At 63.0% G+C, this 55,279-nt stretch carries 54 protein-coding genes, 1 tRNA gene and 1 riboswitch (2 of these 56 only partly in view); of the genes, 33 read left to right on the top strand and 22 right to left on the bottom strand.

The genetic code is table 11. The features are described 5' to 3' along the window. Positions 1-107 carry the 5' end (the start) of a prolipoprotein diacylglyceryl transferase gene (gene lgt / locus SJ05684_RS11385; protein ID WP_034851512.1) on the bottom strand. The gene continues 739 nt to the left of window position 1, outside the view, so the window shows 107 of its 846 coding nt (coding positions 1-107); the start codon lies at positions 105-107; its stop codon lies off the left edge, out of view. Between the two features lie 179 nt (positions 108-286). On the opposite strand from lgt, the gene SJ05684_RS11380 reads away from it, so the two are divergent. From SJ05684_RS11380 to proC, 3 genes are all read left to right on the top strand, one after another. Beyond that, positions 287-547 (top strand): accessory factor UbiK family protein, encoded by a 261-nt coding sequence (locus tag SJ05684_RS11380; protein ID WP_034851445.1) that lies wholly within the window; start codon positions 287-289, stop codon positions 545-547. Between the two features lie 631 nt (positions 548-1,178). Continuing rightward, positions 1,179-1,679, top strand: coding sequence for a type III secretion system chaperone family protein (locus SJ05684_RS11370; protein WP_034851443.1), 501 nt, complete (start codon positions 1,179-1,181; stop codon positions 1,677-1,679). A gap of 1 nt (position 1,680) precedes the next feature. After that, positions 1,681-2,505, top strand: a complete 825-nt coding sequence (gene proC, locus SJ05684_RS11365; protein WP_034851441.1) for a pyrroline-5-carboxylate reductase — start codon at positions 1,681-1,683, stop codon at positions 2,503-2,505. A gap of 135 nt (positions 2,506-2,640) precedes the next feature. On the opposite strand, the gene SJ05684_RS11360 is transcribed toward proC, so the two are convergent. Further along, positions 2,641-2,823, bottom strand: coding sequence for a hypothetical protein (locus tag SJ05684_RS11360; protein WP_034851440.1), 183 nt, complete (start codon positions 2,821-2,823; stop codon positions 2,641-2,643). A gap of 122 nt (positions 2,824-2,945) precedes the next feature. On the opposite strand from SJ05684_RS11360, the gene SJ05684_RS11355 reads away from it, so the two are divergent. After that, a complete protein-coding gene (locus tag SJ05684_RS11355) occupies positions 2,946-3,845 on the top strand; it encodes a LysR family transcriptional regulator (RefSeq protein ID WP_244426591.1) in 900 nt (299 codons plus the stop codon). Positions 3,846-3,985: 140 nt separating this feature from the next. Next, complete coding sequence (locus SJ05684_RS11350; protein WP_034851437.1) at positions 3,986-4,327, top strand: tRNA-binding protein; 342 nt, start codon at positions 3,986-3,988, stop codon at positions 4,325-4,327. Positions 4,328-4,446: 119 nt separating this feature from the next. On the opposite strand, the gene SJ05684_RS11345 is transcribed toward SJ05684_RS11350, so the two are convergent. The 4 genes from SJ05684_RS11345 to SJ05684_RS11330 all read right to left on the bottom strand — a co-directional run bounded on the left by SJ05684_RS11345 (position 4,447) and on the right by SJ05684_RS11330 (position 8,189). After that, positions 4,447-5,829 carry an ATP-binding protein gene (locus SJ05684_RS11345; RefSeq protein ID WP_034851435.1) on the bottom strand — a complete coding sequence of 461 codons (1,383 nt, stop codon included), beginning with the start codon at positions 5,827-5,829 and terminating at the stop codon, positions 4,447-4,449. Positions 5,830-5,877: 48 nt separating this feature from the next. Then, complete coding sequence (locus SJ05684_RS11340; protein WP_034851434.1) at positions 5,878-6,582, bottom strand: response regulator; 705 nt, start codon at positions 6,580-6,582, stop codon at positions 5,878-5,880. Between the two features lie 234 nt (positions 6,583-6,816). Continuing rightward, positions 6,817-7,299: a MarR family winged helix-turn-helix transcriptional regulator gene (locus SJ05684_RS11335; RefSeq protein WP_034851510.1), complete on the bottom strand. Its 483-nt coding sequence runs from the start codon at positions 7,297-7,299 to the stop codon at positions 6,817-6,819. Between the two features lie 266 nt (positions 7,300-7,565). Continuing rightward, positions 7,566-8,189 carry a DUF1236 domain-containing protein gene (locus tag SJ05684_RS11330; protein ID WP_034851432.1) on the bottom strand — a complete coding sequence of 208 codons (624 nt, stop codon included), beginning with the start codon at positions 8,187-8,189 and terminating at the stop codon, positions 7,566-7,568. 167 nt (positions 8,190-8,356) lie between these two features. On the opposite strand from SJ05684_RS11330, the gene SJ05684_RS30005 reads away from it, so the two are divergent. Together SJ05684_RS30005 and SJ05684_RS11320 are read left to right on the top strand one after the other, a co-directional pair. Next, positions 8,357-8,527, top strand: coding sequence for a hypothetical protein (locus SJ05684_RS30005; protein ID WP_095694255.1), 171 nt, complete (start codon positions 8,357-8,359; stop codon positions 8,525-8,527). A 240-nt stretch (positions 8,528-8,767) separates the two neighbouring features. Then, a complete protein-coding gene (locus SJ05684_RS11320; protein ID WP_034851508.1) occupies positions 8,768-9,409 on the top strand; it encodes an MBL fold metallo-hydrolase in 642 nt (213 codons plus the stop codon). A 173-nt stretch (positions 9,410-9,582) separates the two neighbouring features. Here SJ05684_RS11320 and SJ05684_RS11310 read toward each other — a convergent pair whose 3' ends face one another. The 6 genes from SJ05684_RS11310 to SJ05684_RS11285 all read right to left on the bottom strand — a co-directional run bounded on the left by SJ05684_RS11310 (position 9,583) and on the right by SJ05684_RS11285 (position 14,251). Further along, entirely contained in the window at positions 9,583-9,987 is a 405-nt protein-coding gene (locus SJ05684_RS11310; protein WP_034851507.1) for a BA14K family protein, read from the bottom strand. A gap of 143 nt (positions 9,988-10,130) precedes the next feature. Then, entirely contained in the window at positions 10,131-10,346 is a 216-nt protein-coding gene (locus tag SJ05684_RS11305; RefSeq protein ID WP_003532915.1) for a cold-shock protein, read from the bottom strand. A 674-nt stretch (positions 10,347-11,020) separates the two neighbouring features. Beyond that, positions 11,021-11,914: a DMT family transporter gene (locus SJ05684_RS11300; protein WP_034851428.1), complete on the bottom strand. Its 894-nt coding sequence runs from the start codon at positions 11,912-11,914 to the stop codon at positions 11,021-11,023. 220 nt (positions 11,915-12,134) lie between these two features. Continuing rightward, a complete protein-coding gene (locus tag SJ05684_RS11295; RefSeq protein WP_034851426.1) occupies positions 12,135-13,319 on the bottom strand; it encodes a PQQ-dependent sugar dehydrogenase in 1,185 nt (394 codons plus the stop codon). Positions 13,320-13,590: 271 nt separating this feature from the next. Continuing rightward, positions 13,591-13,770: a hypothetical protein gene (locus SJ05684_RS11290; protein WP_034851425.1), complete on the bottom strand. Its 180-nt coding sequence runs from the start codon at positions 13,768-13,770 to the stop codon at positions 13,591-13,593. Next, positions 13,760-14,251, bottom strand: coding sequence for a hypothetical protein (locus SJ05684_RS11285; RefSeq protein ID WP_244426590.1), 492 nt, complete (start codon positions 14,249-14,251; stop codon positions 13,760-13,762). The genes SJ05684_RS11290 and SJ05684_RS11285 overlap by 11 nt, the downstream gene beginning before the upstream one ends. 394 nt (positions 14,252-14,645) lie before the next feature. On the opposite strand from SJ05684_RS11285, the gene SJ05684_RS11275 reads away from it, so the two are divergent. Then, the gene (locus tag SJ05684_RS11275) at positions 14,646-15,848 is read left to right on the top strand and encodes a pyridoxal phosphate-dependent aminotransferase (protein ID WP_034851422.1); all 1,203 of its coding nucleotides are present in this window, start codon (positions 14,646-14,648) and stop codon (positions 15,846-15,848) included. A 176-nt stretch (positions 15,849-16,024) separates the two neighbouring features. On the opposite strand, the gene carA is transcribed toward SJ05684_RS11275, so the two are convergent. Beyond that, a complete protein-coding gene (gene carA, locus SJ05684_RS11270; RefSeq protein WP_034851502.1) occupies positions 16,025-17,230 on the bottom strand; it encodes a glutamine-hydrolyzing carbamoyl-phosphate synthase small subunit in 1,206 nt (401 codons plus the stop codon). 326 nt (positions 17,231-17,556) lie between these two features. On the opposite strand from carA, the gene SJ05684_RS11265 reads away from it, so the two are divergent. From SJ05684_RS11265 to SJ05684_RS11205, 12 genes are all read left to right on the top strand, one after another. Next, positions 17,557-18,006: a GatB/YqeY domain-containing protein gene (locus tag SJ05684_RS11265; RefSeq protein WP_034851413.1), complete on the top strand. Its 450-nt coding sequence runs from the start codon at positions 17,557-17,559 to the stop codon at positions 18,004-18,006. Positions 18,007-18,199: 193 nt separating this feature from the next. After that, positions 18,200-20,179: a DNA primase gene (dnaG, locus tag SJ05684_RS11260; protein WP_034851411.1), complete on the top strand. Its 1,980-nt coding sequence runs from the start codon at positions 18,200-18,202 to the stop codon at positions 20,177-20,179. Between the two features lie 271 nt (positions 20,180-20,450). Further along, positions 20,451-22,313 carry a DNA helicase RecQ gene (gene recQ, locus SJ05684_RS11255; protein WP_083846058.1) on the top strand — a complete coding sequence of 621 codons (1,863 nt, stop codon included), beginning with the start codon at positions 20,451-20,453 and terminating at the stop codon, positions 22,311-22,313. Positions 22,314-22,569: 256 nt separating this feature from the next. After that, positions 22,570-23,757: a glycine C-acetyltransferase gene (locus SJ05684_RS11250; RefSeq protein ID WP_034851500.1), complete on the top strand. Its 1,188-nt coding sequence runs from the start codon at positions 22,570-22,572 to the stop codon at positions 23,755-23,757. 72 nt (positions 23,758-23,829) lie between these two features. After that, positions 23,830-24,867 carry an L-threonine 3-dehydrogenase gene (gene tdh / locus SJ05684_RS11245; RefSeq protein ID WP_034851407.1) on the top strand — a complete coding sequence of 346 codons (1,038 nt, stop codon included), beginning with the start codon at positions 23,830-23,832 and terminating at the stop codon, positions 24,865-24,867. Between the two features lie 438 nt (positions 24,868-25,305). After that, positions 25,306-27,360 (top strand): RNA polymerase sigma factor RpoD, encoded by a 2,055-nt coding sequence (rpoD, locus tag SJ05684_RS11235; protein ID WP_034851405.1) that lies wholly within the window; start codon positions 25,306-25,308, stop codon positions 27,358-27,360. A 364-nt stretch (positions 27,361-27,724) separates the two neighbouring features. Then, the gene (locus tag SJ05684_RS11230) at positions 27,725-28,018 is read left to right on the top strand and encodes a GYD domain-containing protein (RefSeq protein WP_034851403.1); all 294 of its coding nucleotides are present in this window, start codon (positions 27,725-27,727) and stop codon (positions 28,016-28,018) included. A 249-nt stretch (positions 28,019-28,267) separates the two neighbouring features. After that, entirely contained in the window at positions 28,268-28,837 is a 570-nt protein-coding gene (locus SJ05684_RS11225; RefSeq protein WP_034851402.1) for a transglycosylase SLT domain-containing protein, read from the top strand. Between the two features lie 115 nt (positions 28,838-28,952). Further along, the gene (locus tag SJ05684_RS11220; protein ID WP_034851400.1) at positions 28,953-29,306 is read left to right on the top strand and encodes a DUF1428 domain-containing protein; all 354 of its coding nucleotides are present in this window, start codon (positions 28,953-28,955) and stop codon (positions 29,304-29,306) included. A gap of 140 nt (positions 29,307-29,446) precedes the next feature. Beyond that, a complete protein-coding gene (locus SJ05684_RS11215; RefSeq protein ID WP_034851398.1) occupies positions 29,447-29,869 on the top strand; it encodes a secondary thiamine-phosphate synthase enzyme YjbQ in 423 nt (140 codons plus the stop codon). 18 nt (positions 29,870-29,887) lie between these two features. Further along, complete coding sequence (locus SJ05684_RS11210; protein WP_034851396.1) at positions 29,888-30,295, top strand: ketosteroid isomerase-related protein; 408 nt, start codon at positions 29,888-29,890, stop codon at positions 30,293-30,295. 324 nt (positions 30,296-30,619) lie between these two features. After that, a complete protein-coding gene (locus tag SJ05684_RS11205) occupies positions 30,620-31,012 on the top strand; it encodes a hypothetical protein (protein ID WP_034851394.1) in 393 nt (130 codons plus the stop codon). 419 nt (positions 31,013-31,431) lie between these two features. Here SJ05684_RS11205 and SJ05684_RS11200 read toward each other — a convergent pair whose 3' ends face one another. Beyond that, the gene (locus SJ05684_RS11200) at positions 31,432-32,208 is read right to left on the bottom strand and encodes an SIMPL domain-containing protein (RefSeq protein ID WP_095694254.1); all 777 of its coding nucleotides are present in this window, start codon (positions 32,206-32,208) and stop codon (positions 31,432-31,434) included. A 152-nt stretch (positions 32,209-32,360) separates the two neighbouring features. Here SJ05684_RS11200 and SJ05684_RS11195 point away from each other — a divergent pair. Next, positions 32,361-32,436 (top strand) — tRNA-Ile (locus SJ05684_RS11195). Positions 32,437-32,513: 77 nt separating this feature from the next. Here SJ05684_RS11195 and SJ05684_RS11190 read toward each other — a convergent pair. Then, positions 32,514-32,813 carry a putative quinol monooxygenase gene (locus SJ05684_RS11190; protein WP_083846056.1) on the bottom strand — a complete coding sequence of 100 codons (300 nt, stop codon included), beginning with the start codon at positions 32,811-32,813 and terminating at the stop codon, positions 32,514-32,516. Between the two features lie 490 nt (positions 32,814-33,303). Here SJ05684_RS11190 and SJ05684_RS11185 point away from each other — a divergent pair, with 490 nt between their 5' ends. The 4 genes from SJ05684_RS11185 to SJ05684_RS11170 are packed head-to-tail and all read left to right on the top strand — an operon-like array spanning position 33,304 to position 36,947. Continuing rightward, complete coding sequence (locus SJ05684_RS11185) at positions 33,304-33,672, top strand: helix-turn-helix domain-containing protein (RefSeq protein ID WP_050979913.1); 369 nt, start codon at positions 33,304-33,306, stop codon at positions 33,670-33,672. A gap of 4 nt (positions 33,673-33,676) precedes the next feature. Beyond that, on the top strand, positions 33,677-35,497 hold the full coding sequence (locus tag SJ05684_RS11180) for an AfsR/SARP family transcriptional regulator (RefSeq protein ID WP_034851371.1): 1,821 nt from the start codon (positions 33,677-33,679) through the stop codon (positions 35,495-35,497). Positions 35,498-35,520: 23 nt separating this feature from the next. Beyond that, positions 35,521-35,736 carry a hypothetical protein gene (locus tag SJ05684_RS11175; protein WP_034851369.1) on the top strand — a complete coding sequence of 72 codons (216 nt, stop codon included), beginning with the start codon at positions 35,521-35,523 and terminating at the stop codon, positions 35,734-35,736. Beyond that, positions 35,736-36,947 carry a YcaO-like family protein gene (locus SJ05684_RS11170; protein WP_050979914.1) on the top strand — a complete coding sequence of 404 codons (1,212 nt, stop codon included), beginning with the start codon at positions 35,736-35,738 and terminating at the stop codon, positions 36,945-36,947. Before SJ05684_RS11175 ends, SJ05684_RS11170 begins: the two co-directional genes overlap by 1 nt. A gap of 265 nt (positions 36,948-37,212) precedes the next feature. On the opposite strand, the gene SJ05684_RS11165 is transcribed toward SJ05684_RS11170, so the two are convergent. Together SJ05684_RS11165 and SJ05684_RS11160 are read right to left on the bottom strand one after the other, a co-directional pair. Beyond that, a complete protein-coding gene (locus SJ05684_RS11165) occupies positions 37,213-39,672 on the bottom strand; it encodes a PAS-domain containing protein (RefSeq protein WP_095694253.1) in 2,460 nt (819 codons plus the stop codon). Positions 39,673-39,756: 84 nt separating this feature from the next. Further along, complete coding sequence (locus SJ05684_RS11160) at positions 39,757-40,845, bottom strand: branched-chain amino acid ABC transporter substrate-binding protein (protein WP_034851365.1); 1,089 nt, start codon at positions 40,843-40,845, stop codon at positions 39,757-39,759. Between the two features lie 246 nt (positions 40,846-41,091). Here SJ05684_RS11160 and SJ05684_RS11155 point away from each other — a divergent pair, with 246 nt between their 5' ends. After that, the gene (locus SJ05684_RS11155; protein WP_034851363.1) at positions 41,092-41,322 is read left to right on the top strand and encodes a hypothetical protein; all 231 of its coding nucleotides are present in this window, start codon (positions 41,092-41,094) and stop codon (positions 41,320-41,322) included. Positions 41,323-41,330: 8 nt separating this feature from the next. Here SJ05684_RS11155 and SJ05684_RS11150 read toward each other — a convergent pair whose 3' ends face one another. Then, on the bottom strand, positions 41,331-42,125 hold the full coding sequence (locus tag SJ05684_RS11150; RefSeq protein ID WP_034851361.1) for a DUF1194 domain-containing protein: 795 nt from the start codon (positions 42,123-42,125) through the stop codon (positions 41,331-41,333). Positions 42,126-42,291: 166 nt separating this feature from the next. On the opposite strand from SJ05684_RS11150, the gene SJ05684_RS11145 reads away from it, so the two are divergent. Together SJ05684_RS11145 and SJ05684_RS11140 are read left to right on the top strand one after the other, a co-directional pair. Beyond that, positions 42,292-43,671, top strand: a complete 1,380-nt coding sequence (locus SJ05684_RS11145) for a glucoamylase family protein (RefSeq protein ID WP_083846057.1) — start codon at positions 42,292-42,294, stop codon at positions 43,669-43,671. Between the two features lie 20 nt (positions 43,672-43,691). After that, on the top strand, positions 43,692-44,531 hold the full coding sequence (locus SJ05684_RS11140; protein ID WP_050979912.1) for a (2Fe-2S)-binding protein: 840 nt from the start codon (positions 43,692-43,694) through the stop codon (positions 44,529-44,531). Positions 44,532-44,593: 62 nt separating this feature from the next. Here SJ05684_RS11140 and SJ05684_RS11135 read toward each other — a convergent pair whose 3' ends face one another. Both SJ05684_RS11135 and SJ05684_RS11130 read right to left on the bottom strand, forming a co-directional pair. Next, entirely contained in the window at positions 44,594-45,361 is a 768-nt protein-coding gene (locus SJ05684_RS11135; protein WP_034851359.1) for a CbtA family protein, read from the bottom strand. Between the two features lie 267 nt (positions 45,362-45,628). Beyond that, positions 45,629-45,805, bottom strand: coding sequence for a CbtB domain-containing protein (locus SJ05684_RS11130; RefSeq protein ID WP_034851357.1), 177 nt, complete (start codon positions 45,803-45,805; stop codon positions 45,629-45,631). 40 nt (positions 45,806-45,845) lie between these two features. Then, positions 45,846-46,108: riboswitch (cobalamin riboswitch) on the bottom strand. 203 nt (positions 46,109-46,311) lie between these two features. Between SJ05684_RS11130 and SJ05684_RS11125 the strand changes: the two genes are divergently transcribed. After that, positions 46,312-46,788 carry an anthrone oxygenase family protein gene (locus SJ05684_RS11125; RefSeq protein ID WP_034851354.1) on the top strand — a complete coding sequence of 159 codons (477 nt, stop codon included), beginning with the start codon at positions 46,312-46,314 and terminating at the stop codon, positions 46,786-46,788. A gap of 9 nt (positions 46,789-46,797) precedes the next feature. Here SJ05684_RS11125 and SJ05684_RS11120 read toward each other — a convergent pair whose 3' ends face one another. Continuing rightward, on the bottom strand, positions 46,798-48,081 hold the full coding sequence (locus tag SJ05684_RS11120; protein ID WP_034851351.1) for a cystathionine gamma-synthase family protein: 1,284 nt from the start codon (positions 48,079-48,081) through the stop codon (positions 46,798-46,800). Between the two features lie 329 nt (positions 48,082-48,410). Here SJ05684_RS11120 and SJ05684_RS11115 point away from each other — a divergent pair, with 329 nt between their 5' ends. Further along, complete coding sequence (locus SJ05684_RS11115) at positions 48,411-49,733, top strand: mechanosensitive ion channel family protein (RefSeq protein WP_034851349.1); 1,323 nt, start codon at positions 48,411-48,413, stop codon at positions 49,731-49,733. Between the two features lie 221 nt (positions 49,734-49,954). Next, positions 49,955-51,631, top strand: a complete 1,677-nt coding sequence (locus SJ05684_RS11110) for an alpha/beta hydrolase (protein WP_034851347.1) — start codon at positions 49,955-49,957, stop codon at positions 51,629-51,631. A gap of 92 nt (positions 51,632-51,723) precedes the next feature. On the opposite strand, the gene SJ05684_RS11105 is transcribed toward SJ05684_RS11110, so the two are convergent. After that, positions 51,724-52,578 carry a LysR family transcriptional regulator gene (locus SJ05684_RS11105; RefSeq protein WP_034851345.1) on the bottom strand — a complete coding sequence of 285 codons (855 nt, stop codon included), beginning with the start codon at positions 52,576-52,578 and terminating at the stop codon, positions 51,724-51,726. Positions 52,579-52,704: 126 nt separating this feature from the next. On the opposite strand from SJ05684_RS11105, the gene SJ05684_RS11100 reads away from it, so the two are divergent. Continuing rightward, positions 52,705-55,152, top strand: a complete 2,448-nt coding sequence (locus tag SJ05684_RS11100; protein ID WP_034851342.1) for a GcvT family protein — start codon at positions 52,705-52,707, stop codon at positions 55,150-55,152. Then, positions 55,149-55,279, top strand: the start of a protein-coding gene (locus tag SJ05684_RS11095; protein WP_034851339.1) for a GcvT family protein. Its footprint extends 2,317 nt past the window's final position; only the first 131 of its 2,448 coding nucleotides appear in the window; it begins with the start codon at positions 55,149-55,151; its stop codon lies off the right edge, out of view. The genes SJ05684_RS11100 and SJ05684_RS11095 overlap by 4 nt, the downstream gene beginning before the upstream one ends.

Raw genomic sequence — 55,279 nt, 5'->3', positions numbered from 1 at the left:
ACATAGGCGAGGCCATACCAGCGCACGGCGAGCGGCCCGATCGTGAAGATGACAGGGTCGATCTCGGGGAAGGGAAGGATGGCGAGGCGAGTGGCGATGGTTTCCAAGGTGTTCTCTCTGCCGACCGAATGTTTTGGCGGAACATGGCGATCGAACTTCACGGGGTCAAGCCGCGAGCGAGATCTCAGACTGCTGCCAGCCGTTTATTTTCCTTGCATCCTTTCCCCGACGACCCTACCTGGAATCCAAGGAATCCGCGCACGGAACCGAAAGGGAGATCAGGACGATGAGCACAGGCGCCAACCGCATTCTCGACGATTTTGCCAAGCTGATGACGGATGCCGCCGGCGCCGCCCAGGGCGTGCGCCGCGAAATGGAAGCTGCGTTCCGCGCCCAGGCCGAAGGCTGGCTGAACTCGCTCGACGTGGTCAAGCGCGAGGAGTTCGAAGCGGTCAAGGAAATGGCCGCCAAGGCGCGTGACGAGAACGATGCGCTGCTCGCCCGCATCGCGGCGCTGGAAGCGCGCCTTGCGGAGACGGGAAAGTAACCGGCAAGTGAATTGACGAGGCGACCCCGCCGGGCCGCTTCGCATCCGGGTTTCGCGTGTCATTTGTCGATGGCCGGAGTGCTCGATTTGATCCATCGGGCGCGCGTTCGCGCGGATGAGCGCGGCTCCGATTCCGGATCAGTCTAGCGCATCGGCCCGAAAATCGTACCCGATTTTCGCAAGGCTCGATGCGTAGATTCAAAGAGTTACAGCGACCATTGCGCGTCTGAAAAAACGTGCGGCGCCGTAAGCGTTTTCGTACAACGTCAGGGTGTCAGGTCGCCGCCGGACATCAGGGTTAATGAATTCTGAAAAGTTTTCCACCTGTGGACACTCCCAAAAAAGCCTTATCGCAGAGTCGGTTAAGCTTCGGCGCTGAAACGAAATCACAACGGGACGAGCGATCTTTCCTGCAATTTTTCGGCTAAGGGGCTGGCAGCCTGACTCCGCCGCTATACACTGATTTTAAATGATGATTCGAAACGGGCCACGCAAGCTCCGGGCAGGGTAAGTAAGCCAGGATAGTCGCAGGTCCAGCAATCATAGTGTGTCAGTATCCGGTATGGGTTTCCAAGCGTTGCGTCTTGTGAACGTAATCTTGCGCGCCTATGCCGCACCTCTAGGGTGATGCATGAGCCTTTTGGAACTGGAAGTCGAGCGCCAATCAAATCCGGTCGATATGATCGAATTCGTTGCCGCCAATAATGACTGGTCTTTCGAGCGATCCGGCGAGGACGAGATCGCGATGACGGTCGAAGGCCGGTGGACGGACTATCACGTTTCCTTTTCCTGGATGGAGGAGTTCGAGGCGCTGCACCTGGCCTGCGCTTTCGACATCAAGGTTCCCGAAAACCGGGTCAACGAGGTCATCCGGCTGCTCTCGCAGATCAATGGTCAGGTGCTGATGGGCCACTTTGATTTCTGGCGCCAAGAAGAGGTCATCATCTTCCGGCAATCTCTGTTGCTTGCCGGTGGTGCGGAGCCGACGAATCAGCAGGTTGAAGTGCTGCTATCGAGTGCGCTCGATGCCTGCGAATCCTATTACCAGGCTTTCCAGTTCGTCGTCTGGTCCGGAATGGACGCCCAGCGCGCCATCGACGCGGTTATGTTCGAAACCGTCGGAGAGGCGTGAGATGCAGGAAGCCCTTTCAGGTCCGATCGTCCTCATCGGCGCCGGCAATATGGGCGGTGCGATGCTCGGCGGCTGGCTGAAAAGCGGCGTGCGCGGCGGCGACGTGCTCGTCATCGATCCGGGCCCGCCTCCCGCCATGGCGAAGCTTATCGCAGACAACGGTGTCGGCCACGCGACCTCGGTGCCCGAGGGCGTCAAGGCGAGCGTGATCTTCCTGGCCGTCAAGCCGCAGGTCATGGACGCGGCCCTGCCGCCGCTCAGGAGCCTCGTCGGCCCTGAGACGGTGATCATTTCCGTCGCCGCCGGCAAGACACTCGCCTTCATCGAGCGTCACCTCGGCGAAGCGGCGATCGTGCGGGCGATGCCGAACACACCGGCTCTGATCGGCCGCGGCGTAACCGGCGCTTTCCCCAGTGCTCGGGTGACGGAAGCGAAACGGATGCTCGTCCAGGATCTGTTGAAGGTCAGCGGTCCGGTCGAATGGGTTGCGAGCGAGACGGACATCGATGCGGTGACCGCCGTTTCGGGCAGCGGCCCGGCCTATGTCTTCTATCTCGTCGAGTGCATGGCGGAGGCCGGGCGCAAGCTCGGCCTCGAGGCGGACCTTGCCATGCGGCTCGCTCGGGAAACCGTCGCGGGGGCTGGCGAACTCCTCTACCAGTCCCCCGACGACGCCGCGCGTCTGCGCCAGAACGTGACCTCACCCGGCGGTACGACCGCTGCCGCTCTCGCCGTACTGATGGCGGATGACGGCATGCAGCCGCTTTTCGACAAGGCTATTGCCGCCGCGCGCAAGCGCGCCCAGGAATTGGCTGCCTCCGAATAGGTACCGTGCGGACCAAGGCATCGGCCCGAAAGTCGGACCCGAAATTCGGAAAGCACGATCCACAGTTCGAAGAGATGCAGCGTCTTTTGCGCTTACTAAAGGACGCGTGGCGCTGAAGGGTCGTGCCCGTTGGGTTCAGCAGCCGTGGCACGCCGCGGCTGCCTTACGTTCACGGGCAAGGCTCCGCTCTCCTTTCAGCATACGCCGCATCAGCCAGCCCACCGTCTGAAGCCAGGCCGTTGCGACTGCAGCGCTGCGCTGGCGGCGCGCCAGCGCGTGGAGATTGTGGGCGTCGAAGCTCTTGAATTGCTCGTCCATCGGTTTCACCGTCAATGTCTCTATCGAAAGACGATAGGGCCTGTCGCCCTGCGCGATAATCCATGCTAGTTTCCCTTCATCTGTGAAGTTTCGGAATAGATACGATGGGGCTACAGGAGACCATGGCGGTATTTCTCGCCGTTGTGGACGAAGGGGACTTTTCGGCGGCGGCGCGGCGGCTGAGGATGACGCCGTCTGCCGTCAGCAAGATCGTCGGCCGGCTCGAGGGCCGGCTCGGTGTGCGCCTGCTGCAGCGCTCGACGCGCAGCATCAGCCTCACGGCGGAGGGGCAAGCCTATGCGGAATCCGCTCGCCGCATCCTGAGCGACCTGGAGGAGGCGGAACTGGCGATCCAGCCGGGTGCGGAGCCACGCGGGCGGCTGCGTGTCAGCCTGCCGAGCGCCTTCGGCCACCGACTGATCGTCCCGATGCTGCCGAACTTCATCGGGCGCTATCCGGCAATCGAACTGGAGCTCGATTTCACCGACGCGATCGTGGACCTTGTGAACGGCGATGCCGACGTGGCCGTGCGGGTGGCGGCGCAAAGCGACTCCACATTGATCACGCGCCGACTGGCCCCCAATCGGCGCGTCATCTGCGCCGCGCCGGCCTACCTGGAGCGTCATGGCGTTCCGGAAAGACCGGACGATCTTGAAGGGCACATTTGCCTCGGGATCACGTCCCGCGGGGGACTGAACGTCTGGGAGTTCGATGAAGGCGGCCGGCGCCGCGCCATTCGCATCCGCAGTTCCGTGGAGGCCAACAGCACCGAGGCATTGCGGCGGCTTGCACTCGCGGGCATGGGCATTGTGCGCCTTTCGGAAATACTCGTCGGCCCCGATATCCAGGATGGCCGCCTCAAAGCCGTGCTGACCGACTGCAACCGAGCCGACGCCGAGCCGATCAGCGTGGTGTATCCGCATCGCCGTTTCCTGTCGCCGCGCGTGCGTGCCTTCGTCGATTTCCTCGCCGAGCAATTCGCTAATCCGCAATGGGAGGAGCGCGGTGGCGAGTCCGGCTGATCCTATCGAAAACTTCCGGATCGGGTTGCGCTACGGAGCGGCGCATCTTATCGGACCCGCAATCGCCGCCTGTATTTCGTCCCGAGGCCGATTGAAACGCAATCGATCGAGCGCAGCCCATTTACTTCGCAGGTATTACAATGTCGGAAACCATCGAATTTTCTGATTTCGAGCGCGTGGACATTCGGGTCGGTACGATCGTCGACGCCGAAACCTTTCCCGAGGCACGCAAGCCCGCCTACAAGCTGAAGATCGATTTCGGCCCGGAGATCGGTATCAAGAAATCCTCGGCGCAGATCACACTGCATTACAGGCCGGAGGAACTGGTCGGCCGTCAGGTGCTCGCAGTGGTCAATTTCCCGCCGCGACAGATCGGCCCCGTTCGTTCCGAAGTCCTGACTCTCGGCTTTGCGGACGAGGATGGCGCGATCGTGCTTGCAGCAAGCGAAAGGCCGGTGCCGAACGGCAGTCGACTCATGTGAAGGCTCAATCTGCCTTGCAGCCTCATTGCTGTGGCAAGCACAGGATGGAATTGGGGAGACGCAAGTCGCATTGTGCCGATGCACGGTTGCTCGCCCGCCAAGGGCTAGACTAGGGCGTGTCAGGTCGGCACGCGTACGGTCGCCCGCAGCCCGCCGAGCGGGCTTTCCGCAAGCGTTACATTGCCGCCGTGGCTGCGGGCGATGTCACGGGCAATGGCGAGCCCGAGGCCGGTGCCGGAACTGTCGAGATTGCGCGCCGCGTCGAGCCGGAAGAACGGCTTGAACACGTCCTCCCGCGCATCCTCCGGAATACCGGGCCCGTCATCGTCGACGGTGACGGTAAGCCACCTCGCGCTCTGCCGCGCCTCGATGCGGACGGTGTCGGCGTATCGATAGGCGTTGGAGACGAGGTTGGCGACGAGCCTCGTAAAGGCGTTCGGCCGGACATGGATTTCGTCCTGGCCTTCTATCGAGGTGGTCAGCGTCTTGCCGAAGAGTTCTGCCTCCGCCGTGAAGCGGGCCATGAGATCGCTGAGCTTCAACCGGCCGACGTCCTCTTCCGCCTCGCCGCGGGCAAAGGCGAGATAGCCCTCGAGCATGTTTTGCATGTCCTCGACGTCCTGGTTCAGGCTTTCGAGGTCGGGATTGTCGCCGGCGAGCGCGAGCTGCAGCTTGAAGCGGGTGAGGATGGTGCGCAGGTCGTGGCTGACGCCGGTCAGCATCGCCGTGCGCTGCTCGATCTGGCGTTCGATGCGCTCGCGCATCAGAATGAAGGCGAGGCCGGCACGACGGATCTCATCGGCGCCGCGCGGTGCGAAATCGTCGATCTTCTGCCCCTTGCCAAAACTCTCGGCGGCGTTCGCCAGGGCAAGGATCGGCCTGATCTGGCCGCGAAGGAAGAGGATGGCGATCGTCAGCAGCACCAGCGACGCGCCGACCATCCATACGAGGAAGATATGGGTGTTCGATGCATAGGCCTGATTGCGCCGGGCATAGATCCGGAGAATACGGCCGTCCTCGAGCCTGATGCGGATCTCGACGATCTTCGAATTACCAACGGTGTCGATCCAGAAGGGCAGGCGCACCTGTTTCGAGATTTCCTCGCTCAGGATCTGGTCGAGAATTTCAAAGAAGGGCTTCGGCCGCGGTCGCGGTAGCTCCCCTCCGGGCTCGACGCTGATGTTGAGATCGAGCTCCTGACGCGCAATGCGGACGATCTCATCGATGTCGCCCTCCCTCGGAAAGGTCGTGATCAGGTCCACGATCGCGGCAATGTCGTTGGTTACCGCCGCAGAAAGGCGCTGGGTCACGAGTTGCCAGTGCCGCTCCATGAAGACGAAGGCGACGACCGATTGCAGGAGAACCATCGGAATGACGACGATCAGCAGCGAGCGGGCGTAAAGGCCCATCGGCACGCGGCGACGCAGCCAACGGGTCAGGCGCTTCCAGGCGCTGTCGGCGGGGCTCGATTTTTCCCGCTTTAGGCTGTCGATGCTGGCCATCAAACCCTGCTTCCGGAACATGCCCTATGTTAGAGCGCGGGCGCGTGGCTAGTCCACGCTCAATCGATAGCCGATGCCGCGCACCGTCTGCAGCCAGACGGGATTGGAGGGGTCGTCCTCGATCTTGCGTCTTAGCCGGTTGATCTGGACGTCTATCGTGCGCTCGCCGACCTCCGCGTCGTCGCCGATCAGTTCGTGGCGGGGTATGGTCTCGCCGGCGCGTTGCGAAAAGAGCGTCATAATTTCCTGTTCGCGATCGGTCAGCCGAATCTGTTCGGCACCGCGCCGAAGCTCCTTTCGCACGACGGAAAAGGTATAGGGGCCGAATATCACCTGCTCGACCTTCGGCGCCTGTGCCGGCTGATTTCGCCGAAGAATATTGTTGATCCGGAGCACGAGTTCGCGCGGCTCGAAGGGCTTTGGCAGGTAGTCGTCGGCGCCGGCCTCGAGGCCTTCGATACGGGAGTTCGTCTCGGCCAGCGCCGTCAGCATGATGATCGGCACAGTCTTGATCTGCCGCAGGCTCTGCGTCAGCGCAATGCCGCTTTCCCCCGGCATCATCACGTCGACGATCAGAAGGTCGTAGTCGAGACCGACAAGCTTGCGCCGCGCCTCGTTGGCATCCGCTGCCGTCGTCACGCGAAAGCCCTGTTCGATCAGGTAGCGGTTGAGCAGATCGCGAATGCGCCGGTCGTCGTCGACGATCAGAAGATGCGCCGCATCATCGGAAACTTTCGCCTTTGCCTTCAACATTCGCTGACCTCGTTCCTCGCTGAGCCGATCAGGCAGTTTCCTCGATCCGCAGGTTATCTCAACCGACTTAAAACATGCGGCAAACAAAAGCGATCCAGCGCGCTGACCTCGATCGAGCCGTCCGGGTCGAGCGCCGCCACTTCGGATTCGGTACGCGCAGGGAAGCATATCTGAGCGCCCGCCCAAATCGCTGCTTCCAGAGGGCCGGTCCTCGCGGTGGAGACTTCCCCGAGATCAATCCGCAGTGCCGTTTCTCATGTTGGCGAGAAACCGCTTCACGACGTCGCGCGCGCCGGGTCCTGCCTTTGCCAATGCATCGGCTATGCGGCGGGACTGTGGCTCGGCAAGGGCTCTTGCCAGGGCCTGCCCCTCCCGGGTCGTATAGAGCATGCGCTGGCGCCTGTCCTCGGGACCGGTGACCTGACGTATGTAGCCGGAATCGATCAATTGCTTCAGGACCCGGGCCAGACTCTGCTTGGTAATCTTCAGCGTGTCCAGGAGATCGGCGACGGTCATGCCCGGTTCGCGGTTGACGAAATGCACGACACGATGATGCGCCCGACCGAATCCGCTCTTTTCGAGAATGGCGTCCGGATCGCTCGTGAAATCGCGATAAGCGAAGAACAGGAGTTCGATGATCTCGAAATCGATCCCCTCGTCCTTCTTGCTCTTGGCATCGGGCACGTGTTGGCTGTTGTCCCTGGGTTGGCCGGCCACGCAGTCATTCCTTTCACGCTGATTGCCGTTCGCGACGTGTATGGAAAGATATGTCAGTTTTATTGACTTAATTCCAGCCGCCAGCATTCGGCGCGCCCGTCGGCGGACGAAAGGCCGCCCGCGCTTCGTCACCTTGCGCGGCAGTTTGAAAAAGGGGAACACTCGGCAATGCCGCGAAATGCGCGCCGAGCGGGCGCTGTTATGAGCACAACCTAAACAGGCGGCCAAACGGCCGCCTGTCCAAGCTGCATCCGTCGAGTCGCGCGTCAACGGTAGATGTAAACGATCCGCCGGGTCGACGGCTCGACCAGGACTGGCTGGTTGTTGACCACGACATATTCATACTCGTATTCCGGGATGGGCTGCACGGCCACCGAACTCGGCACGGTGGCGCCCAGGACCACCTCACCCTCGAGATAGACCGGCTCCGACGGGTTCTCGGTGATATAGGTCCTGACGGTGGGAGGCGGTGCGACGGTGGGGATATCTTCGACACGGCCTACGAGCTCAAGCGGCTCCGGTCTGACGGTGACTGTCGCTCCGGTAGCTTCGTGGGAGACGACGGGCACGCCCAATTCCTGGCGCCGTTCGGAAATGACGACGGTCGAACCGCCGCTCTCCGTCTGCAGATACTTGGCATAGGCCCAACCGCTGACGCCGCCGGCATTCACGCGGCACCACAGGCTGCCTTCGATACAGCCTTCAAGTGCTGCTGTGCTGCCGCCCGGCGCTACGCCGAGGACCGGATATTGCGGGCCCGGGCCGGCGCGCACGTTGAGGTCGGTCGTCACGGTGGCGCTCATGGCCGCGAAGGCGGCCGGAACGGCTGTGGCGAGAACCAGGCCCGCCGTTGCGGCCGCTCGAATCAGGTGGGGGAAGAAGGTCTTCATCCTTTTGCTCCTTATACGTGATGAACGAAAAAACGCGCGCGCCTGAGTGATGTTCCCCTCGTGACATCACGAAATGTGTGGTTGCGCCACATTGGAGGCCGTCCGGGGCGCGAACGGGAAAAACGACCGTTCATGTTGCTGTCGGCCGGGCGGGATCGGAGGACGAGATGCAGGAGAAAAAGGAGAAATTTTCGCAGGAAATCAGCGCAGCCGAGCTACAGCTTCGTCCGCTGGTCGTCATCGTCGTTGCGGCGAAACTAGCCGTAACCGCGTTGCTGCTCACAACCGTGCAACTCTCCCCCCCTGCGCCGCCTCAGCAAATCGTGGCGCTTCGCTAGCGCATCGGCAGAGTTATGGGGACATTTGCGCGTTCGATAAGACGCGCGGCGCTGTAAGGGCAATTCGTTCGTTTGTGCTGTCATTCCGCCCATATATCGCTATAGGTGGCCTTGCGCGGCGCACAGCCCGCTACCGCATGTCTCCTTGGATCGACCTCATTTGAGGAGAGATGCAGCGACCTTTGCGCGTCTGGCAAGAGGCGGCGCTTCGAAGACGTTCACAAGCGAGGCATGGTTGGCATGTTACAGGCGGGCATTATCCCGGTTACGCATTTTCAGCAGAACTGCACGGTCCTGTTCGACAGCGAGACGAAGGAGGGCGTGGTCGTCGATCCCGGCGGCGACGTCGACGTCATCCTGCAGACGGTCCGCGAAAACGGCATCACGCTGAAGGCGATCTGGCTCACACATGGCCATATCGACCACGCGGGCGGCGCCAAGGAACTGAAGGAAGCACTGGGAATCCAGATCATCGGCCCGCACAAGCACGACCAGCCTTTGCTCGAGCGGCTGGAGGAGCAGGCAGAACGCTTCGGCCTGGCGATGAAGGTGGAGAACGTGGTGCCTGACCAATGGCTGGAGGAGGGCGATACGGTGTCCTTCGGCAGCCACGTCTTCGAGGTGTTGCATTGCCCGGGCCATGCGCCCGGTCATGTGGTCTTTGTAAACCGTGCGCAGAATTTCGCCCATGTCGGTGACGTGCTGTTTCACGGCTCGATCGGGCGTACCGATCTGCCGGGCGGAAATCACCAGCAGCTTCTTCAGTCCATTCGCGACAAGATCCTGCCGCTCGGGGACGATGTCGGCTTCATCTGCGGTCACGGTCCGGGCGGCAGGATTGGCGAGGAGCGCCGCACCAATCCGTTTCTGCGCGGCCTCTAGCGCATCGACCCGAGAATCGGAACCGATTTCGCTCGATGCGCAGATTCACAGAGTTACAGCGACCTTTGCGCGTCCGATAAGACGCGCGGCGCTGTAAAGAGACGAGATCAAGATAAGAAAAGCCGCGCTCCTCGGAGGAGGGGCGCGGCTTTGTCAGTTCCTCGCGGGCCGGATCAGCCGGCGGTGCAGAAATGACTGCGGCCGTCATAGCCGACGAAGGTGCCGCTGTCAGGATCGAACGAACGGTAGCGCTGCGAGCAGTAGCGGTACCAGGCCGGCGTCCAGGGCTCGAGGCCGTAGCTTTCGACCACGACGGGACGATAGACCGGACGGGGGCGGTAGACCGGGCGCGGTTCGTAATATTCGGGTTCCGGATCGATATAGACCCGTTCGCTGTGGCGCGGTTGCGAGGCGATTGCGCCGCCGATGAGCGCTCCGGTAACGAGGCCGACAGCGCCGGCCGCCCAGGCATCGCTGTTGTCGCGGTGCCGATCGCGCGCCTGGGCGCTGCCGAAGGTGGGAAGAACCACGGCGGCAGCAGCAATCGAGAGAACGGCTGCTTTCAAGAACTTGTTCATGGGCTTCATTCCTGTGCCTGGGGCCGGCCAGTTCCGGCATTCATGATGACCGGAAATTATCGGGGGCAAACTGAACGGAGCCTGAACGAAAAAACCCGGCATTGGTGCCGGGTCAAGGAAGTATCAATCGACAGAGGGTAATGTCAGCCGACGATTTGAAGGTTGACGGCCTTCGGGCCCTTGCCGCGGCGATCCGGCTCGGTATCGAAGGAAACCTTCTGGTTTTCCGTAAGACCGCTCAGGCCGGAAGCCTGTACGGCGGAAATATGTACGAAGATATCAGCGCCACCGTTTTCAGGTTTGATAAATCCAAAGCCCTTGTCGGTGTTGAAGAATTTTACAGTGCCAGTCTCGGCCATGCGTCAGGTCCTTTTCTCTCCACCCGGTCATGGGTGGCATTGCAGTTTGCCCAAATGGGCGTGGGGGCAGGCAGTTCTCGACAATTGAGGAAAGGGTCCTGTTATCGCGACCATCCGTGGGAAGGCGAAATCATGCTCCCCGCAGCTTGCCGCCCGGAGTGCTTTTGCGTCTCCGGCCCGCTTATTTTCAAGATCTTCCCGTGTTCGCAAATTGCCCGAACGGAAGTAAGAGTGATCAGTTTATTGTGAATTGGCAAGCAAAACTTTTGGAAAGAGGTATTGCTTTTTGTCATTGCTCAAAAACGGCGCAATTCGGGGTTTTGCCGGAGTTTTCCGGGATATATCGCAAGCTGTTGAATTGGCGGTCTTTTGAAGCGCGCGAGGCCACCCGTGGACGATTTGCCCCAGAATCCGTCGCTCTCGAAGATGGGTCGACCTTGGACAGCACAGCATTCTCGGCGCAAATGACTGATATGCCTCGCTGTTTGCTTCAATGGCGCGCAATCCGGGGGGCGGCAATCACTGCGGGAAGATGCTGGAAACGATTCCATATTCCGCCACGTGGAACCGATGTTCCATTTTGCCAGGAAGTAGAACAACGCAAAACAGTATTAAGTAATATAGTAAGTTCATGTCCTTAGCAGGATTGACGCAATACTGCTGTCCGGCGGCGCTCAAACGGCGGCCTCCCGGCGCCTGTTCGTCAATTCCGGCACGAGTTCGACCAGGAGCATGGCCGCGAAGATGACGGCGCAGCCGACATAGCCGACAGGCGTGATGACCTCGCCGAGCAGCATCATGCCGAAGAAGGCTGCGAAGAGCGCCTCGCTGGAAAGGAAGATCGCCGCCTGCGGCGCCGTCGTATGGCGTTGGCCGACGACCTGACAGATGAAGGCGATGCCGCTCGAAAACACGCCGGCATAGAGGATTTCCGGCAGGGCGCCTGTCACGGCTTCGACACTCAAGGGCTCGAAGAGGGCGGCCAGCAGGATGCCGAGAACCGCGCAGACGGCAAATTGCGTCATCGACAGGAGCATCGGCCGGCCGGTGCTCGCGGCGAAGATGCCGATGAGCATCACCTGGATCGCCCAGAAGAGCGCGCAGACGATTGTCAGCAGGTCTCCGCCGGTCAGGCCGGAAAGGCTACCGCCGCTCAAGAGAAAGATGCCGAGGCTTGCCATCAGCGCCGCCGGCCAGATGATCCAGTGCGGCCGGCGGCGCAGGAAGACGACGGTCAGGATCGGCACGAAGACGACATAAAGGCCCGTCAGGAAGCCGGAATTGGTAACGGTGGTGGTGAGCAGTCCGAACTGTTGCGTCACCGCACCGCCGAAAAGCGCCAGGCCGATGAATGTGAAATTGCGCATTGACCCGCGCGAGAGCGGCCTTTCGGTTCGCCGCGCTTCGATGAGCACCAGCGGCAGGGCGACGAGCATGGCAATGGCGAAGCGCAGGCCGATGAACCAGAGCGGACCGATCGCCTCCATCGCCGTGGACTGTGCGACAAAGCCGGCTCCCCAGATCGCGCCGGATAACAACAGAAAAAGATTGGCCTGGATGCGAGTCACGGGCGGTCCTCGTCGCGCGGTTTGGATGGAGGCAATCCAAAGCCGCTTCGCTCCGTGATTGCATCGACGCTGTAGCAACTGCGTTTTTCTTCGGCAAGCGCCATCCTCAAGGCCAGCTTCAGGTTGCGAAGCCGCAAGTAGGGCGGAGAGAGCGGCGCGGGCTTCGGGTACAGCGCTTGCGAATACCGCTACTGCAGGAGTTTGGGACTTTGCTTGAGGTTTACTGTGTCGGGGCTTTCGAAACCCGGAGCACCGTGCCGTTCGGCTCGTCCGTCACCATCAGCAGCGCGCCGTCGGGCGCCACGACCACGTCGCGGAGGCGGCCGAACTCGCCGTCGAACAGCCGTTCCTCGGCGACGATCGCTCCGCTTTCGTCACGCTCCAGCCGGGCAAGCAACTGATATTTCAAGGCCGCGACCAGGAGATCGCCGTCCCATTCCGGGAACATCCTGCCGCGATAGACCGCGATCGCGCTGGGGGCGATCGAGGGATCCCAATGATAAAGCGGCTGTTCAAGCCCCTCCTTGGCGGTGCCTTCGCCGATCTCCGCGCCGGAATAGTCGCGGCCATAGGTGATCACCGGCCAGCCATAGTTGCGGCCGGGCAGGGGGGTGTTGATCTCGTCGCCCCCGCGGGCGCCATGCTCGACGGTCAGAAGCGTGCCGTCGGCTGGATCGAACGCGATGCCCTGCGGATTCCGGTGTCCTATGGACCAGATCTCCGCCCGCCCGCCGGTGTCGCCGCGATAGGGATTGGAGGCCGGAATCGTGCCGTCGCGATTGATGTGCAGGATCGAGCCGGCATGGTCGCGCGGGTCCTGGGCGCGCTCGCCGTCACCGCGATCGCCGATACCGAAGAAGAGGCTGCCGTCCCGGTCGAAGGCGATGCGCGACCCGAAATGCTGGCCTGCCCGCGTGAACCGGTTCATCCGGAAGATTTCCTCGACATCGGTAAGACGCTGCTCGTCTTCGGCAAGCACGGCGCGCGCCACCGCCGTGCCAAAGCCGCCCTCGCCGGGCACTGCGAAAGTGAGATAGAGCGTGCGATTCGTTGCGAATTGCGGATCGAGGGCGACGTCGAGAAGCCCCCCCTGCCCGTGTACCGCCACTTCGGGTAGGCCATCGATGGCCGGCGAGAGCTGGCCGTCTCGGAGGATCCGCAACCGGCCAGGGCGCTCGGTGACGATCAGCGCCCCATCCGGCATTGCTTCGACCGCCCAGGGATGCTCGAGACCCGTCGCCAGCGTCTCGACGACGACCGTCCCGTCCTGCGTCGCAAATTGCCGAGGCTCCTCACCATTGGCCAGGCTGCCTGCAGCGAGGAACAGGCCGCCCGCCAGGACGGCCGTTAGCGGTGCCGCATGGTGTCTGTGCAGGTTGGTTTTTGCCGACGACGGCTGCCGCATTTGCTTTCCTCCCTGTTGCGTTTCTGCGGAGGGGCGAAAGCCAGAGCGCTATGTCGCCGGCGCCCTTTCCGCAAGCGTACGGAGGCTAAGCTGGAGCGCCGCACCCGACGCTTCAAGTCATATCGGATCAAAAGGGCTTTACCGGGCCCGGGAACTGGCGGCAAGCGGCTGGCGACGGTCCTGCTCAAAAGGCTACAGGGGGCTTCCGCCCTACAGCGCCGCGCGTCTGATCAGACGCACCAGGGTCGCTGTGCCACTACCGCATGTCTCCTTAAAGCAAATTCGCTTCAAGGAGACATGCAGTGGCCTTCAGATAGAATCCCTTGCCGATCAGCATGAGCCCGGCAAGGGCAGTGAGGGCGATGGCGGCGACGATGATGGTCTCGATCGCCGATAGCCGCGCCAGGAATGGCGGGCGCTGGTCGGTCGGGGCGTCCTCGTCATCGGCCATGGCGCCTGACCTTCGCGTGCCTCGCCTCCGCCTTGACGAAGGCCGCCATCTGGTTGCGCCAGAAGGCGAATGCGGTCCCGGCGAGAAGCGCGGTCGCAATCAGAATGAGCCCGGCAAGGATCTGCCTATCGGCCGCCGTCGCAGCCGGCGTCAGGCCCATCTGCCGGTCCACCTCGGCGATGCGATGCGCCGTCGACGCTGCCGTCGTCGGATCGGTGGCGGGCAAGCTGACGTCCGTTGCGACGTCGCTCGCCCATTGCGCCGGGCCGGCGATGTCGTTCGGACGCATGTGCGCCGCAGGCGGTAGCGTGCTTTCCGCCGCCTGTGCCGTGGCGGGCACCAACAGGCCGAGGATCATCAGGACGCAAGCGGCAAGCGCGGCAATCGCCAGATAAATGCCCCAGCGCGCCTCGTTCGGTCGCGGATGCCGGTCGGAGATTTCGTCGTCGAGAAACATGGCATGCCCCAAGATGCGATGCATTCGGAGCATTCATGATGAAGCCCGGATATCGGCTCTTGCGGGACGGAATTGCGGCGCTTCCTGACAGTTACCGTGGCGAAATCGGGGCAGCCCGAAAGGGTGCGAAAACCGGCGAGTTGTCACGAGTGATCGGAACGAGCGACAGGTATCTTAGCGGCGCTTGTTTCGAATTTTCAGGCGGTAGGCTCGGGCGCGGGTTCCCCATCGAATACCGCCGCGATGGGAAGCACGAAACTTTGTCATGGTGACGCATTTTAAACGGCATTGCCCCCGTTTTTGGCTTAGTGGCCTTGCAAGACGCGACGTCTTTCGACATAGACCTAACCGCTATGGGGCCTGACATCCTGCTCCCTAGCGTTTTCACGCCCGCCTCGAAACGATCAGGACTCACATCATGGCCTTTCTTGCCGATGCCCTTTCCCGCGTAAAGCCCTCCGCCACCATCGCCGTTTCGCAGAAAGCCCGCGAGTTGAAAGCGAAAGGCCGCGACGTCATTGGCCTCGGGGCAGGGGAACCGGATTTCGACACGCCCGACAACATCAAGAAGGCTGCGATCGAAGCGATCAACCGCGGCGAAACGAAATATACGCCGGTCTCCGGCATTCCGGAGCTGCGCGAAGCCATCGCCAACAAGTTCAAGCGCGAGAACGGCCTCGAATACACAGCGGCGCAGACGATCGTCGGCACCGGCGGAAAGCAGATTCTTTTCAATGCCTTCATGGCGACGCTCAATGCGGGGGATGAAGTCATCGTTCCCGCCCCTTATTGGGTCTCCTATCCGGAGATGGTGGCGCTGTGCGGCGGCACGCCGGTTTTCGTCTCGACCAGGCAGGAGGACAATTTCAAGCTCAAGGCCGCGGATCTCGAAAAGGCGATCACGCCGAAGACGAAGTGGTTCGTCTTCAACTCTCCGTCGAACCCCTCGGGTGCTGCCTATTCCCATGACGAGCTGAAGGCGCTGACGGATGTGCTGATGAAGCATCCGCATGTCTGGGTGCTGACCGATGACATGTACGAGCACCTGACCTATGGCGACTTCAAGTTCGCCACACCGGTCGAGGTCGAGCCGGGCCTTTACGGCCGCACGCTGACGATGAACGGCGTATCGAAGGCCTATGCCATGACCGGCTGGCGTATCGGCTATGCCGCGGGTCCCCTTGAGCTCATCAAGGCGATGGACATGATCCAGGGCCAGCAGACCTCGGGCGCGACCTCGATCGCGCAATGGGCGGCCGTCGAGGCGCTCAACGGCCCGCAGGACTTCATCGCGCGCAACAAGGAAATATTCCAGGGCCGCCGCGATCTCGTCGTCTCGATGCTGAACCAGGCCAACGGCATCTCCTGCCCGACGCCGGAGGGTGCCTTCTACGTCTATCCGTCCTGCGCCGGCCTCATCGGCAAGACCGCGCCTTCGGGCAAGGTCATCGAAACCGACGAGGATTTCGTCTCGGAGCTTCTCGAAGCTGAAGGCGTCGCGGTGGTGCACGGCTCGGCCTTCGGCCTCGGCCCGAACTTCCGCATTTCCTACGCGACCTCCGAGGCACAGCTCGAAGAGGCTTGCCGCCGTATCCAGCGCTTCTGCGCAGCCTGCAGGTAAGGGCGGTTTCTACCGCACTTGAAGAAGAAGCCCGCCCGATGTGGCGGGCTTTTTGCTGGGCGCCTGCGAATTCTATAGAGGTCGAGATGCTTTTGCGTTGAAAATCGCGCTCGTTTGGCGGCGGCACCCCTCGAAGGGGTGCGCCCCGCAGGCAAAAGAGATGCGCTACAGCTCTCTCAACGCTCAGCCAAAGCCGGCTCACCCTTCTTCGCGCGGATGAGGTTCATAAAGCGACGGAAGAGGTAATGGCTGTCCTGCGGACCAGGGGAGGCCTCCGGGTGGTGCTGGACCGAGAAGACCGGCTTGCCGGCAAGGCGCAGCCCGCAATTGGTGCCGTCGAAGAGCGAAAGGTGGGTCTCTTCAACGCCCTGCGGCAGCGATTTCGAATCAACTGCGAAGCCGTGGTTCATCGAGACGATCTCGACCTTGCCCGTGGTGTGATCCTTGACCGGGTGGTTGGCGCCGTGGTGACCCTGGTGCATTTTTTCCGTCTTGGCGCCGAGCGCCAACGCCAGCATCTGGTGACCGAGGCAGATGCCGAAGACCGGTATGTCGGTCTTCAGCAGGTCCTGGATCACCGGCACGGCATATTCGCCGGTCGCCGCCGGGTCGCCCGGGCCGTTGGAGAGAAAGATGCCGTCGGGCTTGAGCGCCAGCACCTCTTCGGCGCTCGTTTGTGCGGGTACGACGGTGACCCGGCAGTTCAGCCCGGCGAAGAGGCGCAGAATGTTGCGTTTGACGCCGTAATCGAGCGCAACGACGTGATAGGCCGCGTCCGTCTCGCCAAGGGTCGAATAGCCCTCGTTCCAGACCCAGGGCTTTTCGGCCCAGCGGTAGGACTGGCCGGAGGTTGCGACTTTGGCGAGGTCGAGCCCCTCAAGACCGCTCCAGGCCTTTGCCTCCGCCTTCAGCGTTTCGATGTCGAAGACGCCGTTCGGATCATGGGCGATGACCGCATTCGGCATGCCGTTCTCGCGGATCCAGGCCGTCAATGCCCGCGTGTCGATGCCGCAGAGTCCGATGATGCCGCGCGCCTTCAGCCAGGCGTCGAGGTGTTTAGTGGCGCGGTAGTTGGAGGGATCGGTGATGTCGGCCTTGAAGATCACGCCGACGGCGCCGTGGCGGGCGGCGGGCGTCAGGTCCTCGATATCCTCGTCATTGGCGCCGATATTGCCGATATGCGGGAAGGTGAAGGTGACGATCTGGCCGAGATAGGAGGGATCCGTCAGGATTTCCTGATAGCCCGTCAAGGCCGTATTGAAGCAGACTTCCGCCTGGACCTTGCCGGTCGCGCCGATGCCCTTGCCTTCGATCACCGTGCCGTCCGCCAAAACGAGCAGGGCAGTGGGTTTCTGGATTGTCCATGCGGGTGTCGCGGTCATCGTTCCTATCCCGTTGCGGCCGGCGGCGCGGCTTGAAAGCCGGCCGATATATCGCCATCTGATATGCTCAGGCATGGACGCGCGGGAAACCCCCGCGAAGAAACTCTCATGCCGATGTCGTGCAGGTGCCGGAAAATAGCCAAAGGCTTGAACGGGGTCAACCAGCCGCCTGTGAATTGTCGGGAAATAAAGATCCTTATAATTCAAAGAGTTGCGTATTCCGTTTGATTGCTCCTGCCGCAGTGGTTTAAGACGGCGACAACAATGAAGCAATCGAACCGGTTCCGAATGCAGATGCAGGGGCCGGTTTCGGCATGGAGAAGAACATGCGCGAGCACTTCGCTAACGCACTGAAAGAAGCGCTGAAGGCCAAGGACGCAAGGCGGACATCGACCGTCCGGCTGATCCAGGCGGCGATCAAGGATCGCGACATCGCCAATCGCGGCCAGGGCAAGGATCCGGTCGGCGACGAGGAGATCATGCAGATCCTCGCGAAGATGATCAAACAGCGCGAGGAATCGGCCCGCGTCTACGATGAAGGCGGCCGGCCGGAGTTGGCCGAGCAGGAGCGGCAGGAAATCGCGATTATCGGCGAGTTCCTGCCCGAGCAGTTGCCCGAGGAGAAGGTGAAGGAGCTCTGCGCCAAGGTCGTGAAGGAGACCGGTGCGCACGGGCTCCGCGACATGGGCAAGTGCATGAACGCGCTGAAGGAGCGCTATCCCGGCCAGATGGACTTCGCCAAGGCTTCCGGCGTCGTCAAGGATCTGTTGAAGTAACAAGCGCGCCCGCCTGTTCGCGGCGGGCCGCCGATTTCCCAGCGGAAAAATAAGTCCTCTGCAGAACTGGACTCGGGGCGCGCGCGCGTCGCCATTTCCTGCGCGGCCACCTGTGAATTGCGGGCAAGGTGGAGCCGCGCTGTGGCATCCTGACGGCTTCCCGCTTATAGGGGGAGTAGGCCAAAGGAAACCCATGCGCTTTTCACCGTCCTTTCTCGACGAGATCCGCGACCGCGTCCCGATATCGGACGTGATCGGCAAGCGCGTGACCTGGGATCGCCGCAAGACAAATGTCTCGCGCGGCGACTATTGGGCCTGCTGCCCCTTTCACGGCGAGAAGACGCCGAGCTTCCATTGCGAGGACCGCAAGGGCCGCTACCATTGTTTCGGCTGCGGCGTTTCGGGCGATCATTTCCGTTTCTTGACCGATCTCGAAGGCTTGAGCTTTCCCGAGGCCGTGCAGCAGATCGCCGACATGGCGGGCGTGCCCATGCCGCAGCCGGACCCGGAGGCCGAACGGCGCGACAAGGAGCGCACGAGCCTGCTCGACGTGATGGAACTGGCGACCCAGTTCTTCGAGGACCGGCTTCAGACCGCAAGCGGCGCCAAGGCGCGCGCCTATCTGCGCGAAAGGGGACTGACCGGCCGGACGGTCGACACCTTCCGGCTCGGCTATGCGCCCGACAGCCGCAATGCGCTCAAGGAATTTCTGGCCGGCAAGGGGGTCGGCAAGGAGCAGATCGAGGCCTGCGGTCTCGTCGTGCATGGTTCGGACATCCCGGTATCCTACGATCGCTTCCGCGACCGCATCATGTTCCCGATCCTCTCGGCGCGCGAAAAGGTAATCGCCTTCGGCGGCCGCGCCATGTCGCCGGATGCGCCGGCGAAATACCTGAACTCGAATGAGACCGAACTCTTCCACAAGGGCAATGTTCTCTTCAATTTCGCCCGCGCCCGCCGGGCGGCGCAGGGGGCGGATGGCGCCGGCACGATCATCGCCGTCGAGGGCTATATGGACGTGATCGCGCTGCATCAGGCGGGCTTCGAAAATGCCGTTGCGCCGCTCGGCACGGCGCTCACCGAAAACCAGCTCGACCTCTTATGGAAAATGACGCCGCAGCCGGTGCTCTGCTTCGACGGCGACGGCGCCGGCATCCGCGCCGCCAGCCGAGCCGCAGACCTGGCGCTGCCGCATTTGAAACCCGGACGTTCGGTGCGCTTCGCCATGCTGCCGGATGGCAAGGACCCGGACGATCTCGTGCGTCACGAGGGCCGCGAGCCCTTCGACAAGGTGCTCGCCAATGCCCGCTCTCTCGCCGACATGGTCTGGCTGCGCGAGGTGCAGGGCGGCAGTTTTGATACCCCGGAGAAGCGTGCCGAACTCGAAGGCCGGCTAAGGCAGGTGACCTCGGTCATTGCCGACGAAAGCGTGCGTCGCCATTACGGCCAGGACATGCGTGATCGGCTGAACGCCTTCCTGCAAGTCGGTACCCCCTTTCGGGGCGATCGGCGTCCCTTCGATCGGGGCGGGCGCGAGCGCGGTGGACAAAGAGGTTTCGGTGGCCCCCGCAATGCTGGCGGCCCGACCTCGATCTCCGATAGGCTGGCGCGCACTTCGCTCGTCAGCGGCCAGCGGGCCGCGCCGCTCCTGCGCGAGAGCGTGCTGGCGCTCACAATCGTCAATCACCCGCAACTGCTCTTCGACGAATATGACGAGATCTCGACCATCGAGTTCGACCATCGCGACCTGCAGCGCTGCTGGGCGGCTGTCCTGAATGCCGCCGCGGCGAGCGGACCGCGGCTGACGCGCGAAAGCCTCATCGAACAGCTGCAAGCGGAAGGTTTCGGTGCGCTGATCGCTCAGCTCGACCAGCAGGTGCGCTATACGGGGCTTTGGACGGCAACCGCTGCGGCGGCACCCGAGGATGCGCGCGAGGGCTATCTCCAGGCGCTCACCCTTCATCGGCGGACAAAGGCGCTCCTCTGGCAGAAGCGGGAGCTGGAACGCGAGATCGCGGAAGCCGCCGCCACCGAGGACATGGAGCAGGGGCAGCGGCTCGTGCGTGCCATGGAAGAGGTGCAGCTCGAACTCCATCGCATGGACAAGCTCGAGGCGATCATCGAAGGCTTCGGGGTACTGTCCGGGCGGGTCAAGGGGCCGGCGGCGCGGTAAGCATGCGTGGGATTGCCCCTCATCCCGCTGCCGCGCCTCCCCCCGAGCGGGGAGAAGGGACGCGCGGCGCCCTCTCGGCCCCCCATTTTGCCGCCTCCGGAGATAGAAGGCGAGCGTCGATGGGAGTGCGAACGGTGCAGTCAAGCACACGAGTGTCCCCCTCGCCCCGCTTGCGGGGGAGAGGGCTAGGGTGAGGGTGAGGGGCAAGCTCTCGACCATTTGCATCCGACCTGATCAATTCTCAGAGTTTATGCCCGACGAAAGCGATTCCATGCCCGACTCCCACAACTCCACCACACGCCTGTTTGAAACGGACGGCGCTCGCAACCCCGTCGATCTCCTCAAGCGCGTCTACGGTTATTCCGCCTTTCGCGGCCAGCAGCAGGCTGTCGTGGAGCATGTGGTGGCGGGCGGCGATGCGGTGGTGCTTTTTCCGACGGGTGCCGGAAAGTCGCTCTGCTTTCAGATTCCGGCGCTGTGCCGTCGGGGCGTCGGCATCGTCGTCTCGCCGCTGATCGCATTGATGCGCGACCAGGTGCAGGCGCTGAATGGGCTCGGCATCCGTGCGGCGGCGCTCAACTCGTCGCTCACCCGCGACGAGGCGATTGCGGTCCGCCGCGCCTTAGGCTCGGGGGGGCTCGACCTCCTCTATGTGACGCCCGAGCGCGCCGTCACCCCATCTTTCGCGGAGATGGTCGCCGACATCGACATCGCTCTCTTCGCCATCGACGAGGCCCATTGCGTTTCGCAATGGGGCCACGATTTCCGGCCGGAATATCGCGGCCTCGATTGCCTCTCGTCGCATTTTCCCGGCGTGCCGCGGATCGCGCTCACCGCGACCGCCGATCCGCACACGCGTGAGGATATCGTCGAGCGGTTGGCGTTGAATGGTGCGCGTGTCTTCACCTCCAGCTTCGACCGGCCGAACATCGCCTACGAGATCGTCGAACGCGATCAGCCCCGCCAGCAGCTGTTGCGTTTCCTCTCCCGCTTCAAGGATGCGAGCGGCATTGTCTATTGCCTGTCGCGCGCCAAGGTCGAGGACACGGCCGAGTGGCTGAATGCGCAAGGCATCCGCGCGCTGCCTTATCACGCCGGCATGGACCGCGCCCTTCGCGATGCCCATCAGGATGCCTTCCTCAAGGAGGAGAACCTCTGCCTCGTCGCCACCGTCGCCTTCGGCATGGGGATCGACAAGCCCGATGTGCGCTATGTCGCCCATCTCGACCTGCCGGGCTCGGTGGAGGCCTATTATCAGGAGACGGGCAGGGCCGGACGCGACGGTCTGCCATCGGAAGTCTGGATGGCCTACGGCATGGCCGACGTCATCCAGCGCCGGCGAATGATCGATGAGGGCGGGTCGCCCGAAGAGGTAAAGCGCATCGAGCGGGCGAAGCTCAATGCACTGCTTGCGATCTGCGAGACCGCGGGCTGCCGCCGGCAGGCGATTCTTGCGCATTTCGGCGAAGCCCATCCCGGCCGCTGCGGCCATTGCGACACCTGCCTGAAGCCGGTCGAGACCTGGGACGGAACGGAAGCCGCAATCAAGGCGCTCGCCGCCGTCTACCGCACCGGTGAGCGCTTCGGCGCCGGCCATGTGGTCGATGTGCTGATCGGGACCGTGAACGAAAAGACCGAGCGCTTCGGCCATGTGGACATGCCGGTCTTCGGCGCCGGCAAGGATCTGCCGGCGCGCACCTGGCAGTCGGTCTTCCGGCAGTTGCTCGCCCTCGGGCTGATCTCGGTCGATCACGCCGCCTTCGGGGCCTTGAAGCTCGAGCCGGAGGCGCGCGCCGTCTTCCGCCGGGAGCGGCAGCTCTTCTTCCGCAAGGACCGCCCTACGGGCAAGGCGCCCCGCGGCCAGAAATCCTCCGCCGCGCGCGAGCGCTCGGAGCTTGCGGGCTCGGATCTGGAGCTCTTCGAAAGACTCCGTGCGCAACGGCTGTCGATCGCCCGCGATCTCGACGTCCCGCCCTATGTGGTCTTCCCGGACGCAACCCTGATCGCCCTCGCCAAGCAACGCCCGCGCGATTTCGACGACCTTCTCGACATTCCAGGCATCGGCGAGAGCAAGCGGGAAAGATACGGCGAGGCCTTCCTTGCGGTCATCGATGCGTTTGAGGATGGGGGTTAGACTTGGAGGTTCTCGCTTTGCCCTCCCTCATCCCTGTGCTCGTCACAGGGAACCAGCCACGGCGCGTCCGCGCCGTGAATGACCCCAGGCATGAGGGGAGGCGACCGCCCGGCGCTCCGCCGCGCCGGCGGCGCGGAAGATGCTTGAAACGCGCGCGCTTCCCCTCAACAATGCGGTGAGAATGTGCTGTACGTTGCGAGCCACCGTGCTATTTGTCTAGACTTGAAAATAGATGTCCTTGCTTGAAGGCGCCGACATGACCTCTGACTTTCTCTCCCATCTGCGTAGTGAGCTCGACGGTTTGAAGAAGGCCGGGCTTTACAAATCCGAGCGCGTCATCACCTCCAAGCAGTCGGGCGAGATCGAGGTCGCGTCCGGCGCGCGCGTGCTGAACTTCTGCGCCAACAACTACCTCGGGCTGGCCGACAATGAGGAACTTGCCGAGGCGGCCAAGAAGGCGCTCGACCGCTATGGCTACGGGATGGCCTCGGTGCGCTTCATCTGCGGCACGCAGGAAGAGCACAAGCACCTCGAGGCGCGTATCTCGGCCTTCCTCGGCATGGAAGACACGATCCTCTATTCCTCCTGCTTCGACGCCAATGGCGGCCTGTTCGAGACCCTGCTCGCAGAGGAGGATGCGGTGATCTCCGATGCGCTGAACCATGCTTCGATCATCGACGGCGTCCGGCTCTCCAAGGCGAAACGCTTCCGTTACGCGAACAACGACATGGCGGCGCTGGAGGAGGAGTTGAAGAAGGCCGAGGGCAGCCGCTTCAAGCTGATCGCCACCGACGGCGTCTTCTCGATGGACGGCATCATCGCCAATCTTCAGGGCGTTTGCGATCTCGCGGAAAAATACGGCGCGATGGTCATGGTCGACGACAGCCACGCCGTCGGTTTCGTCGGCAAGCATGGCCGCGGCTCCGCTGAACATTGCGGCGTCGAGGGCCGGGTCGACATCATCACCGGCACGCTCGGCAAGGCGCTCGGCGGTGCCTCCGGCGGCTACACCTCGGCCAAGACCGAGGTCGTCGACTGGCTGCGCCAGCGCTCGCGTCCCTATCTTTTCTCCAATACGCTCGCTCCGGTGATCGCCGCCGCATCGCTCAAGGTCTTCGAACTGATCGAGAACGGAGACGCGCTGCGCGAGCGGCTCTATGCCAATGCGGCACTCTTCAGGACCGAGATGTCGAGGCTCGGCTTCACGCTTGCCGGCGAGGGGCATCCGATCATCCCCGTGATGCTTGGCGACGCGGCGCTGGCGCAGGAGATGGCCGCGCGCATGCTGGAAAAGGGCGTCTATGTCATCGGTTTCTCCTTCCCGGTGGTACCGAAGGGGCAGGCACGCATCCGCACGCAGATGTCGGCGGCGCATAGGGAAGGAGACGTGCGGCGGGCGATCGCGGTGTTCGAGGAAGTGGGCCGCGAGCTCGGCGTGATTTGACGGGATTGCCTCTCTCTTTGGGTTACGAGGAGAGGGGCAAGACCCCACGAGACGTGGAGCGAGGAAGCAGCAATGACGAACATGATGAAGGCGCTGGTCAAGACGAAGCCGGAGGTCGGGCTCTGGATGGAGCGTGTGCCGGTGCCGGAGGTCGGTCCGAACGACGTGCTGATCCGCGTCAGGAAATCGGCGATCTGCGGAACCGACGTCCATATCTGGAACTGGGACCAATGGGCGCAGAAGACCATTCCGGTCCCGATGGTCGTCGGCCACGAATTCATGGGCGAGATCGTCGAAGTCGGCTCGGCGGTCACCAAGTACCATGTCGGCGAGCGCGTCTCCGGCGAGGGCCATATCGTCTGCGGCAAGTGCCGCAATTGCCGCGCCGGCAGGGGGCATCTCTGCCGCAACACGCTCGGGGTCGGCGTCAACCGTCCGGGCTCCTTCGCCGAATTCGTCTCACTGCCGGAATATAATGTCGTCTCGATCCCCGACGACGTGCCGGACGAGGTCGCGGCGATCTTCGATCCCTTCGGCAATGCCGTGCATACGGCGCTCTCCTTCGACCTCGTCGGCGAGGACGTGCTCGTCACCGGCGCCGGTCCGATCGGCATCATGGGGGCGATGGTCGCCAAGCGTTGCGGCGCACGCAAGGTGGTGATCACCGACATCAATCCCGTCCGCCTCGACCTCGCACGCAAGGTCGGCATCGACTATGTCGTCGACGCCTCGAAGGAAAACCTCGCCGACGTGATGCGCGCGATCGGCATGACGGAGGGATTCGATGTAGGCCTCGAAATGTCGGGGGCCGCACCCGCCTTCCGCGACATGATCGACAAGATGAACAATGGCGGCAAGATCGCCATTCTCGGCATCGCGCCGGCCGGCTTCGAGATCGACTGGAACAAGGTGATCTTCAAGATGCTGAACCTGAAGGGCATCTATGGCCGCGAGATGTTCGAGACCTGGTACAAGATGATCGCCTTCGTCCAGGGCGGTCTCGATCTTTCGCCGATCATTACCCACCGCATCCGCATCGACGATTTCCGCGACGGTTTCGAAGCCATGCGCTCCGGCAATTCCGGCAAGGTCGTGATGGATTGGGCGTAAGGATACTCCCGGACCGAAATGGGACAGGGGGTGCTTCGCCGGAAAGCGCAGGGCGCCCTTGTCTTTTCGCCGGTCGCTCCTACATGTTGAGCGAACGCTGATATGCGGCTAGAAGTCCTGTCAACACCGTTTTTGGCCGAATTGCGCGGTTTTTCACCGGAAAAGCTTGACGGGATCGAAAATTCTGGGAATCACCATTTCAAGCAGAAATGGCGAGATGATACGGCGGATAGGGATTCATGCCAGGAACCATTCAATGGCAGGACTGTCGAAGCTTGCCCGCTCAGCCGCGATCGCTGTCGTGGTTAATCAGGAATTAAACAACATCCCGTTACGTCAGGGGAAAAGAATCGGTGGCGGGTACGCGGCGTGCCCGAAACTTCCGAGCGGATTTGGCGCCGGGTGCAGGCCGGTTGCGACAAGGAAAGCGACGAATAAATGGCAACAAAAGTCAAAGAAAACGAAGAAGCAGACGTTGAACGCGAAGGTGCGCCGGACGGTCCGCTTCTCGATCTTTCCGACGACGCTGTCAAGAAGATGATCAAGGCCGCCAAGAAGCGCGGCTATGTGACCATGGACGAGCTCAACTCCGTCCTGCCGTCCGAGGAGGTCACCTCCGAACAGATCGAGGACACGATGGCCATGCTTTCGGACATGGGCATCAATGTCGTCGAGGACGAGGAGGCCGAGGACGTCGCGGGCGGCGACGACGAGGACAGCGCCGACGAGGGCGAGAGCGAGAGCGGCGAACTTGCGACTGCCGGCGGCACCGCGCTTGCGACCAGCAAGAAGAAGGAACCGACCGATCGCACGGACGATCCGGTGCGCATGTATCTGCGCGAGATGGGCTCGGTGGAGCTTCTCTCCCGCGAGGGCGAAATCGCCATTGCCAAGCGCATCGAGGCCGGCCGCGAAACCATGATCGCCGGCCTTTGCGAAAGCCCGCTTACCTTCCAGGCGCTGATCATCTGGCGCGACGAGCTGAACGAGGGCCAGACGCTTCTGCGCGAGATCATCGATCTCGAGACCACTTATTCCGGTCCCGAGGCCAAGGCTGCGCCGCAGTTCCAGAGCGCGGAGAAGATCGAGGCCGACCGCAAGGCGGCCGAAGAAAAGGAAAAGGTTCGCAAGACGCGCACGGCCGCCAATGACGACGACATCACCAATGTCGGCGGCGAGGGCCAGCCGATCGAGGAAGAGGAAGAGGACGACGACGAGTCCAACCTCTCGCTCGCCGCGATGGAAGCGGAACTTCGCCCGCAGGTGATGGAGACGCTCGATCTCATCGCCGAGACCTACAAGAAGCTGCGCAAGCTGCAGGACCAGCAGGTGGAAGCGCGCCTGGCGGCGACCGGCACGCTGTCGCCGGCGCAAGAGCGCCGCTACAAGGAGCTGAAGGACGAGCTGATCAAGGCGGTGAAGTCGCTGTCGCTCAACCAGAACCGCATCGATGCGCTGGTCGAGCAGCTCTACGACATCTCCAAGCGCCTGACGCAGAACGAGGGCCGGCTCTTGCGCCTGGCCGAATCCTACGGTGTCCGCCGCGAGGCCTTTCTGGAGCAATATTCCGGCGCCGAGCTCGATCCGAACTGGATGAAGTCGATCAGCAATCTTGCCGGCAAGGGCTGGAAGGAATTTGCCAGGGCCGAGAACCAGACGATCCGCGACATTCGCCAGGAGATCCAGAATCTCGCAACCGAAACCGGCATCTCCATCGCCGAATTCCGCCGCATCGTGTCGATGGTGCAGAAGGGCGAGCGCGAGGCGCGCATCGCCAAGAAGGAGATGGTCGAGGCGAACCTGCGACTCGTGATCTCGATCGCCAAGAAGTACACGAACCGCGGCCTGCAGTTCCTGGACCTGATCCAGGAAGGCAATATCGGCCTGATGAAGGCGGTCGACAAGTTCGAATACCGTCGCGGTTACAAGTTCTCGACCTATGCCACCTGGTGGATCCGGCAGGCGATCACCCGCTCGATCGCCGACCAGGCCCGCACCATCCGCATTCCGGTGCACATGATCGAGACGATCAACAAGATCGTGCGCACCTCGCGCCAGATGCTGCACGAGATCGGCCGCGAGCCGACGCCGGAGGAACTGGCGGAAAAGCTCGCCATGCCGCTGGAGAAGGTGCGCAAGGTGCTGAAGATCGCCAAGGAGCCGATCTCGCTCGAAACGCCGGTTGGCGACGAGGAGGATTCGCATCTCGGCGATTTCATCGAGGACAAGAACGCGCTGCTGCCGATCGATGCGGCCATTCAGGCGAACCTGCGCGAGACGACCACCCGCGTTCTCGCCTCGCTCACGCCGCGCGAGGAACGCGTGCTGCGCATGCGCTTCGGCATCGGCATGAACACCGACCACACGCTCGAAGAGGTGGGCCAGCAGTTCTCGGTCACTCGCGAGCGTATTCGCCAGATCGAGGCGAAGGCGCTTCGCAAGCTCAAGCACCCGAGCCGCTCGCGCAAGCTGCGCTCCTTCCTGGACAGCTGATTGAGCGGACGATCCAAGCCAAAAAAGCCGGGCCGAAAGCCCGGCTTTTTCGTTTGGAGCACGCGCCTGCGCACAATCCCGCCAACTTGTCCGCTTCCGTCTGCAGGTTTATACTTCGCCGCTTGCAGCGAAGGGCACTGGACAGTGCATGAGAAGCCGTTGCACCGCAGGCGTCGACCTCCCGTGTCCTCAGTGAGTGATGATCTGGGTTGAAGCGGCCTAGATCATGAATGTCATCGTTTTTCGGAGAAGTTGGAGCGGATAGCGGGCCCGCTTGCCCCGTCTGCTCCCTGCTCCCTAATGTATTCAGGGCATCTTCTGCCGCCTTCAATCGAAGGCGGGGTGCCCCTGGGGAGGTGAAGAGATGACCACATATGTCGTGCTTCTCAATTGGACCGAGCAGGGTATCAAGAACGTGCGGGAGTCTCCGAAGCGGCTCGACTCGGCCAAGAAGGTGCTGGAAGAGATGGGCGGCTCCTTCAAGGAAATCTATCTCACCATGGGCGAATACGACATGGTCGCCATCTGCGAGGCGCCGGACGACGCGGTGGCCGCGCGCTTCGCGCTGACGCTCGGCACCTATGGCAATGTCAGGACCCGCACCCTTAAGGCATTCCCCGAGGCGGCCTATCGCGAACTGATCGGCACCCTCGGTTAGGTGAGTGATCGTCAGGCCACTTCAGCGCATTGAGGTGCTGCGCATTTGGCATCGGCCCGAAATCGTAACCCGATTTCGGGCCGATGCGCGGATTCAGGGATTTTGTGTGTCCTCAAAGACGAACGGCGCTGTAACGGATGCGTGGTGTGTCTGCGGGCTCCCATACCACCTCCCTTCTTTCGACTTCGATTCAATACCGATCCTTAACATTTACGCTTTATCAATCTCTCGCAAACGAGAGGTTCTGCGATGCGTTGCGTTTTTGTCGTCGTCCTCCTGTTGCTGGCCGGCTGCGGAACGGTGCCGAAAAACACCCGGAACGCCTGCGCGGTTTTCGAGCAGCGAGATGGCCTGTTCCACAATTGGCGCCGCGCCGCCAAAAGCGCGGAGCGCGAATATGGCGTGCCGGTGCCGGTGCTGATGGCGACGATCTATACGGAATCGGGTTTCCGGCATAACGCCAGGCCGCCGCGCACCAAGCTCTTCGGCTTCATTCCCTGGAAGCGCGCTTCCACCGCTTACGGCTATTCGCAAGCGCTCGACGGCACCTGGGACCGCTACCAGGCCGAGACCGGGCGCTGGATGGCGCGCCGGACCGACTTCGCCGACGCGATCCGCTTCATTGCCTGGTATCACAACGAAAGCCACCGCCGGAACGGCATCGCGCTCAACGATCCCTACCGGCTCTATATCGCCTATTATCACGGCCATGGCGGTTATGCCCGCGGCAATTGGAGCAACACGGCCAAGGCTGGCGCCAAGCGGGCATCAGGCATGGCGGCCATCTACGCGCGGCAATTGCAAGGCTGCGGCGGCTGAAGGCCGTCCGCCGTCGCCGGCGGCCTCAAAAAATAAGCGAAAATATCGCTGGCGCCTGTCGGAACTTTTCGGCGTCAGCCGTCCTTTGCCTGTCTTTCAACGGAGGAGACGGATTATGACCTATGTGGATGGCTTCCTGGTCGCGGTGCCGAAGTCGAATATCGAGGCCTATAAGGAACTGGCGCGCAAGGCCGGCGACGTCTGGATGGAACTTGGCGCGCTTAGCTATGTGGAGTGCCTGGGAGATGATGTGCCCTATGGCGAGGTGACGTCCTTTCCGCGAGCGGTGCAGGCGGCGGACGACGAGACCGTCGTCTTCTCGTGGATCACCTACAAATCCCGCGAGGACCGTGACGCCATCATTGCCAAGGTGATGGCGGATCCTCGGCTGCAGGGGGACGAATGGAAATCGATCTTCGACGGCAAGCGCATGATCTATGGAGGCTTCAAGAGCTTCCTCGAGCTGTGACCGTTCTTTCACTTGTGGTCTGTTTCGGGTTAAAGTTGTCGGCAGTCCAGACGTTTATGCCTGTCGCGTGAAACTTAGGGCAGGTGAGAAGAGGCGCGGCGCCGGTTCGCGCGGCGCCTCTCGAACAGGATCGACAACGGATGCCGCAGACCGTCATCACCATCGCCACCAGGGGGCAGGGGCTCTACGAGTTCACCGGCGAGGCGGCCGAATTCGTGCGGGGTGGCGGCATGTCGGAGGGGCTTCTCACCGTCTTCGTCCGCCATACCTCCGCCTCGCTTCTCATCCAGGAGAATGCCGATCCGGACGTGCAGCGCGACCTGCGTGAATTCTTTCGCCGCCTCGTGCCGCCGACGTCCGATCCATCCATGCGCTGGGTCGTGCACACGCAGGAGGGGCCGGACGATATGCCCGCCCATATCAAGGCCGCCTTGACCCAGGTCTCGCTCGGCGTGCCGGTGATGAACGGCCGGATGGCGCTCGGCACCTGGCAGGGGCTTTACCTCTTCGAGCACCGCGACAGCGCGCACCGTCGCGAGGTCGTGCTGCATCTCGGCAGTTGAGCAAAACAGGAGGAGACGATGACCGACGCCCGGACGATTGCCAGCCGCTTCATCGACGCCGTGAATATGCGCGACTTCGAGACGATTGCCAGCCTCGTCCACGAGGATGTCGCCTTCGATTCGCTGACCGGCCAGCGGATGCTCGGCGTTGAGCCGCTCAGGGCCTGGATCATGAATTATCTCCGCCACTTCGACGAGAGCTTCGAGGACATCGTGCTGATGCACGACGCGTTCGGGCAGCATGTGGCGGCCGACACGACCGGCCGCGGCATCTATCGCGAGACCCTGGCCGGCTTTCCGCAGGCGTCGGGCCAGAGCTATTCCATCCCGAGCGTCTTCGTCTTCGAGATCGAGGACGGCGCGATTGTGCGGCTCAGCCACTATCGCAACATCCGCCTCTTCGAACGGGAATTGGCAGCCGGCTGAAGCGGCGCCGTCGGACCGCCGCATCCTTGGCCGCCGAGGAGCAGCGGCGGAGACAGGAACAAGTCCCTATAGCTATCGTTTCTTCTGCGATCGCGCTTCGCTGCTGCGCCGCGAACGGCTGCATGTTTGAAACCGAGTTCGATCTAAGGAGACATGCAGGAGCGTGGCGATCGGGCGCGCCGGACGAATCGTCGCGCCGGAGCGTAAGCTGAACGCTACATGAATGGAGGGTTCCGGGAGCGTTCAGTTTGTCCGGCCTATAGTCGGTTCAATCGTTGAGATTGACTGCTGATACGAAACCTTCGCCACACCGGAGAACCCGCCATGAAGAAGTTCCTGATTAATGCTACCGTCGCCGCTATCGTCGGCTTGACCGGTCTTACCGGTGGGGCCTCCGTCGCTTCGGCCGACTCGCTCGTCTTCGAAATCGGCCCGCGCGGCGGCGTCGATGTCCAGTATCGCGACCGTGACCGCCGCTGGGGCGACGAGCGCGACTGGCGCCGCGATCGCCGCGGTGACCGCGGCGAACGCTGGGGCCGCCGCGGCCGCTGCGCGCCGTGGCTCGCCGTCGACAAGGCCCGTGACCGCGGCCTGCGCCGCGCCCACGTCGCCGACGTCTCGCGCCGCCAGGTCGTCGTCGCAGGCCGCCGCTACGGCGAACGCCGTACGATCGTCTTCGCCAATGTCCGCGGTTGCCCGGTCATCGGCCGCTGGTAACCCCCTTCCGTCCTCTCTTCCGGGCTGACGGAAAAAAGAACCCCGGCGCGCAAGCGTCGGGGGCTTTTTGTAGTTCCGCATGCGCTCTGCCGCGATTGCCCCTCACCCCTGACCCTCTCCCCGCAAGCGGGGCGAGGGTACGAGTGCTTGCCGTCGTTTCCTCCCGCAGCGGCCTACGGCGTGGAGCGCTGAGAATGATGCTTCGCTGTAAGGTGGACCGAGGCGGTGCCGCTTGTCCCTTCGCCCCGCTTGCGGGGAGAAGGTGCCGGCAGGCGGATGAGGGGCGGCTACTGCACGTCTCATCGATCTCAATTCAAGGACAATGACATGCAGCAATTCAACGCGAGCAGCGAGCTCTGCGCGTCAGATAGTGTCTGATAAGACGCGCGGCGCTGTAGGGGCGGTTAGGCCCCCCAACCTCACTGACTGATCGCGAAGGTCACGTTGACGGTGACATTATAGGCGTTCTCGCCGGTGGCGATCGGCACCTCGTCGGCGGTGGATTCCTTTGCCATGCGGGCGAAGGGCACCGGCGGTTCGGGGCGGGACGGCTGCTCCGAGAGCTCGATCAGCCGGCCGAGCGACACGCCGGCGGCTTCGGCCAGCACCCGCGCCTTGCCGATCGCGTCGGCGACGGCGGCCTTGCGGGCTTCGGTGATCACCGCATCCGGTTTGTCGTTGGTGAATTCGATTCCGCCCGCCTGGTTGATCCCGAGCGAAACCGAGCTGTCGATGACCTCGCCGAGTTTCGTCAGATCCCGCACGCGCACGGTGACGCCGTTGACGACCTGGTAACCGACGAGTTCCGGCGGCCGGCTGCCGCCGTCATCGCTTGGCGGGTAATGATATTGCGGATTGATCGAAAAGCCGCTCGTCTGCAGGTCGCGATCGGCTATACCCGCCTGCCGGAGCGCCGCGAGCACCTCCGCAATCGCCGCGTTGTTGGCGTCGAGCGCCTCTCGCGCGGTCTTTCCATTCTTGACGACGCTCAATTGCACGATCGCCATGTCCGGCGCCGTCGTCGCGCGGCCCTCGCCGGAAACCTTGATCACCGCCTGGCGGCCGCGAGGCCCATCCGCGCGCGTCTTCTCCCCGTTGCCGTTGTCTTGCGCCAAGGCGGCCGCCGCAAAAGCGCCGGAAAAGGCGGCGGCGATGGCGGTAGCCTGCACCGCGCGGGCAATGCGTGTGGACATCATGGATGTTTCTCTCCGGTTGTTTTCTGCCGTCAATCCATGCTTATCGATTGTGTAGGCATTGCGGCAATGGCTTGTCGGCAAAAAGGATTTCGGCTAGAGCCTTTCACGATCCCGCGAATTGCCATTGGTTCGCGGTCCGGCTGATGCCGAAAGGGCCTGTAGCTCAATGGTTAGAGCCGGCGGCTCATAACCGCTTGGTTGGGGGTTCGAGTCCCTCCGGGCCCACCAATTACTTCTCGGCCATTGAGGGGCGGGAGCAAACGCCACCAGCGTAGAGGCAGCAATTGGTCCTACGCTGCCTCTCGCTAATTCTTTTCAGGTCCGGAGATATTGTAGTCACGTGCGATGGTGGACGTAGCAGTGAACCACTCGGAGGTGCGGGTGCGTTGCTGATGAAAATCGAAGGCGGCACGGTCTACAAAAAGTTCCTCTACACGCCACACCAAAGGATCATCCGTTTGCGACACCTCAAAGGAGAGGCAACCCGGCTCCGCTCTGGTCAGACGAAGGTGATCGGGGAGATGGCCCTTGACGATCTCGACATCCTCCATCGACGCGCAACGTAGGAAGCCGGAGAGCCTCACCGCGCTTGGTCTGTTATCCATCTTACATCTCCAACTAAAGGGTTGTTCTTTATCCGCCCTGACCGCTTCTAGCGCATTCCGGTCGTCCCAGGTTGGCGGAGATTGGACGCATTTGCTACCTCAGTTCGGATGCTCTCCGTCGTTTCAAGACCCAAAGAGCCTTGTTGATCGAGGTTGTTCCTAGCGCGATGCACTGCGACGAGGGCGGCCAGATGATTACGACTTCTGACCATCATTTCCCTGTGTCAAGGCAATAGTTGTGTGCCACCTGGGGGCTGCTTGGGCCTGCTCAGTCGCTACTTAACCACGGCAATTCACCGCAGGTACGGCGGGATCGTTGTGAAGCTCGGATTTGCCCTGGCTGTTACGTTATGCTTGCTCGACCCCCGCCCGAAGCAGCATCGCCGCGACATACCACCCTGTGCACCACCCTAACCTTCGGGTTGCATCCCTCCGCATTTTCAAGCATCCTTCTACATGAGCAGCCAGCAGTTGATGCGGGAGCCGTCGGATGGGGCGTCGCTTGCCCAATACCATCGACGTTTTTGTCGGTCGTCGTATTCGGCTTCGCCGCACGATGCTGGAGATGGGCGAGGGCGACATGGCTGCGGCTTTGGGCGTGTCCGTCGGGGAAATCCGGAAAGTTGAAAAGGGTGAGTCGCGGGTCTCCGCAAGGCGCCTGGAGAGGGTCGCGGAAATCCTGGATGTGCATTTTTATTTCTTTTTCGAGGATCTGCCGTCCTCGGCCGGCGGATCGGGCGACACAGTCGAGACAGGAGCGGGGATGGGCCGGGCATCAGGGTTCCTATCGAACAGGAAGCGGCGGCCGATCCGGTGGGTCGTACCGGGGCGTGGTCTTCTGAAGCTGTCGCACCGTTGAGCCTATCGTGACGGGCGGCTACCATCTTCAAACCTTCGGGGAGTTGCGTCTGATCGATGCCGACGGCAATGCCGTCGGCTGCCCCGAGCGCGGCCTCATGATCCTTGCCTATCTTGCCGCATCCGAACGGAAGGTGGCTTCTCGCGAGAAGCTGGCGGCGCTGATCTGGCCCGAACGGGAAAAGGCCGTCGCCTTCAACAACCTGCGCTCGACACTCTGGCGCATGCGGCATCTGGCGACCGGCGGAGGACCGGTCCTGTCGGCGACCGAAGCGGAGGTGACGCTCGGACAGGTCACCTCGGACCTTGCCGATTTCGAAGCGCTGAAGGGCTCGGAGGAAAACTTCCGCAAGGCGCTTTCGCTCTGGCGCGAAACCTTCCTTGCCTTCGCGGACCTGCCGCCCGGGCGCTATACGGACTGGGTGGTGGAGAAGCGGCGGGATTTCACGGACCGCCTGCGGGCCGCGCTGATAGATGCCGAAGAGCGGTTTTCCGATCGGGCGACGCTGCGCACGGCCTCAATGCACCTGCTCGAGCTCGACCCGGCGGACACGGTCATTGTCGGACTTCTCGAGCGCGTCAGCCGCGGTCCATTGCTGGAGGTTGCTTCACCCAGGGCATTGTTGCCGCCCGGCGCATTCGCCCGGGAAATGCCGGTGGAGGGCAGCGCGCTGGACATGGCGCCGGTGCCGCGGGTCGCGCTGCTTCCGCCTGCCGCCTTCGGCAGCGACCCCATGCTCCACGCCGTCAGCGTGGCGGTGATCGAGGACATCACCATCGGGCTCTGTTCGCTACGCTCGATGTCGGTCGTAGCACCCTATACGGCCGAGCGCATTCGCGACGCCGCGGACAAGGCCGCGTTCCTCGAAAAACATGGCGTCACCTATGCGCTCGATTGCCATATGTCGGATCGGGGCCTTTTCACCCAGCTCATCTTCCTGCCTTCCGACCAGATCGTCTGGGCGGAGCGCTTTCCCATTTCGCCGGTCGGCCTCCTCCAGCAGCGAGAGCAGATCGCCTATCATATCGCCTTTGAAGTGACGCACCGGGTCGAGACCGGGCGGGCCGAGCATCTGGATTACCTGGAACATCCGGAGGCCTATTATGCCTATCTCGGCGGCCTCAGGCATCTTTCGGGCCTCGGCCTGCCGGAGGTTCGCCGGGCGCGCCGCGATTTCCGTGAGGCGCTGAAGTGTAAGCAGGATTTCGCGCCCGCGCAGAGCGGCATCGCCCGCACCTATGTCAACGAATGGCTTCTGACCGCGCGCGCCGACGAAGAGCTTCTCTCGATGGCGGAGCGACACGCAAAGGATGCTATCGAGAGCAATGATGTGCTGCCTGCCGCCCACCGCGAGGTGGGTGTCGTCAAGCTCTACCGAGGCGATCTGGACGAGAGCCTTGCGGCGCTCGACCAGGCCGAGCAATTGAGTCCGCATTATGCCGACGTGCTCTACAGCCATGCCGACACGCTCGTACATGCTTCCCGTCCGGCCGAGGCGCTGGACAAGCTTGAGAAGGCGCTTTCGCTCAATCCGCTCGCGCCGGACGCCTATCTCTGGAGTGCCGCGGGTGCCAGTTACTTCCTTGGACAATACGAGGAGTGCATCGGCTTTGTGCAAAGGATGAAGGACAAGACGCCCGCGGACAGGATCGTCGCTGCGAGTTGGGCGATGCTTGGCGACCGGAAGAAGGCGCGCCAGCACAGGATGCGGGCGTCGAAAGTCAATCCGACCTTCGACGTCGACAGGTGGCTCGCTGTCATTCCGTTCAAGGAACAGTGGCAGAAGGATCTCTACCGCGAGGGGTTGAAGAAAGCGGGTTTTTGACCGAAGGCATGAAGGGAAGAAATATGGCTAAAGTGGTTGTGATCGGAATTGCCGGCGAACCGGGCTTGTGGGTAGCAGATCTTGGAAACGGCACGGTAAGAGCCCTTGGTTCCGTGACGGGCGATCTCGCGAGCGTGAACGCACTTCGCAAGCCGGGCAGCGCCTTCGTCAAGGATGTCGATCTCGCGGTCGCAGTGTCCTCGGCCGACAAGGTTTTCTCCGGTCACGTCGACTCGTGATCGCTCTCGAAATCGAGAAGCGGCCGAACGCGGGCAATAGCTATTCCGACCGGGTGTGCACCCCGGAAGAAACTTTCGCCCGCGTTCGTCCATATCTTGCCGCTTTCGGGGTGACGCGCGTCGCCCGGCACACGGGTCTCGACAAGGTCGGAATCCCGGTCTGGTGTGCCTATACGCCGAATTCCCGCTCCATCGTCGTTGCGCAGGGCAAGGGCCTGACGGATGCGGATGCGCGCATATCCGCCGTCATGGAAGCGCTGGAGCGCGCGGTTGCCGGCCAGCCGGCGGTCGAAACGGTGATGGCGACGGCCGACGAACTCAGCGGCTCAGGGCAGGCTGTCGATCCGCTCGACGCGCTGATTGCCGCGGGGCAGGGGGATCTCCTCGGGGATGAAACGATCGAGTGGGTACGCGGCACGGATCTCATCTCCGACGGCGACGTGTTCGTGCCGCTCGAGGCGGCGCTGCTCGACCGCACGCGGCCCTCGCGCTTCTGGGTGTCCTCCGACGGGCTCGCTTCGGGAAACATTGAAGACGAGGCGACCCTCCACGGTCTCCTGGAGCGGGTCGAGCGCGACGCGCATGTTCTCTGGCAGGTGTCCGGTCCCGAGGCCCGCCATCGGCAATGCATTGCCCCCGAGGCGCTTGGCGATCCGGCGCTCGACGGGCTCGCCAGCCGCATTCACGATGCGGAGCTCGACCTGCGGATCTTCGATATCACCAGCGACGCCGGCATTCCCTGCTTCCTGGCGCTTCTCGGGCCGCGCGGCACGGCGACCGCCGGGCGGCTGCGCTATGTGGAGGTGACGAGCGGCTGCGGTGCGCATCCCTCCGCCATCCGCGCCGCAATACGGGCGGTCACCGAGGCGGCGCAGTCGCGGCTCACCTATATTAGCGGCGCCCGCGACGACGTCTATTCCGCGACTTTTGAGCGTCCGCTGCCCGAATCGACGCGACGCGCCTTCCTGGCGGTGCCGCGGGCGGAGGCGGTTCAGGCTTCCGGCATAGCCGGTGGTGTCGATGTGCTGCTGCGCCACGTCGTCGATCGGCTGAAGAGTGTGGGGGTCGAGCGGGTGATTGCCGTGCCATTGTCTCGCGGCGATCTGCCCTTTTCCGTCGTCAAAATCTTCGTCCCGGCGCTCGAGCACCCGGAGGGCGAAAGAGCTCGCCTTTTCGGTCCGCGGGCCCTGTCGAAGGCGATTGCGTCGTGAGGGGCCTATACATCCCGCTGGCGCAACCTTCTGCCCGTTTTGAAGGAGAGAAGGGGCAAGCCGCAGCCTCCCGGCACCGCATTGCAAGCCGGGGCGTGGCGAGGGAGAGCGAACCGCGAGTCTCCTTGGTCAGGTTGCTTGGGAGGAAGGTGCGGCAGGGCGGATGAGGGGGCCGATGCGGACCTCTCCCAGAATGCGTCAGAGGGATTACCCGCCTTCCAGCCGGCCACGTTGGCCCCCCGCCGGTAGGCGGGCGCGATCTACGTTAGCGACAGAGCTGGTAGAGGGTCCGTCGAAGGGCGGCAACAGCCTCTTCGCGCTCGCCGGCCGACATGAGTTCAGGCTCCGCCTCAAGTCTCAGATGAGGCAGTTCAGTTCGGATTGCCTGAGAACCCCCACTCAGGTTCGCCCGGAAGTCGACGACGCGGTAGGTGGCGACGGGATAGGCTATTCCCCGGACGCGGATGCGCCCCATCTCCTCGCAGTGGATCAGGTCCCTTACCTGCGCGAAGGTTTCGTAGGAGATGAGCACGGTTCCGGGCGCCGCCTCGTGCTCGAGGCGTGCAGCGAGATTTACAGCGCCGCCGATGATCGTGTAATCCATCCGGTCTTCACTGCCGAAGTTGCCGACCGTGCAGTAGTCAGTATGAACACCGATCCGGCAACGTAGCGGCGACTCGATGCCGATTCCGCGCCAGGTTTCACCGAGTTCGCCCATTCGTTTCTGCATGCCAAGAGCCATCGAAACGCAGGCGATCGCGTCCTCCCTCCCCCCCCGGGTCTCGGGGTCGCCGAAGAACATCAATATGGCGTCGCCGACATATTTGTCGACGGTTGCGCCGAAGGCGAGCGCGATTTTCGACATTTCGGTCAGGTATTGGTTAAGGAGCTGGGTCAGTTCCTCCGATTCCATCTTGTCCGTCGTCTCGGTAAATGCCGCAATGTCGGAGAAACAGATCGTCAGCTTCTTTCGCTGACTCTCGATCTTGACGTCCTGGCGGCCGCTGAAGATGGAGCTGTAGACTTGCGGCGCAAGATATTTGGCAAGTTTGGCGGAGAGTGCCTCGAGCGCTGTCGTTTTCTCGGAAAGATCCTGCTCCCGGCGCTTCAACTCGGTAATGTCCGAATAGACCGCAACGGTGCCGCCGCCTGAAATCCGGCGTTCACTGATCTGGATCCAGCGATCCGGGTCACGCTGCTGCAGGAGCGTTCCGGAGGGATTGCGATGAGCTGCGAGACGCTCGGCGACCCATTCTTCCTCCCGGCCAATCGCGTCCTCTATCAGGCCGCGTTCCGCCGCCGCGCGGACGATATCCACGAACCGGGTTCCGGACACGACGGTTTCGTCCATTCCCGGATAGAGGATTTCACGATATCTGCTGTTGCAGAGGAGAAGCCGGTCATCTCCGTCATAAAAGGCGAAGCCCTCCGAAATGCTTTCGATCGCATCGACCAGACGCTGGCGGGCTTCGGCGACATCGCGCAGGTTCTTTTCCTCGACCTCGACCGCCGTGTCGCGGAATACGCGAAGTGCCTTGGCCATACGACCGATCTCATCGCCGTCGGGTTCCGGCAGCGGCACCCGAAGATTGCCGGCCGCTATCGCGAGCATGCTGCGGCTCAAACCTGCGAGACGGGCCAGGAGGTTGCGGTCGACATAGAGCCAAACGATCAGGATCGAACTCAGCAGGCTGAGAAGTGCGGAGCCAAGGACGATCCCGGTACCGAAGCTGCGAACCATAACGGCTTCACGGCCCGCCTCGGCGATATCACCCTTGGCGGCCGCCACCAGGCGGTCCACGGCAAAGGTTAGCTTGCGCGACAGCCGATCGTTCTCCGCCACCAGCCTTTCGCCCTCTGCCAGCACTGCGAGCTCTTCGTCGCGCGCGTCCGGGATGCTCCTTGGCCCGTCGATCAGCGCCTTGAATTCGTCGACGAGCTGCTGAAATCGTGCGCGCAGTTGCTCATCGAATTCGGGTGTCACCGCCTCGAGGGCATCGATCGAGCGGTGCAAGGGAAACGAAAGCAGCGACAAGTCGCCGCGCGTCGGTGCGGATGCCGCCTGCAAGAGCGTATCGTTGATGGCCGAGATCTCCCGCTGCGCGGCCTGCTGGGGAAAGTAGGCGGCGATTGCACGCGCCAGGTCCGTGGTCGCGGCGGATCGTGCCTCGGGCGTCGCTTTTTCATCGGCCGTGGCAGCGCGCCAGCGCGGTACCTTGGAGCTCATCACGAGGATACCTGGTGCGACAAGTCGCTGGCTGGCACTGGTTGTGGTCGACAGGCGCCGTATGAGTTCGTCCTTGCGTGCAATAGCAGCGAGCCGGACAGTGACAAGATTGTCGAGAGCAATGAGGTTGCGCCGAAGACCGACCGCCGCGTCTTCGATTTCACCGACGACGGCCGAGCTCAGCGTCGCACCTTTAAGCGCAGCGAGCAGCTCTTCGAGGCGCGCCATCTCGCTCCTGATCGCGGCCGACATCTCGCTATGTTGCGCCTTGCTGGTCGAAGCAAGGACGGCGGGTGCCGTGGCCGCGACCCGCTCGGCGTGGCGGGAGAGTTCGAGCGATGCGGTTGCGGATGGGACCCGGCGCTCCGTAACCCGTTCGAGCACCTGACTCAACTGCAGGAAGGCGTACAGGGCGCCGGCGGATGCAAGCACCGCGAAGGTGCTGATACCGAAGAAGGCGAACAGCAGATGACCGCGAATGCCAAGACGTTCAAACATCGCGGCAACCCCTCGCTCCGGCCGATGCGGTCAACATGGTCGGCACAGTCCGTCTCAAAGGCGAGCCGCATGGTGAGCGCGGGATTACTCCAGCGGCACGTACTCGCCATTCCTCCAAACATACCACACCCAGGCCTGAACGGTGAGATCGCCCTTCTCATCGAAATCGATCCGGCCCAACACCGTATCAAACTGATTTTGGCGCAGCGCCGCTATCACGTGCTCAAGCTCCAGCGATCCCGCCTTCGCCACCGCTTGTACCCAGACTTGTGCGGCCCCGTAGCTGTGCAGGGTCCAGGAGTCGGGCTCGAAATTCTCGGCCCGGAAGCGCTCGACGACTTCCGCCGCCTCGGCATTTCGACGCGGGTCGGCGACAAAGGTAAAGAGCGTGCCTTCGGCGGCGGGACCGGCAATGAGGCCGAATGCTTCTGTTGCCGTGTCGTCGCCGGAGATCACCTGAACCGAATAGGCCCGGTCGCGCGCGGCGCGCACCATGAGCGCGGTTTCCGTATGGTAGCCGCCCAGATAGAGCACCGCGATTTCCGCTGCCTGTAAAGCCGCTATCTCGGCCGAATAGTCGTCCTTTCCGGGAGCGTAGCTTTGGTAGATCGCTTCGGTCACTCCCCGTCTGTTCAACTGTTTTTTCGTTTCGTCGGCGAGGCCCTTACCGTAGGTGGTGTTGTCGTGAAGTACGGCGATCTTCTTCTCGCCCCAGTGATCGGCCAGGTAATTGCCGGCCACCAAACCTTGGGCATCGTCGCGGCTGCAGACGCGGAAGACGTTGGCGCGTCCCTGATCGGTCAATGATGGATTGGTCGATGATGGCGAGATCTGCAGAACGCCCGCCTCCTCATAGACCTCGGAGGCGGGTATCGAGGCTCCGGAGCAATAATGCCCGATGACGAAGACCGCACCGTCGGCGACCAGCTTCTTGGCCGCGGCAACCGCCTGCTGAGGATCGCAGTAGTCGTCGGCCACGACAAGCCGGACCTGCTGGCCGAGCACGCCGCCGGCGCTATTAATCTGGGCTACGGCCATCTCCGCGCCGCGCTTCAGCTGGGTACCGGTCCAGGCGAGCTTTCCGGTCATTGGGCCCGCGACCCCGACCAGAACTTCCGCTCGGGCTTGGCATGCAAGAGCGAACACAAAGGCGGCGGCGAGCAGACGGAGCATGGAAACACCTCCAGATTCAGTTTACTCTCAAGCAACGGCCATCGCCAGTCCAGGCGAGCGCATCCAGTATCCTCACGCGAGTTCTCGACCGGCCATCCAGTAAGAGCGGGTGGCCTGATCCCGGGCGCCGCAGCTCGCGTCCAGAAAATGGTAATCTCTGCGTTTCACATCCATAAGATGTGAAACGCTTGTGCAACGCGCAATAACGCAGAATTAGACTATAGTCGGTCCCCGGGTAACGCTGGAATGGGGGTTCAAATGACTGACTCTGTTTCGTCTTCGGCCGATCATGAATCGGAACTCGCGACTATTGCGAGAATGCTGACGCATATCCGCGACAGCGCCCGCGCCTTGGATGCGCAGGCTTTGGAATATTGTGTCGATCTGGCGCTGCAGGCGGTGGCCAATGAAATGCGGGACCGGCGCGACACCGTAGCCGGAGCGGATCTCGATTTCGCGCCGCGGGTGCTGCAGTAGGGAGCGGTCTACCGGTCCAGTTCCGGATAGATCCTGTCGAGGAAGCCCGGCCTGAGCCTTTCGCCCATCATGCAGTCGGCCGCGCGCTCCGCGGCCGCGGGGGTGAGTGCCGGTTCGGGCGTCAGCCCGCTCACTTCGAGAATAAGCTTTTGGCGGATCGCGATCGCGAAATCCTCGGGCTCGTGCACCGGAAGCACGAAAGAACCCGGGCCGCCGATGACGCAGGCCGTGTAATATTCGTCCAGCGGCCCCGTCGAAAAGGACGGGCGGATCATGATCGCCAGCCCGTTGATGATAATGCCGCGTGAGACGGCCTCATCGCGGGCAGGGGGCACAGGCGGCCCCGTATTGTTCGGCCCGTCGCCGGAAATGTCGAGAACGCGCCGCACGCCGGAAAAATCGTTCGACTCAATCTGGTTCGTGCCGAAGAGGATGGCGTTCGAGAGCGAGGTTCCGCGCCTTGGGCCGATCGGCCGGGCCTCGATCATCGAGGCGAAGGCATCGGCGTCTTCGGCGCTTTCGACGACATGCCAGCCGACGACCGAGGCCTCGTTGACGAGCCCCGCCCATTCGAAATAGCCGATGGCGATGCGTCCGAGATAGCCGCCCTCAATCGCATTGATGAAATCCGGATGGCGCAGCGCCTGGACATAGCCGGAGCGTTGCACCCGCGCCTCCTCCATGTCCATCGAGCCGGAGACATCGACGGCCAGCAGCAATTCCACGTCGACATCGGGGGGTACTGCCGCCGTTTGCACAGGGCTGCCGCTAAGAGACAGGATCAATGCCAGAGTGCTCAACATCGCATCTGCCAAAATCAACTCTGCCGTCGGAAGCGTCGCTTTCCGACCGGTCTATTACGGAACTTTATCACAGGATCGCAAATCGGCGACTGTTGCGGTAAGCCGTGGCTACAATAATTGTTGATCGCCGCGCAAAAGCGCGCGGACATTGAACGAGGCCGCCCTGATGCTCCGTGCCGCGCCCTTCAGCGATCTTGCCCGGATCGACCGCCTGCATCGCGCCGCTTTCGATTATTTTCTGCAGCATTCGGATGCGCGCACCGGCCTCGTCGCCGATACGGCGCGGCCCGGTTCACCGGCGAGCATCGCGGCGACCGGCTTCGGGCTCAGCTGCTATCCGGTCGCGGTGGAGCGCGGCTGGATCGGCCGGCGGGATGCGGCCCAGCGCGTGCTCACCGCATTCCGCTTCCTCGACGGCAGCAGGCAGGCAAGCGATCCCCGGGCGAGCGGCTACCGCGGCTTCTATTATCACTTCCTCGATATGCGGACGGGCGAGCGCGCCTGGAACAGCGAGCTTTCGACGATCGACAGCGCGCTGCTCCTTGCCGGTGTGCTGACAGCTGCCGCCTATTTTTCCGGCCGCAACGCGGCCGAGGCGCGCCTCCGCGATCTTGCCGAGCGGCTTTATGCGCGGGCGGACTGGCGTTGGGCGCTCAATGGTGGCGCGACGATCACCATGGGATGGCGGCCGCCCGGACGTTTCCTGAAGCACCGCTGGCGCGGCTATAGCGAGGCGCTGCTGATCTATGTGCTGGCGCTCGGCGCCACCGACCGTGCCATCGCGCCGGAAAGCTATGACGCCTATGCCGCGGCGCATGAATGGCTGACGATCGACGGAGGCCGGCATCTTCACCAGGGACAGTTGTTCATCCATCTCTTTCCGCATGCCTGGGTCGACTTCCGCGCCATTCGCGACGCGGGCATGCAGGAGGCGTCCAGCGATTATTTCGAGAACACGCGCCGGGCGATCAGGCTGCAGCGCGCCCATGCGCAGGCGAACCCGCATGGCTTTGCGGGCTATTGCCGCGAGCTCTGGGGTTTCAGCGCCTGCCATGCGCCACGGGGAAGGATGCGGCTCCGCGACGGGCGCTGGCAGAGGCTGCTCGGCTATGCGGCGCGCGGCGCCCCCTTCGGCGCCGATGACGGTACGCTCGTTCCCTGGGCGCCGCTTGCCGGCCTGCCTTTCGAGCCGGACGCCTGCCTGAGCGGCCTTTCCCACCTGCTCGACCGCTATCCTGCGTTGCTTCGCGACGGGCGCCTTCCCGGCGGCTTCAATCCGAGCCTGCCGGGCGACGGGCCCGAAGGCTGGGTGGACGATCGCGTCGTCGGGCTTGACCAGGGGCTTACGGTCATGATGATCGAGAACTGGCGAAGCGGCTTGCTTTGGGAACTGACGCGCGGCATCGCGCCTTTCAGGCGCGGCCTGGAAAAGGCGGGCTTTACGGGCGGATGGCTTTCGCCACGCGTGCCGACAAACACAGGCAGCAAGTCGAAGGGCGAGGGCGACCCTTGCGCGTCTCATGTAACGGGCGGCGCTGGAGCGTGATAGCGAGGATGGCGTAGCGGATGCAGGAGAGCGGGAGTTTTGCGGCGGCCATCGATTGGCTCACGGCCGCCTTTTCTGAAGTTGCCTGCTCGCTCGGGTCGCCGACGGGCTTCTCGGCCACGGCTGCCTTCTGGGCGGAGGGCTCCACCGAGATGGAGGCCTGCCTTGCCTATCAGGACCGCTTCGCCTCCGGCATGGACGACAAGATCCGGGCGGCGCATCTGATCGCATTCTATTGCCATCGGCTCGGCCTTGCGACCGGTGCGATCTATCTCGCCGCCGGTCTCGTGCCGCGGATCGCAGGGCTCCGTTTCGAGACCTATCCGCGAAGCGAGGGCGGGCGAAGCTTCGAGGCCGGCCGCTTCCATTTTCTCCTCGATGCGCCGTCTGCGGGCGCCAGGGAGCCCGGGGAGGGGAAGCAACGGTTTCACGACGCCTTCGTCCTGCATATGAAACCGATCATCGCGCTCATCAAGCGCCGCTGCGGCCTTTCTGCCCGGGCGCAATGGCGGCTCGCGGCCGACGGCCTGGCGGGCGCCTTCCTGGAAATCGGCCGCCTGCGAGGGCAGGAGGCGGCCGCGGTCGAGCGGGCGCTCGCCATCGTCAGATGCGCGGGCTCGCCGCTGTTATCGCCCGACCTCTATTACGAGGAGATCAAGGCCGAAGGGCATGGGCGTCCTCTCTCCCGGACCTATCGGATGCGCAGCGGCTGTTGTCTCTATTATCGAACGGAAGGCGGCGATTTCTGCGACACCTGCGTGCTGCTGGAACCTGAGACAAGACGGGAGAGATTGAGGGCGCATTTGCGCGCGTCGGAGGGGAAGTCGGCTGAGAATGAGGTGGATTGCCCCTCACCCTAGCCCTCTCCCGGCGTGCGGGGAGAAGGTGCCGGCAGGCGGATGAGGGGCAAAACGAGCTTGGACTAACCGGCCTTCACAACCCGGTCGTTGATGAAGCCGGAGACGACGCCGAGGACGATCCAGAAGGCGAGTGTGGTGGCCAGCGCCGCGACCGCGAATTCCGCGCCGAGGACCGCCGGGACGTTGCTCGAGATATCGAGCGGCTGCGGCGCGCCATAGGCGTGGGGCGCGGCGATCAGCACGAGGCCGGCGACCTTCGCGACGAGTTCCCCGCGCAAGGCCAGCAGGTAGAGACCCGCGGCCGAGAGCAGCACCGTCAGCGCCCACCAGGTTTGGCGCTCGCCAAGGTCGGCAGCCGGGAAGCCGGGCAGTTCCGGCGGCAGGCCGAGGGCCGGCAGCATGTGCACGGCCAGCCACCCGCAGGCACCCCAGAGTGCTCCGTTTGCAAGCGTGATCCGATGGCCGATCGTCAGGCTGATGCCCGCAAGCAGCAGCGAGAAGCCGGCGCCCGTGACGAGATTTGCGAGAAGCGTACCGGAGAAGCGGCTCATGCCGAACAGAATGCCGCCTTCCTCCTCGTGTTCGTGTTCATGGGCATAGGCAGGCGTGATCGGCGAAACGAAGGCAAGCAGCTTTCCGAGCGGCGAAACAGCGTTCAGTGATGAATGCTCTTCGTGGCCAGCGGCCGCAGGCTCGGCGGCCGGTTCTCCGCCCTCGAATTCTTCGGCATGAAGGATCAGCGGCGTTACGCGCAGTTCCTGGGCGGCGGTCATGAAGACGCCTGCGATCAGCCCGGCCACGATTGCGGCCAGAAGTGTCTTGACGATCATGTGTCGATATTCCTCAATGCGGCGCTCCCCCTATGGGGCGCCGTCCAACCAACGCAGTCGGACGCCTTACAGCCCCGTGCGCCTTTCAGGACGCACGAAGGTTGCTGTAAGCGTTTGAATCCACGCATCGTGCTTCGCGAAAATCGGTTCCGATTTTCGGGCCGATGCGCGAGCAGCAACATCATGCCGGATGGCATGTGCGCATGCTCGGAGCACCCGACGGCTCTGTTCAGCTTCGATTCGGAACGCGCAAGGCGTTCCATAGGCTTAGTGGCAGGGGAAGCCGTAGGAATGGCGGGTGTCGTGCGCCGTGTCATGGAGCACGGCCGAATTTGCAAGACCTGCACCGAAGACGAGGAAGCCGCCGATCATAAGGGCAAGAATGCCCGCAACAAGACGATCGCTGAGGGAGAGCGAGACGCTCGAAACGTTAGACGTAGCCATGACAACCTCCGTGATGGCAAGGGATGTTCCCGATTGGGCGTTGCGCCCGCATCGATTGGCAGGTTTCCTGGCTCGCGGCGTCAGGTTTACACCAGGGATTTGCCTCGCCTTCCCAGATCGAACCGCCCTCTCGCGGTCCTTCCCAGTGGCTTTTTCCGGATCGCTCCGGAACGGCAAATTCACGCCGCACTACAGTCGCGGGGTCGGCCGTGATTAAGATGCCCAGCTTGGGTCCATCCGTCACGTTCCCGTTTACTCCCGAAGCGCGTTCGCTTTCCGGGAACCAACCGATCAGCGATGATTATGTGCGGCCGCGCGCGTTGTCAATCGAGGGGACCCGCAAAATGTACAGGGTTCGCGCCAGTCGCGGCCTGCGGACGGCGGCCCGCCGATCTTTCGAAAGTGGCGTTTCGCCTGGTGACCGTAAGGTGCCTCTCGTCTATCTCTACGGTTGCGTTCCCGTACCGGGCGCTTGCGGTTGCGCTTGCGCGATCTGGAGACAAGTCATGGCAGCTTTCGTTCCCGGCCTTGCTTTTGCAGCCACTATCGGTTCCGGCCTGATGGCGGGGCTCTTCTTCGTCTTTTCGGTATGCGTCATGCAGGCGCTGTCGCGGCTTCCGGCGGAACAGGGCATCGCCGCCATGAACGCCATCAATGCGGCGATCCAGAACCCGTTGTTCCTGATCACCTTCATGGGCACTACCCTGCTCGGCCTGGCGCTGATCGTTGCCGCTTTCATAACGGGCGGGCACGGGAGCTACCTGTTTGCCGCCGGCGGGCTCGCCTATCTCGTCGGCACATTTGGGGTGACGGTCATCTTCAACGTTCCCTTGAACGACGCGCTCGCTGCGGCGCGCGGCGAGGCCGCCGCCGCGCTCTGGCAGCAGCGCTACCTGACCGATTGGGTCCGCTGGAATCATGTCCGCACCATTGCCTCGATCGGGGCGCTGGCGCTGTTCGTGCTCGGCCTTGCCCGCAGCTGAGGCATCATCTCAGGCAGTCGTCAGTGCATTGGCGAGGTCGGCGACGAGGTCGTCCGGATGCTCGATGCCGATCGACAGGCGGATGGTCGATTCGAGTACGCCGATCCGGCGCCTGACCTCGATCGGCACGCCCGAATGGGTCATGGCGGCCGGGTGGCTTGCGAGCGATTCCGTGCCGCCGAGACTGACGGCGAGCTTGAAGATCTGCAGCGCGTTCAAGAAGCGGAAGGCCGCCTCCTGGCCGCCGGCTATATCGAAGGAGAAGGTCGAGCCGGCGCCGGTGCACTGAGCGGCAAAGACACGGCCGGCATGCGAGTCTCCGTCGTCGAAGGGCAGGTAGTGGATGCGCTCGACTTTCGGATGGTCGCGCAGGAATTCGGCGACGATGCGGGCGTTGTCGTTCGCCTTCTCCATCCTGACCGCAAGGGTTTCCAATGATCGACCTATCATCCAGCAGGAATGCGGGTCGAGCTGGGTGCCGATCGACCCGCGCAGTGCCTTCACTTGCTTGACGAGCGCCTTGGAGCCGAGGGCCGCGCCGGCGATCAGGTCGGAGTGACCGCCGACATATTTGGTCAGCGAATAGAGCGAGAGGTCCGCGCCATGATCGATCGGGTGCTGGAAGACCGGTCCGAGCAGGGTGTTGTCGCAGGCGAAGATCGGCCGGTGCCCCTGGGTCTCGCCGATCCTGTCGGCGATGCGGCGGATCATGGCGACGTCGACGAGGCTGTTGGTCGGATTGGCCGGCGTCTCGATCAGAATGAAGGCGACGCGGCCCTTCTTCATCGCCTCCTCCGCCGCGGCATTGACGGCTTCCTCGTCGATGCCGTCGGCAAAGCCGACGGCGGAGACGCCGAGATTAGGAAGGGTTTTCGCCAGCAGCGTCTCGGTGCCGCCATAAAGCGGCTGCGAATGCAGGATGACGTCGCCCGGGCGAACGAAGGCAAGCAGCGTGGTCGCGATCGCCGACATTCCGGAGGAAAAGAGTGCGCCTGCTTCCGCCCGCTCGTAAACGGCGAGCCGGTCCTCGACGATCTCGCTGTTCGGATGGTTGAAGCGGGAATAGACGAGCCCGGCGCCGACGCCCGCCGGCGGTTCGCGCCGCCCGGAGACGAAGTCGAAGAAGTCGCGGCCCTCCTCGGCCGAGTGGAAGACGAAGGTGGAGGTGAGAAAGATGGGCGGCTTGACCGCGCCTTCGGAAAGCTCCGGGTCGTAGCCATAATTGAGCATCAGGGTTTCGGGATGCAGTTTATGATTGCCGATATGGGTCTTGGACGGATGCGGCGCGGTCATTGATTTCTCCTCCGCGTGAAACGGGCCAGACTGTTCTCTTGAATTATATCAAGCGCTTGGACCGTCTGATCATGGCCGGCGCAAATATCCGCCGGCAGTGAGAAGATAAGGCGCAGAAAATTGCCGGCGAGATCGGTCACCGAATTTCTGCCGCTGACACCCGCTCCCATTCGCGCGACAAGTCGGAGATGAGGAAGCGTATAACGGAGCGCGCCGCAAAACCGCTTTTGACACTCTGACATTGAAACTGAAGAAGATGCCCTAGATTCAAAGAATTAGAGCGTCCTCGGCGTATTCAACCGGACGCCCGGCGCTCTGGGAGGACGGCGATGGATTTCCTGGACGCGATCGAGGCCGCAGAGTCCTGGCTGCGGACCGTGGTCCTCAATGAGTGGACGCTCTATCAGCTGGCACTGATCGGAGTCGGTTACCTGGTTTCCACCATTCTGGCGAAGCACATAGAACCGGCGGTGGAAGCACGCGCGCGCATGATCAAGGGAAATCCGGACCTGCTTCGGGTGATCATCGCCTTCATGCGGCGGCTCAGATGGGTCTTCCTGATCATCTGGCTGTGGATCGCGGATGTGCTTCTGTTGCGGTATGGCTGGCCGTCCTATCGCTGGCTGGTCTCCACGGCGCTCACGCTCGCGGCCGCGTGGTTCGTCATTTCGGTGCTGACGCGGATCATCCGCAACCTGATGCTGGCGCGTGTGGTCGCCGTCGCCGGCTGGTCCTATTTCGCGCTTTATGTGCTCGGGCTGGACGAGGTCGTGCTGGCGGCTCTCGACCGCGTTGCGGTCAATCTCGGCGCCGTTCGCCTTTCGATGCTGATCGTGTTGAAGGCGATCGTCCTTTCCGCCGCGCTGATCTGGGCGGCCGTCCTGATCGGCAATGTGACGGCGCACTGGATCGACCGGTCCGGGGATCTGACGCCCTCTTTCAAGGTGCTCATCAGCAAATTGATCAAGATCGGGCTGATCGTGTTCGCCGGCACAGTGGCGCTGTCGGCGACGGGCGTGGACCTGACGGCACTCACCATCTTTTCCGGTGCGGTCGGCGTCGGCATCGGCTTCGGCCTGCAGAAGGTCGTCTCCAACTTCATTTCCGGAATCATCATACTCCTCGACAAGTCCATCAAGCCGGGCGACACGATCACGCTCGGCGATACGTTCGGCTCGATCCGGGATCTAAGATCCCGCTTCGTTTCCGTCATCACCAGGGACGGCAAGGAATACCTCATTCCCAATGAGGACTTCATCTCGCAGCAGGTGGTGAACTGGTCCTTTTCCAGCGAGTATGTCCGCATCGAAGTGGACTTCGGGACGTCCTATGACAGCGACCCGCACGAGGTCGTGCGCATTGCGATCGAAACGGCAAAGGCCACGCCGCGGGTTGCCAGCACCTATGCCCAGCCGGTCTGCTGGATGACCGGCTTCGGGGCATCGTCGCTCGATTTCAAGCTGCGGTTCTGGATTTCCGATCCGAGCAACGGCTTGACGAATGTCCGCGGCCAGGTGCTGCTTGCATTGTGGGATGCTTTCAAGGCGGCCGGCATTTCGATCCCGTTCCCGCATCGGGAGATCATCATGAAGACGCCTGTCGAGGTGACCCGCGGGCGGCAATATGCCGACAAGGCCGGTGCTGCGGAGTAGGTGTCGGATTACGGTAATTGACTGCGCCGGCGCATGGAGCGACATTGCCGCCGGCGAGAGCCTGTAGCACTTCTACCGCTTCGGCCCGAAAATCGGACCCGATTTTAGGTAAGCAGTGCGTACTTGCAGCGACGTCTGTGCGTCCACAAGGCGGACGGAGGTTAGCACCCCCGGACGACAAGCGAATATTGCGGCGACGATGTGTGGAGTGGAGGCCCGCGATGGAACAGCTTCGGCAGACGCATCTATCGGGCGAGACGCGGCCGCTGGGTGGCCTGTTGCGGTCGTTCTCCGCGTCCGGCCTGCTCGTTGGCGTGCTGTTCTTTGCGGTTTCGCTGACGCCGAGCCTCGTTCCGCGGCCCTATCTGATCCAGGGGGTGATCTCCGGCGTTTCGCTGGCGGCGGGCTACGCGATCGGTGCATTTCTGCGCTGGCTTTGGTCCTTCTTCGAGCTGCGCGAGCCTTCAGCGCGGCGCGAGCGCACGCTGAAGATCGCAGCCGCCATCGTCTGCATCGCGGCGGCCGTCGTGTTCCTGTGGCAGACGGCAGGATGGCAGAATATGGTCCGCACCCTCATGGGGCTCGAGCCCATCGAAAGCGCGGAACCCGTCACGCTCGGCCTCATTGCAGCCCTCGTCTTCGTGCTGCTCGTCTTCACGGCCCGCTTGTTCCGGCTCACATTCCGCGTTCTGTCGCGATGGTTGGAGCGCTTCCTCACGCGCCCCGTCGCAAGGGCAATCGGCGGCTTGGCCGCGATCGCGCTCTTCTGGTCGGTCGCCAATGGCGTCATCTTCGAGTTCGCGCTCCGTGCCGCCGACAGTTCCTTCCAGACGCTCGATGCGCTCGTCGATCCGGACGTAGCGCCGCCGACGGATCCGATGAAAACCGGAAGCGATGCCTCTCTTTTGAGTTGGGAGGAACTCGGCCGACAGGGACGCGAGTTCCTGGCTTCCGGGCCATCCGGCGCGGAGATCGGCGCCTTCTTCGGCGGGAATGCGCCTGATCCCGTGCGGGTCTATGTCGGGCTGAATTCCGCCGAGACGCCGCGCGCGAGGGCGCGGCTGGCACTCGAGGAATTGACGCGCGCCGGTGGTTTTACGCGTGGAGCGCTGGTGATCGTCGTGCCGACAGGCACCGGCTGGATCGATCCCGCCGCGCTCGACACGCTCGAATATCTGCTGAAGGGCGATGTCGCGAGTGTGGCGGTGCAATACTCCTATCTCACAAGCTGGTTGTCGCTCTTGGTCGAGCCGGGATATGGAGCCGAGACCGCCAATGCGCTGTTCGAGGAGGTCTATCGCTACTGGACGACATTGCCGCGGGATCGGCGGCCGAAGCTCTATCTGCACGGCTTGAGCCTTGGCGCGATGAATTCGCAGGGCTCGCTCGATCTCTTCGACATCATCAGCGATCCCTTCCAGGGGGCGCTTTGGAGCGGGCCGCCATTCCAGAGCGACCTCTGGCGCTCGGTCACGGCGGACCGGGTCCCGGATTCGCCCGCCTGGCTGCCACGCTATCGCGACAGTTCGATCATCCGCTTCACCAATCAGCAGGGCGACCTCGACATTCCCGGGGTCGATTGGGGCGCCATGCGGATCGTGTATCTGCAATATGCGAGCGATCCGGTGACCTTCTTCGATCCGCATGCCTTTTACCGCGAGCCCGACTGGATGAAAGCGCCGCGCGGACCCGACGTCTCGCCGGCGCTGAGCTGGTTTCCCGTGGTGACCGGGCTGCAGCTTCTCGCCGACATGGCGCTCGCGACGACATCGCCGATCGGCTACGGCCATGTCTATGCGCCGGAGCATTATATCGACGCGTGGCTGGCGGTGGTCGATCCGCAAGGGGTGACCGCGGCGGATGTGGCGCGGCTGAAGGCGCAATTCCGTTCGCACTGAGTACGCGGTGTGCTCCTCATCCGGCTGCCGGCCACCTTTTCCCCGCGAAAAGGGGCGAAGGAGACTCGCGGCTTGCGCGTCGCTGCTTGCGTTTACACCCTGCCCGACAGAAGCTCCATCATCACACCGATGATCTTGCGGTGCTGGTGCGCGTGGCGGGTGCGTAGGCTGGTTGCGGCATAGATGGCCTGCGGGATCGCCGGCGCCTCGGCGACAATGTATGCGAGGCCATCGGCGGCGAGGCGTGCGGCCGTGTCGCCGGTGACATAGGCGGCACCGCCGAGCGCCTTCAGGAGCGCGGTGATTGCCATGTCCTGGCCTGCCGCAACCGGCGCGACGGAGAGATGCGGCAGCGCCAGGCGATGGACCCGCTCGAAGGCGGGGGAATAGTTCGCCCGGATATAGGCCTCCGCCCGGATGCCGGCGAGGTCGCGACGCTCGGCGCTGACCATCTTGTAATGCAGTTCTCCGATCCGTTCGTAGTGAAGGTCGGGCAGGTAATGCGGCGTATAGAGGATCGAGAGATCGAGGTCGCCGGCGGCGAGATCGCGGTTCATCTGGTTCGAATAGTCCGCCTCCATGTAGATCTCGGTCTCCGGGAACTCGCGCCGGATTGCAGCCAACCAGGGCCCGGCAAAGCTCTCGGCGAGATCATGCTGGATGGCGAGCCGCATCGAACGTTCCAGGGCGCCCGCGCCCGCCACAGATCGTGTTGCCTCATGCCACTGATTCTGCAGTGCTTTCGCATAGTCGATAAAGCGCAAGCCCGCGGCCGTCGGAACGGTTCCGCCCCTATTGCGGGTGAAGAGCTTGCGGCTGAGCTGGGCCTCGAGCGCCTTCACCCGATGGGAAACGGTGGACTGCGTCACATTCAACCGTTCGGCCGTGCGGTTGAAGCTGCGCGTTTCCATCAGGTCCAGAAATGTCTCAATTAGATCAACTTGCATTTTTGCGACGCTCTCTCGATCACCACGATGCAATCTAATCGAAATTGTCGATCAATAAAGCCTCGATCATTCGCTTGATGGCGCGTCGCTCCTCGTCAAATATCGCGGCAAAAGAGGGAGCAGTGCATGTCGAATTTGCCGTCTCACGCACGCGTCGTGATAATTGGTGGGGGAGCCGTCGGGGCCTCCTCGCTCTACCACCTCGCCAGGGCCGGCTGGACCGATTGCGTTCTCCTGGAGAAGAACGAGCTCACCGCCGGCTCGACCTGGCATGCGGCCGGCAATGTACCGACCTTCTCCTCCTCCTGGTCGATCATGAATATGCAGCGCTATTCCGCTTCGCTTTATCGCGAGCTCGGGGCACGCGTCGACTACCCGATGAACTACCACGTCACGGGGTCGATCCGCCTCGGCCATTCGACGGAGCGGCTGCAGGAGTTCAAGCGCGTCGTCGGCATGGGGCGCTACCAGGGAATGGATCTCGATATCCTGGCTCCGGATGAGATGCGCAGTCGCTACCCCTTCCTCGAAACGCATGATCTGACCGGCGCGCTCTACGACCCCTATGACGGCGATATCGATCCGGCGCAACTGACCCAGGCGCTTGCCAAGGGCGCGCGCGATCTCGGAGCGAAGGTCGTCCGCTTCTGCCCCGTGACGGCTGCGCGGCGCGAAAAGGACGAATGGGTACTGACGACGCCTCAAGGCGAAATCCGGTGCGAATATGTCGTCAATGCCGCGGGCTATTATGCCCGCGAGGTCGGAAAGATGTTCGGCCGCGACGTGCCGATGATGGTGATGAGCCATCAATATATTCTCTTCGACGAGATCCCCGAGCTCGCCGCCTGGTCGAAGGAAGCCGGTCACAAGCTGCCGCTGCTCAGGGACGTCGACTCCTCCTATTATCTCCGGCAGGAGAAGTACGGCATGAATCTCGGCCCCTACGAGCGGAATTGCCGGGCGCACTGGACGACGCCGGACGATCCGATGCCGGAGGATTTCTCCTTCCAACTTTTCCCGGACGATCTCGACAGGCTGGAATGGTACCTGAACGACGCTGTCGAGCGGGTGCCGATCCTCGGCACGGCCGGCCTTTCGCGCATCATCAACGGACCGATCCCCTATGCGCCGGACGGCAATCCGCTGATCGGGCCGATGCCGGGCGTTCCGAATGCCTTCGAGGCCTGCGTCTTCACCTTCGGCATCTGCCAGGCGGGCGGGGCCGGCAAGGTGCTTGCCGAATGGGTGACGGAAGGCCAGACGGAATGGGACATGTGGTCCTGCGATCCGCGCCGCTACACCGACTATGCGGACCAGGACTATTGCATCGCCAAGGGCATGGAAATCTACGGCCATGAATATGCGATGCACTTTCCGAAACATTACTGGCCGGCCGGGCGCGACAAGAAGCTCTCGCCGATCCACCAGCGCATCGCCGCGCTCGGAGCGCAGTTCAAGCCCTATAATGGCTGGGAACGCGCCATGTGGTATGCGAAGCCCGGCGACGACACGTCCGAGGCGGCCACGCAGACCTGGGGGCGTGAAGGACCCTGGGCGAAGCGGATCGAGAAGGAGTGCCTGGCCGTGCGCGATGCGGCCGGCATTCTCGACCTGCCGGGGTTTTCGCGCTTTCGGCTGAAGGGCGAGGGCGCGCGCGAATGGCTCTCCGGCCTCGTTACCGGGCGTGTTCCGAAACCGGGACGTATCGGTCTTGCCTATTTCGCCGACGACAAGGGCCGCATCGTCACGGAAATGTCTGTGATGGCGATTGAGGAGGAGTTTTTCTTCCTGATCACCGCGGCGACGGCAGAGTGGCACGACCTCGAATGGCTGCAGAAGCACCGCCCCGCCGATGCCGCCTTCACGATCGAGGACGTGACGGCGAAATTCGCCTGCCAGATCCTGACCGGGCCGAAGTCTCGCGCAATCCTTGCGGCGGTCTCCGGCGCTGATCTCTCGATGCCGTGGCTGACGCATCAGACCACGCAGATCGCCGGGCGCTATTGCCAGCTCGTGCGGGTCTCCTTTGCCGGTGAACTCGGCTGGGAAATCCACACCAAGGTGGAAGACACCGCGGCAATTTTCGACACGGTCTGGGAGGCCGGGCAGAAGCACGGGCTCAAGCCCTTCGGCATGGAGGCGCTCGACAGCCTTCGCATCGAGAAGGGCTATCGCGCCTGGAAGGGCGATCTCTCGACCGATTACACGATCCTTCAGGGTGGGCTCGAGCGCTTCGTCGACTGGTCGAAGCCGGACTTCAAGGGCAGGGCGGCGCTGGAGCGGGAAAAGCAGCAGGGCGCCGCGAAACGCTTCGTGACGCTGACGGTCGAGGTCGGCAAGTGCGACGCGCCCTACATGTCGACGATCTGGTCCGGCGGCGAGGTCGTCGGCGAGACGACCTCCGGAAACTGGGGCTACCGCGTCGGCAAGTCGATCGCGCTTGGCATGCTGCGCGCCGATCTCGCCGTTCCTGGACAGGAGGTCGAGGTCGAGATTTTCGGCGACCGCTGCAAGGCCACCGTCCAGCCGGACCAGCCGCTCTGGGATCCCTCGAACGAAAGACTGAAGGCATGACGAAGGCGATCCCGACGAAGGCACGCGTGGTGATCATCGGCGGCGGCGTTTCCGGCTGCTCGGTCGCCTATCATCTGGCGAAGCTCGGCTGGAGCGACGTCGTGCTGCTCGAACGCAAGCACTTGAC

Origin of the sequence: Sinorhizobium sojae CCBAU 05684 (genome assembly GCF_002288525.1) — a bacterium.
In the GTDB taxonomy this organism is placed as follows: domain Bacteria; phylum Pseudomonadota; class Alphaproteobacteria; order Rhizobiales; family Rhizobiaceae; genus Sinorhizobium; species Sinorhizobium sojae.
This window is presented reverse-complemented; position numbering and strand designations above follow the sequence as displayed.

Bases quoted from the DNA above. Each gene is read 5' to 3' on its own strand.
- SJ05684_RS11380 (WP_034851445.1), top strand. From the start codon at position 287: ATGAGCACAGGCGCCAACCGCATTCTCGACGATTTTGCCAAGCTGATG.
- SJ05684_RS11370 (WP_034851443.1), top strand. From the start codon at position 1,179: ATGAGCCTTTTGGAACTGGAAGTCGAGCGCCAATCAAATCCGGTCGAT.
- proC (WP_034851441.1), top strand. From the start codon at position 1,681: ATGCAGGAAGCCCTTTCAGGTCCGATCGTCCTCATCGGCGCCGGCAAT.
- SJ05684_RS11360 (WP_034851440.1), bottom strand. From the start codon at position 2,823: ATGGACGAGCAATTCAAGAGCTTCGACGCCCACAATCTCCACGCGCTG.
- SJ05684_RS11355 (WP_244426591.1), top strand. From the start codon at position 2,946: ATGGCGGTATTTCTCGCCGTTGTGGACGAAGGGGACTTTTCGGCGGCG.
- SJ05684_RS11350 (WP_034851437.1), top strand. From the start codon at position 3,986: ATGTCGGAAACCATCGAATTTTCTGATTTCGAGCGCGTGGACATTCGG.
- SJ05684_RS11345 (WP_034851435.1), bottom strand. From the start codon at position 5,829: ATGGCCAGCATCGACAGCCTAAAGCGGGAAAAATCGAGCCCCGCCGAC.
- SJ05684_RS11340 (WP_034851434.1), bottom strand. From the start codon at position 6,582: ATGTTGAAGGCAAAGGCGAAAGTTTCCGATGATGCGGCGCATCTTCTG.
- SJ05684_RS11330 (WP_034851432.1), bottom strand. From the start codon at position 8,189: ATGAAGACCTTCTTCCCCCACCTGATTCGAGCGGCCGCAACGGCGGGC.
- SJ05684_RS30005 (WP_095694255.1), top strand. From the start codon at position 8,357: ATGCAGGAGAAAAAGGAGAAATTTTCGCAGGAAATCAGCGCAGCCGAG.
- SJ05684_RS11320 (WP_034851508.1), top strand. From the start codon at position 8,768: ATGTTACAGGCGGGCATTATCCCGGTTACGCATTTTCAGCAGAACTGC.
- SJ05684_RS11310 (WP_034851507.1), bottom strand. From the start codon at position 9,987: ATGAACAAGTTCTTGAAAGCAGCCGTTCTCTCGATTGCTGCTGCCGCC.
- SJ05684_RS11305 (WP_003532915.1), bottom strand. From the start codon at position 10,346: ATGGCCGAGACTGGCACTGTAAAATTCTTCAACACCGACAAGGGCTTT.
- SJ05684_RS11295 (WP_034851426.1), bottom strand. From the start codon at position 13,319: ATGCGGCAGCCGTCGTCGGCAAAAACCAACCTGCACAGACACCATGCG.
- SJ05684_RS11290 (WP_034851425.1), bottom strand. From the start codon at position 13,770: ATGGCCGATGACGAGGACGCCCCGACCGACCAGCGCCCGCCATTCCTG.
- SJ05684_RS11285 (WP_244426590.1), bottom strand. From the start codon at position 14,251: ATGCATCGCATCTTGGGGCATGCCATGTTTCTCGACGACGAAATCTCC.
- SJ05684_RS11275 (WP_034851422.1), top strand. From the start codon at position 14,646: ATGGCCTTTCTTGCCGATGCCCTTTCCCGCGTAAAGCCCTCCGCCACC.
- carA (WP_034851502.1), bottom strand. From the start codon at position 17,230: ATGACCGCGACACCCGCATGGACAATCCAGAAACCCACTGCCCTGCTC.
- SJ05684_RS11265 (WP_034851413.1), top strand. From the start codon at position 17,557: ATGCGCGAGCACTTCGCTAACGCACTGAAAGAAGCGCTGAAGGCCAAG.
- dnaG (WP_034851411.1), top strand. From the start codon at position 18,200: ATGCGCTTTTCACCGTCCTTTCTCGACGAGATCCGCGACCGCGTCCCG.
- recQ (WP_083846058.1), top strand. From the start codon at position 20,451: ATGCCCGACTCCCACAACTCCACCACACGCCTGTTTGAAACGGACGGC.
- SJ05684_RS11250 (WP_034851500.1), top strand. From the start codon at position 22,570: ATGACCTCTGACTTTCTCTCCCATCTGCGTAGTGAGCTCGACGGTTTG.
- tdh (WP_034851407.1), top strand. From the start codon at position 23,830: ATGACGAACATGATGAAGGCGCTGGTCAAGACGAAGCCGGAGGTCGGG.
- rpoD (WP_034851405.1), top strand. From the start codon at position 25,306: ATGGCAACAAAAGTCAAAGAAAACGAAGAAGCAGACGTTGAACGCGAA.
- SJ05684_RS11230 (WP_034851403.1), top strand. From the start codon at position 27,725: ATGACCACATATGTCGTGCTTCTCAATTGGACCGAGCAGGGTATCAAG.
- SJ05684_RS11225 (WP_034851402.1), top strand. From the start codon at position 28,268: ATGCGTTGCGTTTTTGTCGTCGTCCTCCTGTTGCTGGCCGGCTGCGGA.
- SJ05684_RS11220 (WP_034851400.1), top strand. From the start codon at position 28,953: ATGACCTATGTGGATGGCTTCCTGGTCGCGGTGCCGAAGTCGAATATC.
- SJ05684_RS11215 (WP_034851398.1), top strand. From the start codon at position 29,447: ATGCCGCAGACCGTCATCACCATCGCCACCAGGGGGCAGGGGCTCTAC.
- SJ05684_RS11210 (WP_034851396.1), top strand. From the start codon at position 29,888: ATGACCGACGCCCGGACGATTGCCAGCCGCTTCATCGACGCCGTGAAT.
- SJ05684_RS11205 (WP_034851394.1), top strand. From the start codon at position 30,620: ATGAAGAAGTTCCTGATTAATGCTACCGTCGCCGCTATCGTCGGCTTG.
- SJ05684_RS11200 (WP_095694254.1), bottom strand. From the start codon at position 32,208: ATGATGTCCACACGCATTGCCCGCGCGGTGCAGGCTACCGCCATCGCC.
- SJ05684_RS11190 (WP_083846056.1), bottom strand. From the start codon at position 32,813: ATGGATAACAGACCAAGCGCGGTGAGGCTCTCCGGCTTCCTACGTTGC.
- SJ05684_RS11185 (WP_050979913.1), top strand. From the start codon at position 33,304: ATGGGGCGTCGCTTGCCCAATACCATCGACGTTTTTGTCGGTCGTCGT.
- SJ05684_RS11175 (WP_034851369.1), top strand. From the start codon at position 35,521: ATGGCTAAAGTGGTTGTGATCGGAATTGCCGGCGAACCGGGCTTGTGG.
- SJ05684_RS11165 (WP_095694253.1), bottom strand. From the start codon at position 39,672: ATGTTTGAACGTCTTGGCATTCGCGGTCATCTGCTGTTCGCCTTCTTC.
- SJ05684_RS11160 (WP_034851365.1), bottom strand. From the start codon at position 40,845: ATGCTCCGTCTGCTCGCCGCCGCCTTTGTGTTCGCTCTTGCATGCCAA.
- SJ05684_RS11155 (WP_034851363.1), top strand. From the start codon at position 41,092: ATGGGGGTTCAAATGACTGACTCTGTTTCGTCTTCGGCCGATCATGAA.
- SJ05684_RS11150 (WP_034851361.1), bottom strand. From the start codon at position 42,125: ATGTTGAGCACTCTGGCATTGATCCTGTCTCTTAGCGGCAGCCCTGTG.
- SJ05684_RS11145 (WP_083846057.1), top strand. From the start codon at position 42,292: ATGCTCCGTGCCGCGCCCTTCAGCGATCTTGCCCGGATCGACCGCCTG.
- SJ05684_RS11140 (WP_050979912.1), top strand. From the start codon at position 43,692: ATGCAGGAGAGCGGGAGTTTTGCGGCGGCCATCGATTGGCTCACGGCC.
- SJ05684_RS11135 (WP_034851359.1), bottom strand. From the start codon at position 45,361: ATGATCGTCAAGACACTTCTGGCCGCAATCGTGGCCGGGCTGATCGCA.
- SJ05684_RS11130 (WP_034851357.1), bottom strand. From the start codon at position 45,805: ATGGCTACGTCTAACGTTTCGAGCGTCTCGCTCTCCCTCAGCGATCGT.
- SJ05684_RS11125 (WP_034851354.1), top strand. From the start codon at position 46,312: ATGGCAGCTTTCGTTCCCGGCCTTGCTTTTGCAGCCACTATCGGTTCC.
- SJ05684_RS11120 (WP_034851351.1), bottom strand. From the start codon at position 48,081: ATGACCGCGCCGCATCCGTCCAAGACCCATATCGGCAATCATAAACTG.
- SJ05684_RS11115 (WP_034851349.1), top strand. From the start codon at position 48,411: ATGGATTTCCTGGACGCGATCGAGGCCGCAGAGTCCTGGCTGCGGACC.
- SJ05684_RS11110 (WP_034851347.1), top strand. From the start codon at position 49,955: ATGGAACAGCTTCGGCAGACGCATCTATCGGGCGAGACGCGGCCGCTG.
- SJ05684_RS11105 (WP_034851345.1), bottom strand. From the start codon at position 52,578: ATGCAAGTTGATCTAATTGAGACATTTCTGGACCTGATGGAAACGCGC.
- SJ05684_RS11100 (WP_034851342.1), top strand. From the start codon at position 52,705: ATGTCGAATTTGCCGTCTCACGCACGCGTCGTGATAATTGGTGGGGGA.